Consider the following 57,671-nt stretch of genomic DNA (forward strand, 5'->3'; position numbering starts at 1 on the left):
CTCGGCGCGCAACGAGGCGATCGCGGCCTCCTGCGCCAGCTGGCTCACCCCGAACGGCACCGCCGTCTTGCGCAGCGCCTCCGCCACCGGCTCGTGGGCGATGGCGAAACCGACGCGCAGGCCGGCGAGACCGTACGCCTTGGAGAAGGTGCGCAGGACGCACACGTTGGGCCGGTTCCGGTACAGCTCGACGCCGTCGGGCACCTCGGGGTCACGGATGAACTCCCGGTAGGCCTCGTCGAGCACGACCAGCACATCGCCCGGAACACGGTCGAGGAACCGTTCCAGCTCGGCCCGCTTCACCACCGTGCCCGTGGGGTTGTTGGGGTTGCAGACGAAGATCAACCGGGTCCGGTCGGTGATCGCGTCGGCCATCGCGTCCAGATCGTGCACGTCACCCGGCGTCAGCGGCACCTGCACAGCCGTCGCGCCGCTGATCTGCGTGATGATCGGATAGGCCTCGAAGGACCGCCAGGCGTACATCACCTCGTCGCCGGGGCCCGCGGTCGCCTGGACGAGCTGCTGGGCGACGCCGACGGAACCGGTTCCCGTGGCCAGGTGGGAGGCGGGGACCCCGAAGCGCTCGGCCAGCTCGCTCACCAGACCCGTGCAGGCGAGGTCGGGGTAGCGGTTGAAGGAGGCGGCCGCGGCCGTCACGGACTCCATCACGCCCGGCAGCGGCGGATAGGGGTTCTCGTTGGAGGACAGCTTGTAGGCCACGGGGCCACCGACCATGGCCGGCCTGCCCGGCTTGTAGGTGGGGACCCCCTCCAGCTCGGCGCGCAGCTTGGGGCTCGTCTCGCTCACCGCAGTCCTCCTCATGACCACCACCGGCTTCAATACTGCTCACCTTATGAGGATTCGGCCCGAGTGCGTACAGGTCGTCGACCAGAGACCGCCGCTCGGAACACAGGGACCTCTGTGACTTCTGGGGACGAAGGCACCCGAAGGCGTGCTCGTCGGGGGGCGCGCTGCACATATATCTACGCGCCGGTGGCTCACTCCGTGGCGCGCATCCCTCGTGCAGGTGAGTTGAGACCTCTTCGAAACATCCGCGCCTTGGCAGGCTCATCCGTGTAGACACGTCGCGTCCTGGCATGAGAGCGAACAATTAGCTTTGTTTCCAAGGCACTTGACCCCGAAAAGCCTTGCAGAAACGTGCCTGTCAACGCGTGCATATGCGTCCGCCCTACCCCACCTGATGAGCCCTACTATCGGCTCGCCATGACAGCAGCAGGGAAGCACCAGGTGAGCCGCGCGGAAACCTCACGCCGAGGCAACCGGCCGGGCCGGGCGGGCATCAGGGACGTGGCCGCCGCCGCCGGAGTCTCCATCACGACCGTCTCCGACGCCCTCAACGGCAAGGGCAGGCTCCCGGACGCCACCCGACGCCATGTCCGCGAGGTCGCCGACCGACTGGGCTACCGCCCCTCCGCGGCCGCCCGAACCCTTCGTACCGGCAAGTCAGGGCTCATCGGCCTGACCGTGACCACGTACGGGGATGAACCTTTCACCTTCACCGAGTTCGCGTACTTCGCGGAGATGGCGCGCGCCGCGACCTCGGCCGCGCTCGCCCGCGGCTACGCACTCGTCATCCTCCCGGCGACCTCGCGCCACGACGTGTGGTCGAACGTCGCCCTGGACGGCACGGTCGTCATCGACCCCTCCGACCAGGATCCGGTGGTCAGCGAGCTGGTCCGGCAGGGCTTACCGGTCGTCTCCGACGGCCGCCCGGCCGGCACGCTCCCGGTCACCGCCTGGGTGGACAACGACCACGAGACCGCCGTCCTCGACATCCTCGACCATCTGGCCGACGCCGGCGCCCGCCGCATCGGCCTGCTCACCGGCACCACGACCGACACGTACACACACCTGTCGACCAGCGCGTATCTGCGCTGGTGCGAGCGGGTGGGCCAGGACCCCGTCTACGAGGCCTACCCCGCGCACGACCCCTGCGCCGGCGCCGTCGCCGCCGACCGGCTGCTGGCGCGCCCCGACCGCCCCGATGCCGTCTACGGCCTGTTCGACCCCAACGGCACGGACCTGCTGGCCGCCGCACGCCGGTACGGACTGCGGGTCCCGGAGGACCTGCTGATCGTCTGCTGCAGCGAGTCCATGGTGTACGCCAACACCGAGCCGCCCGTGACGACCCTCTCGCTGAAACCGCGCCGCATCGGAACAGCTGTCGTCCAGCTCCTCATCGACGCGATCGAGGGGGTCGAGGGAGACGGACCGGTCGAGCAGGTGATACCGACCGAACTGTTCGTGCGGACCTCGTCCCAGCGACGCCCCCCTCGCACGACGGTCAGCCCACCGAGGGCCCCGGAGGGGAAGTAGCCCGCGCCGCGCGAACGCGCCGCGCTGCCCGTCCCACGCCCGTTCTTCCGGGAATGGGACGGGCAGCGGCTTTTCCGGTTCGGCGGCGCTTGTCGGCACTCGCCGGCGCTCGGAGGTGCTTGGCGGCGCTTGTCGGTACTCGACAGTGCTTGTCGGCGTTCGTCAACGCAGGTGAGCGGGAGGCACGTATGGGGGTTTTCCATGCGAGCCCTCCCGCCGCCACCGACCGCGTGGGTCAGCCGCTCGGACGGTGGGGAACGCACTCGTCCGCCCCTGGCGGCGGCGACCTCGGCGTTCCTTTCCCCGCAAAGGGCCCGGGAACGTTTCTGCGCGGCCGCCGACAGCCGGACTCCCGCCCGTGAGAAGCGTCTCCCTGCGCGTCCCCGGAAGCCCCCGTCCCGGGCGAAACCGGCGCCCGCCCCGGCCCGCGGAGCCGATCGTGAGGGTGGCGCGCGGGTGTGGGCACGGTGCGCGCCGGGTGAGTTCGAGTTGCCGAAGCCCGGTCCAATCGGGGCGAAAGCCGCGATGAACTGGAGCCTTGCTCCGATTCACCACCCCTGGGTCGTCACACGGCACGATCCGCATTCCTATGATGGGCGCACGGCACCGCGGGCCGCTGCGACCAAGCAGCCCGCAGGGTGCAGATGCGGCGCGATGGTGGAGGGGTCTGATGACTCAGGGGGCCGGTCAGGGACCCGAGGTGGAGCGAACGGCGACGTTGCGCGACTTCCGGGTGCCCGCGTACGTCAACGAGACCGGTCCGTACGACCACGGCACACAGCCCGGTGACACGGCGCCGCCCCTCGAGGAGCCCTTGGAGCACCCCGAGGGCTACACGCCCACCCAGCGCGACCTGCCCGTCATCAACCGCCGCGGCGACACCCTCCAGGTGGCCGTGGACCCGGCGACCGTGCAGGCTCCGCTGCCCGCGACCGGCCCGGGCCCGCTCTTCGTCGTCGGCGACGTGCACGGCTACCTCGACGAACTGGTGGCCGCCCTGCAGGAGAAGGGCCTGATCGACGACGCCGGCAACTGGTGCGCGGGCACCGCCCGGCTGTGGTTCCTCGGCGACTTCACCGACCGCGGGCCGGACGGCATCGGCGTCATCGACCTCGTCATGCGGCTGTCCGCCGAAGCCGCCGCGGCCGGCGGCTACTGCAAGGCCCTCATGGGCAACCACGAACTGCTGCTCCTCGGCGCCAAGCGCTTCGGCGACACCCCCGTCAACTCCGGCGCGGGCACCGCCACCTTCCAGGCCGCCTGGCTGCTCAACGGCGGCCAGAAGTACGACATGGACCGTCTCCAGGATCACCACCTGCAGTGGATGGCCCGGCTCGACGCCGTCGAGGAGGTCGACGGTCACCTGCTCGTCCACTCCGACACCACCGCCTACCTCGACTACGGCGACTCGATCGAGGCGGTCAACGACACCGTCCGCGAGACGATCACGCGCAACGACGCGGACGAGGTGTGGGACCTGTTCCGCAAGTTCACCAAGCGCTTCTCCTTCCGCGACGAGGGGGGTGCCGACGCCGTCCGCTCCCTGCTCGATACGTACGGCGGCACCCGCATCGTTCACGGCCACAGCCCGATTCCCTACCTGCTGGGCGAAGTCGGCTCCGAGGAGGACGAGGACAACGACGGCCCGCACGTCGCGGGCCCGCACGTCTACGCGGACGGGCTGGCCATCGCGATGGACGGCGGTGTGACGATGGCCGGAAAACTGCTGGTCCAGCAACTCCCCCTGGAGATCTGAGCGTTCGGGGGCCCTCCCAGGACCTTCTCCTAGGGGTTTCCCGGGGGTTCTCCCGGGAGTCCCCCGCGGGTTCCAAAGCCGTCCCGGCGTCTCCGATGCCTTCCCGGGGGCCCGGCGCAGCGCGTCTCGTGACCATCGACGACACCGCAGGCCGAGGGCCAATTTCGGCAAACCCCCTGTCACCGCATGCCGTCGCCGCTCTACCATCGGGCTTATCCGTAGCAGGCTCCCCTCCGTTTCTGCCCGACGGCTCGTTGGCATGCGAGCCCCAAGCCCTACGGAGCATCGGGGGATGCACATGAACAGCGTTCCGCAGCACCTGCACAGCGAGGACCGCCAAGAGTACGAGCGGATCCTCGACGAGGCGCTGCGCTCCGCACCACACCACCCGGACCTCGCCGCCGTGGGACAGCGGCTCAACTCCGAACAACTGCGCACCATGGCACTCAACGCCTCCGCGCTCATCACGGTGGCCGCGGCAGCCGAATACCAGCACTACGTGAAGGTCCGCGAGGAACTGCGCCACCCCGCGCCGTCCACCGCGACAGCCGCGCCCGAGTCCGGAGCCGCCGAACCGGACGTCGCCACGATGGGACTCGCCACCACCATGGGCGACCCGGCCCAGGCCGCCGAAGCCGCCGGCGCGGGCGCCGTCGCCGCCGTCCTCACCCCCGTGCTCGCCGGGACCGCAGCGGTCATCTTCCTGCTCGTCGGCTACATCCTCAGAGCACTCGCCCCCGAACAGGCGTTCGCCCGGACCATGGTCGCCGCCGGTTGGGCGTTCGGGGCCGTGGCCGCCGCCGCGATCCTCGTCGCCACCGTCGCTCTGCTGCTCACCGCCCTGCGCAACCGGCCCTCCCTGGAGGCCGAACCGTACGGCGAACAGAGCGAGGAGGTCACCCGGGCCAGAGAAGCCTGGCGCGAAGCCCTCCTGGAACGCGGCATCCTGCCGTTTCTCCGGGAAGCCCTCGCCGACCCCGGCACGGCGACCGCCCTGCACACCGAACCAGCCCCTCCGGCTCCCACCGGCCGGCTCCCGAAGATCGGCTACGGCCGCCCGGGCTTCAGCAGCCCCGACGACGGGCGCTCGACCGGACCTCGGCCGAGCTTCAGCAGCCCGGACTACACCAGCCCCGATTTCGGCGGCCCGGAACACCACCCGGAATAGGCGTCGTTTCGTCACAGGGCGGAGGACAGGAGCCACATCGGGTCCGGGCCGAATCGGGTCCGGGCCGAATCGGGTCTGGGCCGGATCGGGTCTGGGCCGAATCGGGTCCGGGCCGAATCAGGTCCGGGCCGAATCGGGTCCGGGCCGAATCAGGCCTGGGCCGAATCAGGTCCGGGCCGAATCAGGCCTGGGCCGAATCGGGCCCGGGCCCTGGGGACCGGGGCGATCAGCCTGCGCCGGCCTCCAGCGACGCCCGGCTGGGGTCGGGCAGTCGGGCTTCTGACGTCCCACCGCGCCCTGGGTCCCAGCGGAGGCTCTGGCGGTACGGAGGGCACGCACTGGACGCACGGACTGGAGGCCGGGGACGCACCGGCACCCGTCAGAGGATGCCGGCCCGGCTCGCCGCCTTGATCCAGTCGGGGAACTCGGACAGGAGCCGGTCGTAGAGCTCCTGATCCGGGACGGTACTGATGTCGTCCACCGCGAAGAAGCCCACGTTGTCGACGCGCCTCCCGGGCAGCGTGTCGAACCGCTCCAGCACCCCGTAGTTGGACCGTCCGAGCCCCACGAACTGCCAGAAGATGGGCTCCTCGACCGCCGCCCTCAGTTCCCGCTCGATCGCCGCGTCGCGGTACACCCCTCCGTCGGAGAAGAACAGGACCAAGGTCGGAGCGTTCGCCGGATTTTCCCGTACATAGGCTCTGACCTGGGCGATCGCCTTCTGCTCCTCGTTCTGGATGCCGACCGCGCGCATGTCGACCTGCCCAGGCTCCAACCCCTTACGAGGCTTCTTGGAGCGGCGGAACAGACTCATCTCGCCCACCCGCACGTGCAGCCGCAGCCACTCGGGGAGCTCGCCCAGACGCAGGTCCGGTAGACGAGCCGTCTCACTGGCGAACGTCCAGGCCTGCATCTCGCCGTCGTCGTCGAGTTGTGCCGCCACCGCTGCCATCCGCTCCACGACGTCCGCCATCACGCCTTTGGAGTACAGGAACGACATGGACCCGGAGGCGTCGAGAACGAGCAGGATCCGCGCGCTGATCCCGGTCGCTCCGCGCTTGCTCAGGCTGACGGCGACCTGCTCCTTCCGCAGCGACAGCCGTTTGCGCATGTCGACCGGGAGCCGCTCCTCGCCCTTCGTCAGGCGGGGCCCGGAAGGCCGACCGGACGGAGCCGATTCCGGTGGACCGGCGGAAGGCGCGACCGGGATGACAGCCGGAGGCGATTCCGGACGGCTGACCGGCGGTGCGCCTGCATGGGCGGGCCTCGACGGTCCACCAGGCTCAGCGCGCGGAACAGGTGGAACAGGCGGGAGGGTCGCCACGGGCGCCTCCTCCGGTTCCTCGTCGACCGTGATCCCGAAATCGGTGGCCAGCCCTGCCAGTCCGGAGGCGTAGCCCTGACCGACCGCCCTGAACTTCCAGCGCCCCTCGCGCAGGTACAACTCGCCCCCGATGAAGGCCGTCTCCGTGTCGGCTTGCATGTCGAAGCGAGCGATCTCGGACCGGCCGCCCGTGCCGAACAGCCGCAGCGTCAGTCCCGTCACCTGCCCGAAGGCACCACCGTCGGCGGATGCGCACAGCACCACCCGGGTGATCGCCTTCTCCAGCGAACGGAGGTCCACGTGGACGGCGTCGGTCACCACTCCGGCGTCGCGGTGCTTGCCGACGTGTCTCACGGCGCCGGATGCGTGAAGGGGCTGGTTGTAGAAGACGAAATCCCCGTCGTTCCGAACCCGTCCGCCATCGGCCAACAGCAGTGCCGAGACGTCGATGTCCGGTCCGCCGGCACCCTCGGCCCAACTGAGTTCGACCCGGACATCCGGTGAGTCGACCGGCAGATTGGCGCCCTTGCTCATGGATCGCGCTGTCATGGAGGCAAGTCTGCCGAGTCGACGTCCGACTTCAACCGAACGAACAGGGACGTCTTCTCCCGGACCGCCGCCCGCCCTGATGGCCCTTCTGACCACCCGCCTGTCCAATCTGCAGACCCTCTGCCGGCCCTCCTGCCGGACTTCACGTCGGCCCGTCGGCCGGCCTTCCACCGGTCCCCCACCGGTCCCTCCATCGGTCCCCCCGTCAGTTCCCCATCGGCGCCGCCTGGGCGTCGAGCCCGTACCGGCGGCACCCATGGGGAACGGCTGTTCAGTCGGCCAGCGGCAGGTACACCCGGTTCCCGCTCGCGGCAAACTCCTTCGATTTCTCCAGCATCCCCTGGGCGATCTCGTCCGCCGTGGCGCCCTCGGCCGCCCCGCCGCCGAACCGCTCGGTGATGCTCTGGCTGATCTTCATCGAGCAGAACTTCGGGCCGCACATCGAGCAGAAGTGGGCCGTTTTCGCCGGCTCGGCCGGCAGCGTCTCGTCATGGAACTCCCGTGCCGTGTCCGGGTCGAGAGCGAGGTTGAACTGGTCTTCCCAGCGGAACTCGAAGCGCGCGTCCGACAGCGCGTCGTCCCATTCCTGCGCACCGGCGTGCCCCTTGGCGAGGTCGGCTGCGTGGGCGGCGATCTTGTAGGTGATGACGCCGGTCTTCACATCGTCACGGTTGGGCAGCCCCAGGTGTTCCTTGGGCGTGACGTAGCAGAGCATGGCCGTGCCCCACCAGGCGATCATCGCGGCGCCGATACCGGACGTGATGTGGTCGTATGCCGGCGCGACGTCCGTCGTCAGCGGGCCGAGCGTATAGAACGGAGCTTCATCACAGATCTCCTGCTGAAGGTCGATGTTCTCCTTGATCTTGTGCATCGGGACGTGCCCCGGGCCTTCGATCATGGTCTGTACATTGAAACGCTTGGCGATCGTGTTGAGTTCCCCGAGTGTCCTCAACTCCGCGAACTGCGCGGCGTCGTTGGCGTCCGCGATCGAGCCCGGCCGCAGACCGTCGCCGAGCGAGTAGGTGACGTCATAGGCGGCGAGGATCTCGCAGAGTTCCTCGAAGTTCTCGTACAGGAAAGACTCCTTGTGGTGCGCCAGGCACCAGGCCGCCATGATCGAACCGCCGCGCGACACGATGCCCGTCTTGCGGTTGGCGGTGAGCGGCACGTATGCAAGACGGACGCCGGCGTGGACCGTCATGTAGTCGACGCCCTGTTCGGCCTGCTCGACGACCGTGTCCTTGTAGATCTCCCAGGTCAGCTCCTCGGCACGGCCGTCCACCTTTTCCAGCGCCTGATACAGCGGCACGGTGCCGATGGGCACGGGGGAGTTGCGGAGCACCCACTCGCGGGTGGTGTGGATGTTGCGTCCGGTGGACAGGTCCATGACCGTGTCGGCACCCCACCGGGTCGCCCAGGTCATCTTCTCGACCTCCTCCTCGATGGAGGACGTCACAGCCGAGTTGCCGATGTTGGCGTTGACCTTCACCAGGAAACGCTTGCCGATGATCATCGGCTCGATCTCCGGGTGATTGACGTTGGCCGGCAGCACGGCCCGACCGGCCGCGATCTCCTCGCGGACCACCTCGGGAGAAACGTTCTCTCGGATGGCGACGAACTCCATCTCGGGTGTGATCTCTCCCTGCCGCGCATACGCGAGCTGGGTGACCGCCTTACCGTCCCGGCTGCGGCGCGGCAGCCGGGGCCGACCGGGGAAGACGGCGTCGAGGTTGCGCAGACCGCCGCGCGGCGCGGTGTGCTTGATGCCGTCGTCCTCGGGGCGGACCGGACGGCCCGCGTACTCCTCGGTGTCCCCACGCGCGATGATCCAGCTCTCACGCAGCGGCGACAGGCCCCTGCGGACGTCGGTCTCGACAAGCGGATCGGTGTACGGGCCGGAGGTGTCGTACAGGGCGACCGACTGCCCATTGGTGAGGTGCACCTGTCGGACCGGCACGCGGAGATCGGGGCGAGTGCCCTCGACGTACCCCTTGTGCCAGCCGATGGACTTCCCGGTCTCCGCGTCGTTCCCGTCGACTGCGTTCACGTCGATCGCGTTCCCGTCGACCACGTTCTCGCTGGTCGCGTTCTGCATGGAGGCAGGCGTGCGTGCGTCCTTGTTGGTCATGAGACCTACTCCCTACGCCGGCATTACCCGGTAACAGGTTCGGCGGTCGACGCAGCGGCTACCGCCTGCCGACGTTTCATGTGAAACATCACTCGACATGAGAGACGTTCCACGTGAAACATCGCGAAGACGGAGGTCAGCGTCCTCTCAGCCCGGTGCTCCGAGCTCCCGCGTGTGCAAAAGTGCCTCCACGCTAGCGTCAACTCGGGCGCGGTGAACAGAGGGCCCCTGCCGTTCTTGCGATGATCGGTCGGTGACCACGACACCCCCGCCCCCGCTCCCGCCCGAGCCGCCCCGTCGGCCGGGTGTCGGAAACGGCCCCGTCAACAGCCCCGGTGGCGTCTCCGGGAGTGGTCCAGGAGACGCTCGCGACTTCGGCGGCGGTGGTCACGTGCACGGGCGTCCTCACCATCCCGGGCAAGCCCAGGAACCAGGCTCCGGACAGGAGCCGGGGTATGCAGGGGGACTGGGAGGCCTGGCGCGCGGTGGCACGCCCAGCGGTCAGGGGCCCGGCCAGGGCCCAGGCCGGGGCACGGGCCCTGGCCCCGGTCAGGGACGCGGGCAGGGACGTGGGGACGGTTACGGGTACGGCTACGCCAGCAGCAGGGGCAACAGCGACTTCCAAGAGACCCAGCAGGGGCACGGGCACGGGCACGGATATGGTCCTGGCCCCGGAACCGGCCCCCACCCCGGCTCAGGTCCTGTCCCCGGCCCCGGCCCCGGCCCTCAGGGCGGCCACAGGATGGGTTCCGGCGGCCATGGACCGGGCTCAGGAGACGGGTATGGGACCGGGGCCGGTGGCGAACATGAGACCGGCCACGTCGGTGGACACCAGCCCGGCCACGGCAAGGCGCACGGTCACGGCGAGGAACACGGCCACGGCGACGTGCATCAGGCCGGCCAGGGCGAGGGACAGAGACGCGGTCATGACGAGGGGCACGGGCATTCTCACGGTCACAGCCACAGTCATGGTCCGGCCGCCCCTGTCTCCCGGCACCTGCGCAAGGTCATCGCCGCCATCCTCATCCCATTCGGCGTCGCGGTCCTGGTCGGGCTCGTGGTGCTGTGGCCAGGCGGCGCCCCGGCGCACGAACGCACCGGGGTCGGCTTCGACCGGCAGACCCAGCAGGCCACGGTCGCCAAAGTCGTGAGCGTGAGCTGTGCTTCGGTGAACGCCTCGGGCCAGACTCCGACGGGCGACACCTCCACGGCAGCGGGCTCCTCGGCGCAGCAACAGGCGAAGGGCACGTGCAAGAGGGCCACGATCCGGGTGGACACCGGTGACGACAAGGGCCGTACGTTCACCGAGATCATCCAGCCGGACCAGAGCCGGCAACTGGACCAGGGCGAGAAGGTCGTGGTCGCCTACGAGCCCTCCGCACCGAAGGATCTGCAGTACTCGGTCGCCGATGTGAACCGCCGCATCCCCATGTCCGTCCTGGCCGGCATCTTCGCGGTCGCCGTCGTGGTCGTCGGGCGACTTCGGGGCGTGATGGCGCTGGTCGCACTGGCCATCAGTTTCCTGGTGCTGAACTTCTTCGTGCTGCCCGCGATCCTGCAGGGCTCGAACCCGCTGGTCGTCGCGGTGGTGGGGTCCAGCGCCATCATGCTGATCGCGCTCTACCTGTGTCATGGTCTGTCGGCCCGCACCTCCGTCGCGGTGCTCGGCACGCTCGTCTCACTGCTGCTCATCGGCATCCTCGGCTCGGTCTTCATCGACTGGGCGGTGTTGACCGGCAACACGGACGACAACACGGGCCTGATCCACGGCCTGTACCCGTCGATCGACATGAGCGGCCTGCTGCTCGCCGGCATCATCATCGGCTCGCTCGGCGTCCTCGACGACGTGACGGTCACCCAGACGTCAGCGGTCTGGGAGCTGCACGAGGCCAACCCGTCGATGGGCCGGCGAGGGCTCTACCGGGCCGGTATCCGAATCGGCCGTGACCACATCGCCTCGGTGGTCAACACGCTTGTCCTCGCCTACGCCGGCGCCGCCCTGCCGCTGTTGCTGCTCTTCTCGATCGCCCAGAGCAGCGTGGGCGCCGTCGCCAACAGTGAGTTGGTGGCGGAGGAGATCGTGCGCACGCTGGTGGGCTCGATCGGTCTGGTGGCCTCCGTGCCGGTCACGACGCTCCTGGCCGCCCTCGTGGTCTCCGCCGACCGTCCCGGAACCGGCTCGGCGGCGGTGCCGGTTCCGGCTGCGACTCCGGCGGCTGCGGCTGTGGCTGCGGTGGGCTTGACGGGGTCGGCGGCTTCGGCGGGAGCGACGTCGGATCCCGCTCCGGCCCGGGGTGGCCGGGGCAGGCGCCGCAAGCGCTGACCTGTCCGCACCGCGCCCGGCCCCCAGTGGGAGCCGGGCGCACGCCCAACCGTTCTGCTCCGTCGAGCGGTCCAGCGGGCCGATGGACGGATGGGCAGATGAACCGATGAAGAAGCGTCCCTGCGTATCCGCACCCCGTGACGAAGCGTTCCGCCACCGCTCGCTGCCGCCCCGTCAGCCCGCGCTCTGCTCCTCCGCGAGGATGCGGTCGAGTGCCTCGTCGAGATGCGCGTCGAAGTCGGCGAGCGCACCCTCCTGGCCCAGAGGCACCAGCTTGTCGGTGCGATCGAGGAACGCCACCAAAGGGGCCGCAGATGAGCGGAACACGGCCTGGTCCCCACAGACCTGAAGCCGGATCAGGACCTCTCCGAGCACGTCCGGTTCGACGGGCGAGACGCGGACGTCGCCCTCACCGCACGGCCTGCCCACTCCATCGATGAGCAACTCTCGACCGAAGGCCCAGGTCACCGGGGCGTCACCGGGCAAGTGGAAGGTGAGTCGCACCGCGTAGGGATCGCACGACTCGTAAACCAGCTCCACCGGGATGCGGAACGAGAGCTCCTCGGAGACGAGGAAGCTCATCATGACCTCTGCCTGTACTGCCTGCACGGACTCGCGCATCGCCTAACCCCGTCATTTGCCGTCGATTGGCCGGGAATGAACCTTCTGACACTGCAGGCATCTTGCTGAACGTACACAACAGATCACAAGGAGTGAGTTTTCAGATACTGATAGAGATCGCGAGGGACCCCAGCAGTCGTCCGACCTCGTACTGCAGTTGCCGGGCCGCGGCATGCAGCCGGTCGGCGTGGTGGGCTGGCAGCGACATCGCCATCGTCGCCGCCGTGGTGCCCACGGTGATCGGAATGGCGGCGCATACAGTGCCCAGTGCGTACTCCTGTCGTTCGACGACCGGTTCCATGCGCGGCATCCGCTCCAGGCGCCGCAACAGAGTGTGGTTGTCACGCACGGTGTACGGGGTGATCGACCGCGCCGGGTAGCGTCCCAGGTGATCCCGTCGGGCGTCCTCATCCAGTTGGGAGAGCAGGCACTGGCCGATGGCGTGTGCGTGTCCCGTCTCGCGGAAGTCGGCCCATTCCTCCACCGCCGGGTTGCCCGGGGTGTCGGAGACGCACATGATCTCGATCTCGCCGTCCCGGTACTGCGCGTAGTACACGGGGACACCGATCGAATCGCGCCACTGGGCAAGAGTGTCGGCGACAGTGCTGCGACGTTTCTGCGCCGCTCCGCTGCTGCCGAGGCGTTCGGCGGCCTCACCGAGGAAGAACAGCCCCTTGTCCCGGCGCAGGTAGCCCTCGTGCACGAGGGTGCGCAACAGGTGATAGGCCGTGGGCAGGGCGAGACCGGTCTCGCGGGCCAGCTGCTTCGCCGGGGCTCCGAACTCGTGCTCGGCGACGGTTTCCAGCAGTCGCATGGCGCGCTGCACGGAGCCGATCAGGGTGGTCGCCGGGTGCGGTTGCTCAGGGACGGCCGGGTTCGGCGGCCGCTGGAGCGGTGGTGCAAGGGAACGTGGCGGGGTGGGGGGTGCGTATGGTTCTGCGGTTGCGGTGTCGACCGTGGGCAAGGGGGGCACTCCCGAAGCGCGAGGGGGCGGTCCGTGCGGGGGAACACGGGAGGGGGCGTACGCCGCTCGCGGGGCGTCGTCCCCGCGTCGAGTTCCGGACTTTAACCGTCTGCCACCGCTTGCAGACGGGCTGCGGGAAAACTTCCCCCGGGCGAGGGAACCGGTGATTCCTGTTACCGATCACCGGTCTTCGGCGCCGCCCACCGACCGCCGCTCGTCACCACTCGCTGCGCGACGACGAACTCGACGTGAACTTCCGTACGACGTAGACCAGTCCACCGACCAGCGCCACGAAGACCAGCAGCTTGAAGAGCAGGCCGATCACGAAGCCGACGACGCTGGCTATCAGCCCGCCGAACACGACCAGCGCGATGACCGGCACCGCGACCCACTTCACCCACCACGGCAGTCCAGCGAAGATCTCTTGCATCGCCCTCGTCCTCATCCTCTTCGATCGACTTCCGGCGCTCCTGTCGCGCCGGATCATTTCGATGTCCTGCGTCGATGCTAGGTCGGAAGAGGGTCCTGACGGGGGCCTCGCACCCCTTGTCCTCCCCTGATCGAACCCTTAGGGAACCCCGAGGGCGCGGGTCCGCAACCAGGCGGAGAAGCTCAGCTCTCGGGTGGCGAGAACACCACCAGGACCCGAAGATCCTCGCTGATGTGATGGAACTTGTGGGCCACTCCGGCCGGGACGTACACCACGCTCCCGCGGGCCACCTGTGTGGTCTCCAGGCCGACGGTGATCGAGGCCCGTCCACTCGCCACGAAGTACACCTCGTCCTGGTTGTGCGGGTTCTGTGGATCATGGGTGCCGGCGTCGAGCGCGTACAGGCCGACCGACATGTTCCGCTCACGCAGAAACTGCAGGTAAGCACCGTCGTTGGCGGCTCGTTCCGCCTCCAGTTCATCCAACCGAAATGCCTTCATCGACCTTGTCCGCTCTCGTCCGGTGCTCGTTGGCGATCTCTCTGCCACGATCAGACACATGAAGAATTTCGTAGTCAAGACGATCGCCAACGCAGGCGCCCTGGCGGTCGCTGTCTGGCTGCTCGACAAGATCACTCTGACCGGTGACAGCACGGGCAAGAAGATCGGCACCCTCCTCGTCGTCGCACTGCTCTTCGGCCTGGTGAACTTCCTGGTCAAGCCCCTCGTCAAGGTGCTGACCTTCCCCCTGTTCATCCTCACGCTCGGCCTGATCACACTGGTGGTCAACGCCCTTATGCTGCTGCTCACTTCTTGGCTGGCCGACAAGCTCGACGTGAGTTTCCATGTGGAGGGCTTCTGGACCGCCGTCCTCGGGGGCCTGATCATCTCCGTCGTCTCCTGGGCGCTCAACATAGTGCTGCCGGACGAGGACTGAGCCCGCGATGACCTACCGTGTCTGTTTCGTCTGCACCGGCAACATCTGCCGCTCGCCGATCGCCGAGTCGGTCTTTCGCGCGCGGGTGGAGGGCGCCGGTCTCGACGGGCTCGTCGAGGTCGACAGCGCGGGCACGGGCGACTGGCACGAGGGCGAGAACGCCGACCCGCGTGCTCGGTCCGTCCTGGAGGAGCACGGCTATGTGCTCGACCACACGGCCCGGCGCTTCGAGTCGTCCTGGTTCGCCCGCCTCGACCTGGTGATCGCCCTCGACTCCGGTCATCTCAAGGCGCTGCGCCGTCTCGCACCCACTGCGGAGGACGCGGCGAAGGTACGTCTGCTGCGTTCCTACGCGCCCGCGGCGGATGACGACCTCGACGTCCCCGACCCTTACTACGGGGGCCGCGACGGCTTCGAGGAGTGCCTTGAGATGGTGGAGGAGGCGAGCGCCGGTCTGCTCGCCGCCGTGCGTGAGGACGTGGAAGGACAGATGGCATGAGCGGTACCGCTACGAACGAGGGGATCTCCCCGGATTCCGGCGACGGCACGCGTGCGGTGCGTGCCGGACTGCCCGAGCCCGTGAAGTACGAGCCCACCCTTCCCGGCCCGGTGTTCGCGGCGCACTTCCACCTGCCGGGAGAGCCCACGGGCCCCTACACCTACGGCCGGGACGAGAATCCGACCTGGACGCATCTGGAGCACGCCATCGGCGAGCTGGAGGCACCGGGGCAGGACGGTGTCGAGACACTCGTCTTCGCCTCCGGCATGGCCGCGATCTCGTCGGTGCTCTTCTCGCAGCTGCGCGCCGGGGACGCGGTCGTGCTGCCCGGCGACGGCTACCAGGCGCTGCCACTGGCCCGCGCCCAGCTGGAGGCGTACGGCATCGAGGTGCGCACCGCGCCGACCGCTTCGGACGCCCAGATCGAGGTGCTCGACGGCGCGAAGCTGCTGTTGATCGAGTCCCCCTCGAACCCGGGGCTCGACGTGTGCGACATCCGCAAGCTCGCCGAGGCGGCACACGCGCGTGGCGCGCTGGTGGCCGTGGACAACACGCTCGCCACTCCGCTCGGGCAACGGCCGCTGGCGCTCGGCGCCGACTTCTCGGTGGCCAGTGGCACCAAGCAGCTCACCGGTCACGGTGACATCCTCCTCGGCTACGTCACCGGGCGAACCGGCGAACCGATGACGTCCGTACGGCGTTGGCGCAAGATCGTCGGGGCGATCCCCGGGCCCATGGAAGCCTGGCTCGCACATCGCTCGATCGCCACCCTTCAGATGCGCGTCGACCGGCAGAACGCGACGGCCCTGGCTGTCGCCGAGGCGCTGCGGGGGAGGCCCGAGGTGAGTGGTCTGCGGTATCCGGGACTGCCCGACGACCCCTCCCACAAGGTCGCCTCGCTGCAGATGCGGCGTTACGGGTGCGTGGTGTCCTTCACGCTCGCCACCCGCGTGCGGGCCGAGCGGTTCCTGGATGCTCTGCGACTCGTGGACGAGGCGACGAGCTTCGGCGGGGTGCGCTCCACCGCGGAACGGCGCGGACGCTGGGGCGGGGACGCCGTGCCGGAGGGATTCGTTCGGCTGTCCGTCGGCGCCGAGGATCCCGAGGACCTCGTGGCGGACGTGCTGCGTGCGCTGGAGGAATCGGAGCGATGACCGGCTCACGGACGTCCGGCCCGGATCCCCGTCGTGCGCAACGGACGGTCCGAGCCTCCCCCCTCGTGGCTCGGACCGTCCGCGGTTCTGCGCGCGAAGAACCGCGCCCACAAGGCTAGTTGACTCTGTGTCAGTGTCCAATCACGGTAGCGACAGGGACCTATCGACTTATTTATAGTTGGGCTTTGTCCGAAAGCCCGACGGAAGGCGGGAGGAGGAGAGCGCTCCATGGATCTGGCCTTGCTGCGCACCTTTGTGACCGTGCACCGGGCCGGCTCCTTCACCCGCGCCGCCGCGTTGCTGGGCCTGTCCCAGCCGGCCGTCACCTCCCAGATACGCACGCTGGAGCGCCAGCTGGGCCGCCCCCTGTTCCTGCGGCAGGCCCGCGGTGTCACACCGACGAGCATCGGGAACGAACTCGCCCACAAAGCCGCTCCTCATCTCGACGCCCTCGTGGAGATCGCCGAAACCGGCCTCGAGGACGAGTCCGTCGTGCGGACGTTGCACCTCGCCGGTCCTCCTGAGTTCACCGCCGAGCGAGCCCTTCCGGCGCTCACCGAGCTGTCCGGCGACAACGGTCAGGGGTTCGCCCTGCGCGCCTCTTTCGGTAACGCCGAGGAGGTTCTGGAGGGCCTGGCCTCAGGCCACCATGACCTGGCCATCAGCACGGTCCGACCCCGTGGGGCGCTGCTCACGGCCACACCCCTGTGCGACGAGGAGCACGTGCTGGTCGCGGGTTCTCCATGGGCCGAGCAGATCGACACCAGGAGGCTGCACCGCAAAGACGCGTCCGCGCTGGAGCATCTCCCCGTCGTCGAGGTGCACGAGTCGCTGCCCCTGGTCTCTCGCTACTGGGCCTCCGTCTTCGACTCCAGCCCCACCGCCTCAGGCACCGTCATCGTTCCCGATCTCCGGGCGGTCCTCGCCTGCGCCGCCGCGGGAGCGGGTTTGGCGGTCCTGCCGCGGTACCTGTGCGCCGCAGCTCTCGCGCGCGGCGAGGTCGTCGCGGTGTACGAGCCGGCGGTACCGCCACTGCGGACGTATGTCCTGGCAGTGCGCACCGGGACCCTGGCGATGCCGCATGTCGCGCGAGCGCACGACTGGCTGCTGGGCGCGGCCGCGGCGTGGTGCTGACCCTGCAGACGTGGAAGTCACGGGGTGAGCTCGACCAGTGACCTTTCGCGATGTTTCACGTGGAACCAGCGGGGCCACATTTCTCCCATGACCGTCCGACCCGTGGTCAAGCGCACCGCACGAGCCGTTCTCCTGGACGGCGACAACCTGATCCTGATCAAGCGCACCAAGCCTGGTGTCGATCCTTACTGGGTGACGCCCGGTGGCGGGGTCGAGCCGGACGACGCGACGGTCGTGGACGCACTGCACCGGGAGGTGTACGAAGAGCTCGGTGCCAAGATCACGGATGTGGTGCCCTGCTTCGTCGACACCGTCGAGCACATCGGCGCGGACGGCGGTGCGACCGGCGTGAAAGTGCAGCACTTCTTCGTCTGCCGTCTGGAGTCCATGGACCCGGCGCTGCGGCACGGCCCCGAGGTCGAGGAACCCGCCGGCGAGTACGAGATCGTGCGTGTGCCGTTCACCCGGGTCGGCATCGCCTCCGTCCACCTCGTACCGCTGTCCCTGCGGCACTATCTGGACGGCAACATCGAAGGCGTCCGGGCCATGCACGCCCCCGACCTCGGCTGAGGACCCGGGCCTGGCCCGGGCGCGTCCGGGACCCCCTCGTCACCTTCCGGTGCGGACGAGCTCCTCGACCGCGTCATGGCGTATGCGCTCCCGAGGGACACCCGCCTCGCGCAGGGCGTCCACTCCACGGCGGATCATGCCGGGCGGACCGGCGACATAGGCGTCACAGTCGCTCCAAGGCCCGAAGGTGCGCAGGGCGTCGGGGAGCTGCAGCATGCCGTTCCGGTCGACCACGGGACGCACCTCCAGCCAGGGGTGGGACCGCTGGAGCCTGAGCATCGTGTCGATGTCATACAGGTCGTGCTCGCTGCGGGCGCCGTAAAACACCTCGACCGTGCGTCGTGTGCCCCGTTCCGCGACGTCCTCGACCAGTGCCTTGATGGGGGCAATTCCGGTGCCACCGCCCAGACAGAGCAGCCCGCTGTCCCTGGTGTGATCCACCGTCATAGAACCGGTCGGCGGCCCGAGCCGGATGACGTCACCGGGCCGGGCTCGGTGCACGAGGGCGTTGGACACCCAGCCCGCGGGGACGGCCTTCACGTGGAACGTCAGCAGACCGTCGGAGCGGGGCGGGGAGGCGAAGGAATAGTGCCTCCAGATCCGCGGCCACCAGGGTGTCTCCAGGCTGGTGTACTGTCCGGCGCGGAAGGCGTAGGGCTGGCCGGGGCGCACGGTGAGGATCGCGACGTTCTCTGTCCTGAGCTCGTGCGAGACGACCTCCGCGTACCACCAGGCAGGCGCACGCAGCTCGTCGGCGGCCGCCGCGTCGATCATGACCTGGGAAAGCGTCGTGTAGGTCCGGACCCAGGCCGCCTCCGTCACACCGTCCCACACGGCGCCCGCGTACCTGCTCAGCGCGCCGATGAGGCACTCGCCGACAACCGGGTAGTGCTCGGCCCGGGTGCCGTACCTGCGGTGTCCGCGGCCCAGGTTCTGCAGGTACTCGACCAGCACCGGTGCGTCGTCGATGTGCTCAGCAGCGGTCAGCAGAACCTTCAGGAGCCGGTCGCGCTGGACGTCCATCGCGGGCGGGAAGAGCGCACGCAGACCGGGTTGACGGACGAAGAGCATGGCGTAGAAGTACGAGGTGACCTCATCGGCGACCGGGACCACCTCGGCCATGGTGCGGCGGATGAGGACGGCGTCCGGGGAGGCTTCCCTAACGGGCGCGGACCGCTGAACGGGTCCGAGATCACCGGCCGAGACAACGGGCTGCAGCCCACCCTCCACGGCCGCCGTCGGCTGCTTCTGTGGAGCGAACCATCCGCCCTCGCCGCCGGACGTGCCGTCGTCGGCCGACCTGGTGGCCGGAACGTCCATGATGTGCCTCGCCTCGAACGTCTTCTGGGTAGGTCTGCGCACTCCCTGGAGAGACGACGACTGCTCCCCCCGCGTCCCGCGCGCCTCGTCCCTGAAGCGAACCGGCTTCGACCCTACCGGCCGCCGTCCGCCGTGCGAGCACCCCACTGCAGCCCCTGCGCACACAGCGATGCCGAGCAGTGGGCCCCTCAATGATTTGGCAGATCAGGCCAGTTCAGGGAGGACGGCTTCGTCGTGCGCGACGCTGGTCGCACCCAATCGTGCCGGGCCACTCCGAGCTTCCCGCGTCTTCGTCGCCGTTTCACGTGAAACGCTGCTCGTCTCCGAACCTCTGTTTCACGTGAAACGCTGCCTGGCTGTCGGCGCACTGCGCAGTAGCCGTGGCATGGCCAAAAGCACGCCGGTCGAGAGGAATCAGGTGGACGCCGACCGTTCGGTTCGGACAGCCTGACCTGCGTGCCGACTCCATCTCTCGCCGCTCTGCCCATCCGCCGTCTGACGCACCGCGACCTCACCGCCTGCGCCGACTTGTCCGAAGATCGGGGGTGGCCTCGCGAGGAGCACAAATGGGGCTTCCTCCTTTCCGCCGGGAGGGGTTACGGCATCGACGACCCCGCCGGAGGCCTCGTCGCCGCATGTGTCGTCACCGAGTACGGCCCGCACGGCCACCCTCGTCTCGGCGCCATCGGCATGGTGCTGGTCGCCGAGCGGTACGCCCGGCAAGGTGTCGGTCGGCGACTGATGCGGCATGTCGTGGCTCTGATGGACACCACACCCCTCACCCTGCACGCCACCCCGAACGGCCGTCCGCTCTACGAGGAGCTGGGGTTCAAGTCCACAGGCCGGGCGGAAATGGTGTGCGGGCACTTCACGGCACCGCAGCCGGTCTCAGGCGTGGTCACCCGTGCGGCCACGGCAGAGGACCTCACCTCGATCCTCCGACTCGACGAAGAGGTGTTCGGCGCCGATCGCACGCATGTGATCGCCCGCCTGCCCGCCTTCGCCGATAACTTGCGGGTCGCGGAGGACGACGGCCGGATCATCGGCTACGCAGCCGCATGGCCCAACATGCAGACTCAGGTCGTGGGCCCCTTGATCGCCCGGGATACGGAGACCGCGAAGGCGCTTCTCACCTCGCTCGCCGCCGTCACGGACCGGCCGCTGCGCACCGATATCGACGTGCGGCACGAGGAACTGCTGGACTGGGTGAAGGCGCACGGCCTGGAATCCGTGGCTTTCAACTCCGTGATGACCTACGGAATCGCGGAACTGCCGGGCGACTGGCGTCGCCGCTTCGCTCCGCTGACCGTGGCGGCCGGCTGACGATGCGCGGGCGCACGTAAAACGCCGGCTCCCCTGGCGTGGGAAGCCGGCGCTCATCATGGGTGGCTGTCTTCGTCAGGCGAACGCCCTCACCGCCGCCATGGCGAAGGCGTGGTCCTGTTCCGGGGCGCCGCCGCCCACCCCGATCGCCCCGATCAGCCGACCGTCGCGATGGACCGGCACACCGCCCGCGATGAACAGCAACGGCCGGTCGAGCGCGGTGGGCAGTGTGTGGAAGAGGCCGCCGGGCTGCACGGCGTCCACGAAGTCGGCGGTGGCGGCATTCAGCTGTAGCGCCGTGTACGCCTTGCGGGTGCTCGTCTCTCCGGAGATCAGTACCGCTCGGTCGTCCCTCCGAAAGGCCAGCAGATGGCCGCCCGCGTCCAGGACGGTCACGCTGACCGTCGTCCCGGCGGCCTCGGCCGCGGTGTGGGCCGAGGCCACGAGGGCTTCGGCGTCGTGGATCGTCAGGGGCGTGGCAGTGGTGGTGCTCATGACGTGGGTGCTCCTTGGGGTGCTGTGCTGCTGTCGGAGGCGTGCGGAAGGGCCGGCACGGGTGGCCCGGGAGGTCCTGGCCCGGGCGAACCGTGACGGGCAGGCTCAGTGCTGAACGGCCTTCTGCCGCTCGGCGGCAGTGCTGCCGGTGATGGCGTGCCCGGATCCGCCACGGGCGCTGTCACGGCGCTCCAGCGCTGCCGAGACGACGGCGAGCGCTAGGGCACCCGCCGCGAGGGCGGCGCCGACCCAGTTCGGCGCGGTGTAACCCAGCCCCGCCGCGATGACGAGGCCGCCGAGCCAGGCGGACAGTGCGTTGCCCAGGTTGAAGGCGCCGATGTTCACCGCGGACGCCAGTGCGGGGGCGCCGTGCGCCTGGTCCAGGACGCGCTTCTGCAACGGCGGGACGGTCGCGAAGCCCAGGGCGCCGATCAGAGCGATCGTGACGGCCGCCAGGACCTTGTCGTGGGCGGTGAGCGTGAAGAGCGCCAGGACGACGGCCAGGGCCCCCAGGGAGACGTACAGCATGGGCATCAACGCCCGGTCGGCGTACCTCCCGCCGATCAGGTTGCCGCCGACCATGCCGAGACCGAAGAGGACCAGCAGCCAGGTGACGGATCCGTCGGCGAAGCCGGCGACGTGGGTCATCATCGGCGCGATGTAGGTGATGGCCGCGAAGACCCCGCCGAATCCGAGAACGGTCATCGCCATGGCGAGCAGAACCTGGGTGTTCTTGAAGGCGGCCAGCTCGTGCCGCAGGCGCACGCCCTCCGTCCGCGGCATCTCGGGCACCAGCCTGGCGATACCGACCAGCCCGACGACACCGAGCGCGGCGACGATGGCGAAGGTGACCCTCCAACCGACGTTCTGCCCGACGAGAGTGCCCAGGGGGACGCCGACCACATTCGCGACGGTGAGCCCCGTGAACATCATCGCGATGGCCCCGGCCTTTTTGTCGGGAGCGACCAGGTCGGCCGCGACGACCGAACCGATGCCGAAGAACGCGCCGTGGGCGAGAGAGGCGACCACCCGGCCGATCAGCATCACGGCGAAGACGGGGGCGACCGCCGAGAGCAGGTTGCCCGCGATGAACAGGCCCATCAACAGCATCAGCATCCGCTTACGGGAGATCCTGGTGCCGAGGACCGTCATGACCGGGGCTCCGAACAGGACCCCGAGCGCGTAGCCGGTCACGAGGTAGCCGGCCGTGGGGATGGAGACCCCGAAGTCGTCTGCGATCTCGGGCAGCAAGCCCATGATCACGAACTCCGTCGTCCCGATTCCGAAGGCCCCGATCGCGAGAGCCAGAAGCGCGAGAGGCATAGGGTGACACCTTCCCAAGTGATTGCAGGAGCGCTTTGCACGCTTCCACAATAGTTGCACACGCGGGTAATCTTCAAACACTGGCAATTGCAAGGGTGCTCTATCCTGGGGGTCAGCCGTTCCGGGACGGAGGAGAAGAACGCCATGACTGCGACGGACCCCGCACTCACCGCCCTCGCCCAGGGCTGGTGCGCCCTCTCGCTGCTGCACGGGAGGATCGAGGCCCACATCGAGCGGGCACTGCAGGCGCGCCATGACCTGAGCGTGCGCGAGTACTCCCTGCTCGATGTCCTCAGCCGGCAGCACGAAGGTGACGGCGGGCATCTGCAGATGAAGCAGGTGGCCGACGCAGTCGTCCTCAGCCAGAGCGCCACCACCCGGCTGGTGACCCGACTCGAGGACCGCGGGCTGCTCGAGCGCTACCTGTGCCCCACCGACCGACGCGGCATCTACACCAATGTCACCGAGGCCGGCCTGAAGCTGCTCGGCGAAGCCCGGCCGACCAACGACGCCGCCCTGCGCGAAGCCCTCGACGAAGCCGCCGGGAACCCGGAACTGGCCCCACTCGTACGGGTCGTGGAATCACTCAAGGCACCTGTGACCCTGCCTGCATAAAGTGGCCGTCATGGGAGATCTTGATATCCGGGCCGCCGTCGCCGAGGACATCCCCGCGATCGTCGCCATGCTCGCGGACGACGCTCTGGGCGCACAGCGCGAGTCACCGGACGACCTCGGCCCCTACCTGGCCGCACTGGAACGGCTCACCGCCGACCCGAACCAGCGCCTGGTCGTGGCCGTCCGTGAGGGACGCGTGGTCGGCACCCTCCAGCTGACGATCATCCCGGGCCTGTCCCGGCGGGGCTCGACCAGGTCCATCATCGAGGGCGTCCGCGTGCACGCCGACGAGCGCGGCAGCGGCCTGGGCACACGGTTCATCGAGTGGGCGATCGAGGAATCGCGTCAGGAGAACTGCCAGTTGGTGCAACTGACCTCCGACAACACGCGCACGGACGCCCATCGCTTCTACGAACGACTCGGGTTCGTGGCCTCACACGTGGGTTTCAAGCTGCAGCTCTGAAGGCCCCGCTCCCGGAGAAGCAGATTGCGCACTGCGGGGAGGTCCTGTTTCACGTGAAACAGGACCTCCCCGCTCTGTGCGTCTAGCCGATCCCCCGCCATCCCGCGGGGTCGACGCCGCCGGGCACGGAGTCGCCTTCCTCGTACGGCTGCCGCGTGAACACGAACGACCCCAGGTCGAGGTGGTCCACACTCCCGTCCGTCCGCCGTACCGCCTGCAGGATCTCTCCGGCGTAGTAACCCTCCAGCCCGGTCCAGGTGCCGTCCCCGTTCGGCCGGAACCGGGACCGCCGGCCGCCGCCCGACAAGGGCCCCAGGGAGAGAAGCCCGTCGGTCGTCACCCGCAGGGCGACAGGACTGGTTCCCCAGTACCACTGACCTGCAAGCTCCAGGACGCAAGCCTCGACCTCCGACAGCGGACGCCACGGCTCGGGGATCCGCGGCTCGGCCTCGGCGACGATGCGCACGAGATCGGCCGCCACCTGCGACGTCAGCGGGCCCGACGTGCAGTTCGCGAGCACGACCGCGGCCACGTCGTCCGCGACGCCGACGGTGAGCGTGGCCAGGAAGCCCGGGACCGAGCCGGAATGGCCCACGAGCAGCCGTCCGTCCCTGTGCTGGACCTGCAGTCCCAGTCCGTACGACGCGCCGTCAGCCAGGTCCGCCGGTCCGGCCGGCGCCGCGGGCGTCGCCATCTCGCGCAGCGTCTCAACGCTCAGCACCCGGTCGTCGCCCCGCGCCAGAAAGGCGGCGAACCGTGCGAGGTCGCCGGTGGTGGACCAGAGCTGCCCCGCCGGCGCCATCCGCCCGAAGTCCTCGGCGGGCTCGGGCAGCATGACGTCGGCCCACGGATGCACCGCCCAGCCGCCCGCGGCCGGAGCCTGAGGGTGCACACTCGTGCGACGAAGCCCCAGGGGTTCGAGAACTTCGCGGCGCAGCACTTCCTCCCAGGGCGCGCGGCGAAGCCGTTCCACAAGGGCTCCCAGGACGGTGTAGCCGGGGTTCGAGTAGTGGAAGCGGCGGCCGGCCGGATGCGGGGCGGCTCGGTCCCCGAGGACGTCGGCGAGTTCCGGCCGCAGTGAACCCGGGGTCCGTTCCCACCATGGGCCAGGTGCCTCGGCCGCCAGTCCGCCGGTGTGGGCGAGCAGTTCGGCGATCGTGACATCGCCGGCGGTTGTACCGGGCAGGTGCTTCTCCAACGGATCGCCGAGGTCGAGCACTCCCTCGTCCCGCAATCGCAGCACGAGGACGGCGGTGAAGGTCTTGGTGATCGAGCCGATCCGGTACTGCACGTTCTCGTCCGGGCCGTGCCCCTCGACCGAGGTCCGCGCCCCGTGCCACACGGCTCGCCCGTCCCTCACGACGGCGGCGACGAGCGACGGCGCCCGCCCTTCGGCCTGGGCCACGGCGATCCGGTGGAGCAGCGCACGCCGGGTGCCGGGCAGCAGCTCTTCCTGAGGTGTCGTCATGGGGCCAGTCCACCCGGCCCCACGACCGACGTCGAGTCCATTTCACCGCACGTCCGGGGCCGCTCCCATCGCGCGAGCTGCGACATCTCCACGCGGCGGTCATGAGGAAATGCCACGGGTCTGGGTCTGATCACGGGCTACGTGGCAGGGCGAGGTCGAGATCAGGCAGCTTGCCCGTGGCCGCCGAGCGCACCACGCTGAGCCTTGAGCACGAGGACCACCGGCGAGCCCAGACCGCGCACCGATGAGTTTCCCGCGCCACGCTGGTCTCCACGCCGGACACCCACGGACGGAAGGCCGAGCCATGCGGAAGCTGATCTACGGCATGAACCTGACCCTGGACGGCTACATCGCCGCGGCCGGCGACGACATCGGCTGGAGCGGACCACCGAGCGACGAGCTGTTCCAATGGTGGCTCGACCACGAGCGGGCGAGTGGCCTGTCGCTGTATGGGCGCAAGCTCTGGGAGACGATGAGCTCCTACTGGCCGACCGGCGACCAGCAGCCCAACGCCACCGCGGCGGAGATCGAGTTCGCACGGAACTGGCGGGACACGCCGAAGGTGGTGTTCTCCTCGACGATCGACAAGGTCGGCTGGAACGCCCGCCTGGTCACCGGCGACGCGATCGCCGAGATCACCCGGCTCAAGGCCGAGGAGGGCGGTCCCATGACCATCGGCGGCGCCACGCTCGCCGCGGCGGCCATGCGCGCAGGGCTGATCGACGAGTATGTGATCGCCGCCCATCCGGTTCTGGTGGGCGGCGGCACGCCGTTCTTCACCGCGCTGGACAGCTGGGTGAACCTGAACCTGGTGGAGACGCGGACACTTACCGGCGGCGTGGTCCTGACCAGGTACGAGACGAGGCGCTGAGCAGCAGCGTCCAGGCTCTGGTCCCGCAACTGGGAGATCAGGTCTGCGCCATGTCCACGAAGCGCGAGTAGTGGCCCTGGAAGGCGACCGTGATGGTGGCCGTGGGGCCGTTACGGTGCTTGCCCACGATGATGTCCGCCTCGCCCGCGCGCGGGGACTCCTTCTCGTAGGCGTCCTCGCGGTGCAGCAGGATGACCATGTCGGCGTCCTGCTCGATGGAGCCGGACTCACGCAGGTCGGACACCATCGGCTTCTTGTCCGTGCGCTGCTCGGGACCACGGTTGAGCTGCGAGAGCGCGATCACGGGCACCTCGAGCTCCTTGGCCAGCAGCTTGAGGTTACGGGACATGTCCGAGACCTCCTGCTGGCGGCTCTCGGAGCGCTTGGAGCCGCCGGCCTGCATCAGCTGGAGATAGTCGATGATCACGAGCTTGATGTCGTTGCGTTGTTTCAGTCGGCGGCACTTCGCGCGGATCTCCATCATCGACAGGTTCGGGGAGTCGTCGATGTAGAGCGGCGCGGAGGACACCTCGGGCATCCGGCGAGCCAGACGGGTCCAGTCCTCGTCCGTCATCGTGCCGGACCGCATGTGGTGCAGGGCGACCCGGGCCTCCGCGGACAGCAGACGCATCGCGATCTCGTTGCGGCCCATTTCGAGGGAGAAGATGACGCTCGGCAAGTTGTGTTTGATCGACGCCGCACGCGCGAAGTCCAGCGCCAGGGTCGACTTACCCATGGCGGGACGGGCCGCGATGACGATCATCTGGCCCGGGTGCAGCCCGTTGGTGAGCGAGTCGAGGTCGGTGAAACCGGTGGGCACGCCCGTCATCTCGCCGCTGCGTGAGCCGATCGCCTCGATCTCGTCGAGGGCGCCCTCCATGATGTCGCCGAGCGGGAGATAGTCCTCGCTGGTGCGCTGCTCGGTGACCGCGTAGATCTCCGCCTGGGCGCGGTTGACGATCTCGTCGACGTCGTCGTCGCCCGCGTATCCCATCTGAGTGATGCGGGTGCCGGCCTCCACCAGGCGTCGCAGGACCGCGCGCTCGTGGACGATCTCCGCGTAGTACTCGGCGTTGGCCGCGGTCGGCACCGTCTGGACGAGGGTGTGCAGATAGGACGCGCCCCCGATCTTGTTGATCTCGCCGCGCTTGGTGAGCTCGGCGGCGATCGTGATCGGGTCCGCCGGTTCGCCCTTGGCATAGACGTCGAGGATCGCCTGGTAGATCGTCTCGTGCGCGGGCTTGTAGAAGTCGTGGCCTTTGAGCACCTCGACCACGTCGGCGATGGCGTCCTTGGACAGAAGCATGCCGCCGAGGACGGACTGTTCGGCGTCGAGGTCCTGGGGCGGCACCCGCTCGAAGGCGGTCCCCCCGCCCTCCCACTCGCCGGAGTCGCGCCCGCGATCATGCTGATCGTCCCGGCCGCGGCCTCCGTCGCCGCGTCGGCGGGAAGCGGGGAGACGATCACTGGGGCCACTGTCGGCCCACGGGTCGTCCAAGGGCTCGGAAATGCTCACCGAGCCACCTCCTCCCGTCCGCCGAGCGGACCTCGCCGTGCCTCTTTTCTACGGCACGACACTGACAATTGAGAGGCCCAACTCCGTTTGTGGCGCGTCGTTTTTGTGCGGGTTTCTTCGGCCGACAGACGGAGCGGGCGCCGGACCACGGTAGGCCCGCGGGCACCTTCAGCCAATCTGGTTATCCACAGGCCATGTGGACGACGGCCCCGATGCTGTGGACAACTCCGCAAAACCTGTGCACGACCCGGTGGACAGTGCTGTGAACAAGCCCTCTCCTTTTCTTTTCGGTAGCCGCTGACCTGCGGTTTCCTCATCCACTGGCTGTGCAGAAGAAAAAGTTGCCCCATCGGGCCAAGATCTCTTCGAACGAAGCGCGAGCGCGTGTGCTGCCCACACGCACGTAAGGGTCACAAGACGATTGCATCTCTTACCTGTGGACGATTAGATTGGTGCTCATGACACAGGCTCCCGCGCCCGCCAGGGCCGCCCGGCGACAGCACGATCGAGAGATCGTCGCACTGGCCGTTCCAGCCTTCGGCGCGCTCGTCGCCGAGCCACTGTTCGTCATGGCCGACAGCGCCATCGTGGGGCACCTGGGCACCGCCCAACTGGCCGGCCTCGGCGTCGCCTCCGCCCTCCTCACGACAGCCGTCAGCGTCTTCGTCTTCCTTGCGTACGCCACCACTGCAGCAGTCGCACGCCGCGTGGGAGCCGGCGATCTTCCGGCGGCGATCCGGCAGGGTATGGACGGCATCTGGCTGGCGCTGCTGCTGGGCGCCGGCGTGATCGCGGCCGTCCTGCCCACCGCCCCAGCCCTCGTGGAATTCTTCGGCGTCTCGGACACCGCGGCTCCCTACGCGACCACCTATCTGCGTATCTCGGCACTCGGCATCCCCGCCATGCTCGTCGTGCTGGCAGCGACCGGTGTCCTGCGCGGCCTCCAGGACACGAGAACACCGCTCTACGTCGCCGTCGCGGGCTTCGTCGCCAACGCGGGCCTGAACGTCGCCCTCGTCTACGGCGCCGGCCTGGGCATCGCCGGCTCCGCCTGGGGCACCGTCATCGCCCAGTGGGGCATGGCTGCGGTCTACCTCCTGGTGGTGGTACGAGGAGCCCGCCGTCACGGTGCGTCCCTGCGACCCGACACCGCGGGCATCAAGGCCTCCGCCCGAGCAGGTGGCCCCCTTCTGGTGCGCACGCTCTCGCTGCGAGCGATCCTGCTGATCGCCACCGCTGTGGCCGCCGGACTCGGCGATGCCGACATCGCAGCGCACCAGATCGCCCTGGCCCTGTGGAGTCTGCTCGCGTTCGCCCTGGACGCCATCGCCATCGCCGGGCAGGCCATCATCGGGCGCTATCTCGGCGCCGAGGACGCTCCAGGCGCCCGCGACGTCTGCCGACGGATGGTCGAGTGGGGAATCGCTGCAGGGATCCTTCTCGGCTTGCTGGTGGTGGTCGCCCGACCGCTGTTCCTGCCGTTGTTCACCAGCGATCCGGCGGTGAAAGCCTCAGCGCTGCCCGCTCTGCTCGTGGTGGCGCTCTCCCAGCCCGTGTGCGGCATCGTCTTCGTGCTGGACGGTGTGCTGATGGGAGCGGGAGACGGGCCGTATCTGGCCTGGGCGATGGTGCTCACCCTGGCCGTCTTCGCTCCGGCGGCCCTGCTGGTGCCGGTGCTCGGCGGCGGCCTCACCGCACTGTGGGGGGCGATGACACTGATGATGGTCGTGCGGATGCTGACCCTCTGGCTGCGTGCGCGCTCCGGCCGATGGCTCGTCACCGGCGCGGCCCGCTGACCGTTCCACGTGAAACGGACGACCGCCTCAGGCCTCGCCTGGCGTTTCACGTGAAACACGGCAAGCGGAAGGGGCCGCACCCGGTGGGTGCGGCCCCTTCTCGGCTCTTCGAGCCGAACGCAGCGATCAGGCCGCGACAACCTCGATGCTGACCTTGGCGGCAACCTCGGGGTGCAGACGCACGGACGTCTCGTGGGCGCCCAGGGTCTTGATCGGCGAACCGAGCTCGATGCGGCGCTTGTCGACCTCGGGGCCACCGGAAGCCTTGATCGCCGAAGCGACGTCGGCCGGGGTGACAGAACCGAAGAGACGACCGGCGTCGCCGGAGCGGACGGCCAGACGGACCTTGACGCCCTCGAGCTGAGCCTTCACAGCGTTGGCCTGCTCGATGGTCTGGATCTCGTGGATCTTGCGAGCGCGACGGATCTGCTCGACGTCCTTCTCGCCACCCTTGGTCCAACGGATCGCGAAGTTCCGCGGGATCAGGTAGTTGCGAGCGTAGCCGTCCTTGACGTCGACGACGTCGCCTGCGGCACCGAGGCCGGAGACCTCGTGGGTGAGGATGATCTTCATTTGTCGGTCACCCTTCCCTTATCGCGCCTGGGCGGTGTAGGGCAGCAGCGCCATCTCACGGCTGTTCTTGACGGCCGTGGCGACGTCACGCTGGTGCTGCGTGCAGTTGCCGGTCACGCGGCGGGCACGGATCTTGCCGCGGTCGGAAATGAACTTCCGCAGCATGTTCGTGTCCTTGTAGTCCACGTACGTGACCTTGTCCTTGCAGAATGCGCAGACCTTCTTCTTAGGCTTGCGCACAGGCGGCTTCGCCATGGTGTTTCTCCTGTGTGATCAAGAAGTTGGGATTCGACCCCGCCTTCGACCCGAACAGACCCGGACGACCGGGCCCATGGGCCTAGAAGGGGGGTTCGTCCGAGTAGCCGCCGCCGCTGCCGGTGCTGCCGCCGGAGTTTCCACCCCAGCCGCCGCCACCGCTGCTCGCCTGGTTGCCACCGGCGGGAGCGCTGGTCGCCCACGGGTCGTCGGCGGGAGCGCCGCCGCCCTGCTGACCGCCGCCGGAGTTTCCACCCCAGCCGCCGCCGGCCTGGCCGCCACCGCCGCCGCCGTAACCACCCTGGCCGCCCTGGCCACCGCGGCCGGAGGCCTTGGTGACCTTGGCCGTGGCACTGCGAAGGCTGGCGCCGACTTCCTCGACGTCCAGCTCGTAGACCGTGCGCTTGACGCCCTCACGGTCCTCGTAGGACCGCTGCTTCAGCCGGCCCTGCACGATGACGCGCATGCCTCGCTGGAGCGACTCCGCGACGTTCTCCGCCGCCTGACGCCAGACCGAGCAGGTCAGGAACAGGCTCTCGCCGTCCTTCCACTCGTTCGTCTGGCGGTCGAAGGTGCGGGGAGTGGACGCGACACGGAACTTCGCGACCGCCGCACCGGAGGGGGTGAAGCGCAGCTCGGGGTCGTCGACAAGATTGCCGACAACCGTGATGACGGTCTCGCCTGCCATGGGGGAACCTCTCGGCGGGTTTGCTGCTGGCTGCTAGTGCTGCTACTCAGAATCCCGAGATCAGCTGAGCTCGTGAGCTCAGTGGGTCTCGGGACGGAGGACCTTGGTCCGGAGGACCGACTCGTTCAGGTTCATCTGGCGGTCGAGCTCCTTGACGACCGCAGGCTCGGCCTGCAGGTCGATGACCGAGTAGATGCCCTCGGGCTTCTTCTTGATCTCGTACGAGAGACGACGACGGCCCCAGGTGTCGACCTTCTCCACCTTTCCGTTGCCCTCACGGACGACGGAGAGGAAGTTCTCGATCAGCGGGGAGACAGCGCGCTCCTCGAGATCGGGGTCGAGGATGACCATCACTTCGTAGTGACGCATGTGGAACCCACCTCCTTTGGACTCAGCGGCCACGGTCGATCCGTGGCAGGAGGGTTGTGATGCGTACGCAACGGTATCGGCCGCCACTGACAATCGGGGGTCGACGAGCGACTTCCCCGGTCTGAGCTGGGTTGACCCCTGGCTCTGGCTGGGCAGACACCGGTGCAGAGGGTACAGACTACCTGCACACACGCTTCCGGTTGAAATCCGGCGTGGTTGCCCGTCAGTCTGTACACGTCGGGTGTGTATGGCGCTACGATGCGCCGCCTTCCGCAGGAGGTGCCCCATGGCACAGGCATTGCGACCGAACACCGCCGGTTCTCTCTTCGCCACCGACGGCAAACCCCATCCCCTCCAGGACACCCTGCTCGCAGTGACGCTGGTGCTGGGTCTGACGGCCTTCATCACGTCGTTCTTCCACAGCCTTCATCTGCTGAGCTCCTGGACCGGTCTGGTGGGAATCCTGACCGGCGCCTACGGACAGTGGGTCTCCGAGACCACGCGTGAGCGCTTCGGCCTGATCCTCGGTCTCGGTGCCGCGGGCGTCGGCTTCTTCATCGGCATGGCGCACGGCGGTCTCTTCGGCGGAGTCTGGTGACCCCACCGGTGCCGACCCCGGCACCGGGACCACCGTCCTCACCGAAGGACACGTAGGACGCCTACGAACCCACACGGAACGCCCCGGCCGCACGCGGGCCGGGGCGCAGGTGGAGTACGCCCAGTGAGGCAGCTCGCACGGCGCAGTAGGCTTCGGCGCGAGAGCCGGAGCCCCTACCCATGGGGACACCCCAGCCCGAGGAGCGCCCCGAATGAGCCTGACCCTGAGGACGATCAGCCGCGAGCAGCATCTGGCGTACATCCAGAGCCTGCCGTCGGCGAGCCACATGCAGGTTCCGGCCTGGGCCGACGTCAAGGCCGAGTGGCGTTCGGAGAACCTCGGCTGGTTCGACGAACGAACCGGTGAACTGGTCGGCGCGGGTCTGGTCCTCTACCGCCAACTGCCCAAGATCAAGCGCTACCTGGCCTATCTGCCCGAGGGCCCGGTCATCAACTGGTACGCGCCGAACCTGACCGACTGGCTGGAACCGATGCTGGCTCACCTCAAGCAGCAGGGCGCCTTCTCGGTGAAGATGGGCCCGCCGGTGATCATCCGTCGCTGGGAGGCCACGTCCATCAAGGCGGGCATCCAGAACCCGGACGTGAAGCGACTGCGCGACATCGAGGCCGACTTCATCGAACCGCGCGCCTTCGAGGTGGCCGACAAGCTGCGCCGCATGGGCTGGCAGCAGGGCGAGGACGGTGGCGCCGGCTTCGGGGACGTCCAGCCGCGTTACGTCTACCAGGTGCCGTTGGCGAACCGCTCCCTCGAAGAGGTCCACAAGAACTTCAACCAGTTGTGGCGACGCAACATCAAGAAGGCCGAGAAGGCCGGCGTCGAGGTCGTCCAGGGCGGCTACCACGACCTCGAGGAATGGCAGCGGCTGTACGAGATCACGGCTGTCCGCGACCACTTCCGGCCGCGACCCCTGTCGTACTTCCAGCGGATGTGGACGGCCCTCAACACCGAGGACCCCAACCGGATGCGGCTGTACTTCGCCCGCCACAACGGCGTGAACCTTTCGGCGGCCACGATGCTGATCGTCGGCGGTCACGTCTGGTACTCCTACGGGGCCTCCGACAACATCGGCCGGGAGTTCCGTCCCTCGAACGCGATGCAGTGGCGCATGCTGCGTGACGCCTACGCCCTGGGCGCCACGGTCTACGACCTGCGCGGCATCTCCGACTCGCTGGACGAGACCGACCACCTCTTCGGCCTGATCCAGTTCAAGGTCGGCACGGGCGGTCAGGCCGCGGAGTACCTCGGCGAGTGGGACTTCCCGCTGAACAAGCTGCTCCACAAGGCGCTCGACATCTACATGTCGCGCCGCTGACGTCACGTTCAGTGATTCCATACCTCTGACGCACCTCCCCCACACGGCAGCCACGAGAAAGGTCCCGGGTCCGGCCATGGCGCTCACGCTCTACGTCGACACCGCGCGCTGGCGGGCGCACCACAAGCACGTGCAGGAGCAGTTCCCGGGGCTCGTACCGGTCTGCAAGGGCAACGGCTACGGCTTCGGGCACGACCGGCTGGCGGAGGAGGCCACCCGGCTGGGCTCGGACGTCCTCGCCGTCGGCACGACGTACGAGGCCGCGCGCATCAAGGACTTCTTCGGCGGGGACCTGCTGGTGCTGACGCCCTACCGGCGCGGCGAGGAGCCCGTGCCACTGCCCGACCGGGTCGTGCGCTCGGTGTCGTCGGTGGACGGCGTGTACGGCCTCGTGGGCGCGCGGGTGGTCATCGAGGTGATGTCTTCGATGAAGCGGCACGGCATCAGCGAGCAGGATCTGCCGCAGTTGCACTCCGCCATCGAGAACGTGCGCCTGGAGGGCTTCGCCATCCATCTGCCGCTGGACCGCACCGACGGTTCCGACGCCGTCGAGGAGGTCATCGGCTGGATGGACCGGTTGCGCGCGGCCCGGCTGCCGCTGCACACGATGTTCGTCAGCCACCTCAAGGCCGACGAACTCGCCCGGTTGCAGCAGCAGTTCCCGCAGACCCGCTTCCGTGCGCGCATCGGCACGCGGCTGTGGCTGGGGGACCACGACGCCACCGAGTACCGCGGCGCGGTCCTGGACGTCACCAAGGTCGCCAAGGGCGATCGGTTCGGTTACCGGCAGCAGAAGGCGGCCTCGGACGGCTTCCTGGTGGTCGTGGCGGGCGGCACGTCGCACGGGGTGGGCCTGGAGGCCCCCAAGGCCCTGCACGGCGTCATGCCGCGCGCCAAGGGCGTCGCCCGGGCCGGCCTCGCCACCGTGAACCGGAATCTTTCGCCGTTCGTGTGGGGCGGAAAGCAGCGCTGGTTCGCCGAGCCCCCGCACATGCAGGTCTCCATCCTGTTCGTGCCCTCGGACGCGCCGGAGCCGCACGTCGGCGATGAGCTGGTCGCCCATCTGCGCCACACCACCACACAGTTCGACCGGATCGTGGATCGCTGAGCGTCCTGAGGACGCCCGGGCAGCGCTCAGGAGACAGTGAGAGGGCCGTACGCGGATTCCGCGTACGGCCCTCTCACTGTCCCGTGCCGGGCCGGCGCCGGACGGCAGACTGTTCGCTCACGGCGAACGGTCGACGACGTCCTGCTTGCCCCACTCCACCTGCGGCCCGTCGAAGTGGGAGGCGTGCCGCGGCGGATGCGCCGCAGCGCCGAGGACGAAGACGTCCTCGGCGCCGTCGAGCACACCGCCCGACGGGTCGTCCTCGCCTGCCCGTCGCACCACGTCCCGCTCCGGCATGAGGATGTCGCGGACGACCACACCGCACAGGTAGAGCGTGCCGACCAGGTGCACGCCGATGGCCCAGTGGTATCCGTCGGTCGGCAGCCCCTTGTGGGCCTCTCCGCTCATCGTGTACGCGAGGTACATCCAGATGCCGAGGAAGTAGGCGACCTCGCACGCCTGCCAGATCAGGAAGTCCCGCCACTTCGGCCGGGCGAGCACCGCCAGCGGTACCAGCCACAGGACGTACTGCGGCGAGTAGACCTTGTTGGTGACGATGAAGGCCGCCACGATCAGGAAGGCCAGCTGGGCGAAGCGGGGGCGGCGAGGGGCGGTCAGCGCCAGTATCGCGATGCCCACGGCGCACAGCGCGACGAGGAGCATAGCGAGGATGTTGACGCTGTGCGTGGTGAGCGGGTCTCTGGAGTTCTGGGCCAGGATCAACCAGAAGGAGCCGAAGTCCACGCCTCGCTCCTGGCTGAACCGGTAGAACTTCGACCAGCCCTCGAAAGCCAAGTACATGACCGGCAGGTTCACCACCAGCCAGGAGAAGGTCGCACCGCCCAGCGCCTTGCCGAAGTCCCGCCACTTGCCCGCGCGCCAGCACAGCACGAACAGGGGGCCGAGAAGGAAGACGGGATAGAGCTTGGCGGCCGTCGCAAGCCCCAGCAGGACCCCGAAAGCCAGCGACCGACCCCGGGACCACATGAGCATCGCCGCGGCCGTCAGGGCGACCGCCAGGAGGTCCCAGTTGATGGTCGCGGTCAACGCGAAAGCAGGGGCCAGGGCGACCAGCAGACCGTCCCAGGGGCGCCGGGCGTGCGTCCGGGTCACGCAGACGGCGATGACGGCCGCGCACGCCATCAGCATCCCGGCGTTGACGATCCAGTACCACTGCTCCTGATCCTGGATGCTGCCTCCGCCCGGCGTCAGCCAGCTGGCCACCTCCATGAACACACCGGTGAGCACCGGGTACTCCAGGTAGTCCATGTCGCCGGGGAGCTTGTCGAAGTACGGCACCAGACCGTCGGCGAAACCACGCCCCTGATAAAGGTGCGGGATGTCCGAATAGCAGGCATGCGTGTACTGGGTGGTGGCTCCGAAGAACCAGCCGCCGGTGTAGCAGGGCGCCTTCTGGATCAGTCCGAGGGCGAACATTCCGATCGCCACGAGCGCGACGATCCGTACGGGAGTCCACCAGGACGTCCCCAGCAGGGCCCGTCGGCCGAGGGGGCCGCCGATCAGCTCACTGCCGGCCGCGGCCACCGGGTCGTCGCTGGTCGGCTTTACCGGATCCGGCTCATGCACGCGCGCCGGCGAGGATTCTGCACTGGACATGGGCGCCATCCTGCCGCACCGAGCTAGGAAAACGCCGAGGACCGCCCCACCTGGTCCGGTGGAGCGGCCCTCGTTTCACGTGAAACATCCGCATGTTTCACGTGAAACACGCAAGCTGGGCGGCAGCACGGTCACCCGCCCGGGCCTCCGAAGAAGCCCCCGTTGGTGTTGCCTCTGTTGTCGCCTTGAGTCTCGGAAGGGCTCGGTGACGGGCTCGTCTCACCCGTGCCGCCATTGCCGTTTCCGTTGCCGTTGCTCGTCCCGCCATCATTCGGGCAACCGAAGAACTTGTTGCACGTCTCAGTCGCGGACGGCGACGGCTCGACCGCAGACTTGCTCGGCGACGGGGACGGCGACGTCTCCTCCTCCTCGGTCTCGGTGGCCGACGGAGTCGGGGTCGGCGACGGTTCCGCGTTGACGACCTCACCGATGGGCTGCGGCTCCGGGAAGCCCTTCGCCGGTGTGCCCTCCAGCGCCTCGAGCATGTAGTCGTGCCAGATCTGCGCCGGGAACGAGGCACCGTGGATCTTCTTCTGGCCACCCGTTCCGAACATCTTCAGGAACGTACGGTCCTTCTTCGACTCGTCGTCGTCGTACCGGAACATGGTGACCGCCGTCGACAGCTGCGGGGTGTAGCCCACGAACCAGGCCGACTTGTTGCCGTCGGTGGTGCCGGTCTTGCCCGCCACCTCACGGCCCGGCAGCTGCGCATTGGTACCGGTGCCCTTGTCGACCACGGTCTTCAGGACGTCCGTCACGTTGTCGGCGACCTTGGCCGTGAACGCCTGGTTCGTCTGCGTCTCGTGCGTGAAGATCTGGCCCTTCTCGCTCGTGACCTTCTCCACGGAGTACGGGTCGCGCTGCTTGCCGCTCGCGGCGAAGGTGGCGTACGCGCCGGCCATCCGGATCGCGCTCGGGTCGGAGATGCCGATCGAGAACGACGGGAAGCCGCTGTTGGTCAGACTGGACGCCTTCAGGCCCGCACTGACGGCGGAGTCCTTGACCTTGTCCAGACCCACGTCCATGCCGAGCTGCACGAACGCGGAGTTCACGGACTCACGCATCGCCTCACGCAGGTCGATCTTGAAGTCGGGCGCGTCGCCCACAGAGACGTTGCCGTCGTTGGTCTGGAGCCACTCCTCGCCCTTCTCGTTCTTCCAGATCGAATGGTCGTAGTTCCTGATCTTGAGCTTGTTCTGTCCGCTGAACAGGCTCTTGGGCGAGACGATGGTGCGCTCGTCCTGCGCCTGCGAGGAGCCCAGGTCCGGATCGCGCACGCCCCAGGTCATCGCGGCGGCCAGCACGAAGGGCTTGAAGGTCGAACCGACCTGGGCACCGGTCTGGTCCGCGTTGTCGGTGAAGTGCTTGGTGGCGTCCTCACCACCGTAGATGGCCCGGATGGCACCGGTATCAGGCTCCACGGACGCTCCGCCGAACTGGACGTGCGTGTCCGTGTCCGGCCGCTGCGCCGGCTTGATGTTAACGTCCTGGACCTTCTTGACCGACGCCTGCAGCTCGTTGACCTTTTTCTTGTCGAAGGTCGTGTAGATCGAGAAGCCGCCCTGTTGCAGCGCGTCCTGGGTGACTCCGGTCTCCTTGCTGTGGGTCACGAGGTAACCGTTGGCGAGGTCGACGAGGTAGCCGACCTGGCCCTTCAGGTCGGTGTTCGACCGGGGGTTCTGCCACTTGGGGAGCTTGGTGTACTTCGCTCGGACCGAGGCGTCGAGGTGGCCGTACTCGACCATCTTGTCGAGGGTGTCCTGCATCTGGCGCAGGGCCCTCGCGCTGTTGGCCGCGGGCGTGGCGCCGACCGAGTCGACGGACGTCGCGCCGGCCGGGTCGTAGTACGTGGCGCCCTTCAGCATGGCGGCGAGGAAGGCGCACTCACCCGGGTCGAGCTTGATCGCGTCCTTGTTGAAGTAGGCGCGTGCCGCGGCCTGGATCCCGTAGGCGTTGCGCCCGTAGTACGCGGAGTTCAGGTAACCGGCCATGATCTGGTCCTTGTCGACCTCCGCGCCCACCTTTATGGACACGAAGATCTCCTTGAACTTCCGGGAGATCGTCTGCGACTGGTCGTTCAGCATGGCGTTCTTGACGTACTGCTGGGTGATCGTCGATCCGCCCTGCGTCTGTCCGCCCCGGGCCATGTTGAACACGGCGCGGGCGATGCCCTTGGGGTCGATGCCGCTGTCGTCGTAGAAGGTCTTGTTCTCCTGCGAGATCACCGCCCAGCGCATCTCCTCCGGGATCTGCGAGAGGTCGACGTTCTGCCGGTTCGTCTCACCACCGGTGGCAACCATCTGGCTGCCGTCCTTCCAGTAGTAGACGTTGTTCTGCGCCGTGGCCGTCTTGGCGATGTCCGGGATGCCCACCATGGCGTACCCGATGCCCGCCACGGCGACCAGACTGCCGACGAAGCCGACGAACAGACCGACGACGAGCTTCCACGAGGGCATCCAGCGCTGCCAGCCGTACTTGTCGGCGCGCGGGTAGTCGATCAGGCGCTTCCGGTCGGGTGCCGAGCGTCCTCTGCCCCGTCCGGGACCGGTCTGATCGCCGCGACGCGCCGCGGGGTCGACTCCTCTGCGCCGGCCGCCGCCCGGGTTTCTCTGGGACGTGCGTCGGGCGTCGGCGCGGCTGCCGGTCGGCTCCTCGCTACCGGACCCGTGGCCCAACCCGTAGTCGGCAGGAGATCCGGTGGCGCCTCGCGGTGCCGCGCGGCGGCCGGAGGACGCACCGGACTGGCCGCGTCGGGCCGCGGCACGTCCGCCTCCCTGCGGCTGCGGCGGTTTGCGACGGTGCTCGCTCATCGAACGATTACTCCTCGGGCAGGCGCATCCGTGCGCGCCTGGAAAAGGCGGCTGGTTTCCTGTCCCCCCGAAGTACGGATGCGGTCGCTTGCGCATTCACCCGTACTGCACCGAGGACCTCGACGCCCCCCGGCGTCTCATGGGTCCCGGTGGTGTGCATGGCGCACAGACTACGCACCGCCAAAACCCGCCTAGCCCCCAAGTTCACCCCAAATCAGGCAACTCGCCTACAACGAATCAGTGATGTGATCCCGTTCACCATCCCCCCTCTTGTCGCATCCGGAAGGCCGTTCTATCGTCTAGATGTATCGAGTCGATACATCAGCGCGGCATAAGCCGAGAGGAGGCAACCATGAGCCGGCGTTCCGGGATCCTTGAGTTCGCCGTCCTCGGCCTGCTGCGCGAGTCCCCCATGCACGGCTATGAGCTGCGCAAACGACTCAATACGTCGTTGGGCGTGTTCCGTGCGTTCAGCTACGGCACGCTCTACCCCTGCCTCAAGACGCTGGTCGCCAACGGCTGGTTGATCGAAGAGCCGGGGAGCACCCCTGAGGACGCCCTGGCAGCTCCACTCGCAGGGCGACGCGCCAAGATCGTCTATCGGTTGACGGCGGAGGGGAAGGAGCACTTCGAGGAGCTCCTGTCCCAGACGGGACCCGACGCGTACGAGGACGAGACCTTCGCCGCTCGTTTCGCCTTCTTCGGCCAGACGTCGCGCGATGTCCGCATGCGCGTCCTGGAGGGCCGTCGCAGCCGGCTGGAGGAGCGCCTCGAGAAGATGCGTGCCTCCCTGGTCCGGACCCGGGAGCGCCTCGACGATTACACGCTTGAGCTCCAGCGCCACGGAATGGAGTCCGTGGAGCGCGAAGTGCGCTGGCTGAACGAGCTCATCGAAAGCGAGCGGGCCGGACGGGACCTCAAGGGTTCACCGTCCGGGGGGCCCGCTCAGCAGCACAACACATCTGGATCGACGGGCGTCCTGCCCCGCCCCGGGGACACCTCCGGGACGGATTCGCCCGACGAAACCGCCACGTGAGCGCCCATTCAGGGCCTCACTCGTACACACAGGGAGCAACCGGAATGGGTTCGGTTCGCGTAGCCATCGTCGGCGTGGGCAACTGCGCGGCGTCGCTGGTGCAGGGCGTCGAGTACTACAAGGACGCCGACCCGGCGACCAAGGTCCCGGGCCTGATGCACGTGCAGTTCGGGGACTACCACGTCGGTGACGTCGAGTTCGTCGCCGCCTTCGACGTCGACGCGAAGAAGGTCGGCCTCGACCTCTCGGACGCCATCGGTGCCAGTGAGAACAACACCATCAAGATCTGCGACGTCCCGAACAAGGGCGTCACGGTCCAGCGCGGCCACACCCTCGACGGTCTCGGCAAGTACTACCGCGAGACCATCGAGGAATCCGCCGAGACGCCGGTCGACGTGGTCCAGATCCTGAAGGACAAGCAGGTCGACGTTCTCGTCTGCTACCTGCCCGTCGGTTCCGAGGACGCGGCGAAGTTCTACGCCCAGGCCGCCATCGACGCCAAGGTCGCCTTCGTCAACGCCCTCCCGGTCTTCATCGCCGGCACCAAGGAGTGGGCGGACAAGTTCACCGAGGCGGGCGTCCCGATCGTCGGCGACGACATCAAGTCCCAGGTCGGCGCCACCATCACGCACCGCGTGATGGCGAAGCTGTTCGAAGACCGCGGTGTCCGTCTCGAGCGCACCATGCAGCTCAACGTCGGCGGCAACATGGACTTCAAGAACATGCTGGAGCGCGACCGCCTCGAGTCCAAGAAGATCTCGAAGACGCAGGCCGTCACCTCGCAGATCCCCGACCGCGACATGGGCGAGAAGAACGTCCACATCGGTCCCTCGGACTACGTGGCCTGGCTGGACGACCGCAAGTGGGCGTACGTCCGCCTCGAGGGCCGCGCCTTCGGTGACGTCCCGCTGAACCTGGAGTACAAGCTCGAGGTCTGGGACTCCCCGAACTCCGCGGGTGTCATCATCGACGCCCTGCGCGCCGCGAAGATCGCCAAGGACCGCGGCATCGGCGGCCCCATCCTGTCGGCGTCGAGCTACTTCATGAAGTCCCCGCCGGTGCAGTACTTCGACGACGAGGCGTACGACAACGTCGAGAAGTTCATCCGCGGCGAGGTCGAGCGCTAACCCGACCCCGTACGGAAAATTCGCTCCTGCCAGGGCTGAGAAGGGTCCCCGGGTCCACTGACTCGGGGACCCTCCCCGTATGTGAGGCTGTGCCCATGGCCGCCCGTGATCTGCGCGTTCTGCTGCGCCTGAGGAACTTCCGGCGCCTGCTCGCCGTACGGCTGCTCTCTCAGTGCGCGGACGGCGTCTACCAGGTCGCGCTCGCCACCTACGTCGTGTTCTCACCGGAGAAGCAGACCTCGGCCGCAGCGATCGCCTCGGCCATGGCGGTCCTGCTGCTGCCCTACTCGTTGGTCGGGCCCTTCGCGGGCGTCCTGCTGGACCGCTGGCGCCGACGGCAGGTGCTCCTGCACGGCAATCTGCTGCGGGCCCTGCTGGCTTCGGTGACGGCTCTCCTGACCATCAGCCAGGTACCCGACCAGCTCTTCTACGCCTCAGCGCTCTGCGTCACCGCCGTCAACCGTTTCGTCCTCGCCGGGCTGTCGGCGGCTCTGCCGCGCGTGGTCGACGGCGAGCGGCTGGTCATGGCCAACTCCCTTTCGCCGACGGCCGGAACGCTGGCCGCGGTCGCGGGCGGTGGTCTCGCCTTCGTCGTCCGGCTGGGAGTCGCGGACACCGACGCTGCAGTGGTTCTGCTGGCATGCGCGCTGTACCTGTGTGCCGCCCTGGTGTCCCTGTCGATGGCGGTGGATCTGCTCGGCCCCGACGAAGGCCTCGGCCGGCCCCGGCTGGCAGCCGCTCTCAGAGGCACCGCCCACGGCCTTTCGGCCGGCGTACGTCACCTCGCCGAACCCCCGCGCAGAAAGGCCGCCTGGGCGCTCGGCTCGATCACACTGATGCGGTTCTGCTACGGCGCCCTGACCGTCATGGTGTTGATGCTGTGCCGGTACGCCTGGTCGTCCGACCCGGCCGACGGACTCGCCCTCCTGGGACTGGCGGTGGGCGTCTCCGGCGCCGGCTTCTTCGTCGCCGCGGTGGTGACCCCCTGGGCGGCGGGCCGGCTCGGCCCGATCCGCTGGATCGCCGTTTGTGCCGCGGTCGCCGCGGTCCTGGAGCTCGTCCTGATGCTTCCGTTCGCCCAGCTCACCACGTTCGTCGCCGCGTTCGTGCTGGGGTTGGTCACCCAGGGCGCGAAGATCTCCACCGACACGGTCATCCAGTCCTGTGTGGAGGACGGCTTCCGCGGCCGGATCTTCTCCCTCTACGACGTCCTGTTCAACGTCGCTTTCGTCGGAGCCGCAGCTGTCGCCGCCCTGATGCTGCCCCCTGACGGTCGCTCACCGGGACTGGTGGTCACGGTCGCCGTTATCTACGGAGCGGTTGCTGGCGCTATAGCCCGCTTTGCACGCCGGTGAGTGTCACATCAATGACACAGACCTCTTCCCGGCTACAAGGTTGTCAGTGGGGCCCGGTAACTTACGTGCGTCTTACTTCGCGAGTGATTTCGCGCCACGTCCAAGTTTTCTAGGGGGACTCCCAGTGTCGACTCCGCCGCCCCACGGCCAGAACCCGTTCGCGCAGCCGGGCCAGCAGCCCTACGGCCAGCCCGAGGGGCAGGCTCCGTACCCGCCGCAGGGCGGCTACCCCCAGCAGCCCGGCTACCCCCAGCAGCCCGGTCAGCCCGGCTACCCCGCCGCCCCGTACGGCGCGGTCCCCCCGGAGCAGCCCCGCCGCAAGGTCAGCTTCAAGCTGATCAAGAACATCGTCATCGTGCTCGTCGTCGCCGGTGTGGCCATCGGCGGCTACATAGCGAGCCGAGACGACGCCAAGACGGCGGCTGTCGGCGACTGCATGCACCGCGGCAACAGCGACGACAACAACCCCGACCTCGAGGTCGTCAAGTGCGACTCCTCGCAGGCGCAGTACGTCGTGCTGGCGAAGGTCAAGGGCACGTACACACAGCTCACGGCCGACAGCAAGTGCGCGGAGCAAGCCAAGGACTTCCAGTACTCGTACACCGAGAGCGGTGACGGCAGTAACTTCCTGCTCTGCCTGAAGGACCACAAGAAGTAAGACGGCTGCGAAGGGGCGGTGTTTCACGTGAAACACCGCCCCTTCGCATGTCCGTCCGCCGCAACGACGGGGTCATGTTTCACGTGAAACATGACCCCGTTTCACGTGCCTCAGCCCTGCTGAACCCACCACTCCTTGAGGGCCGCCACAGCAGCGTCGTACTCCATCGGGCCGTTCTCCAGCCGCAGTTCCAGCAGGTGCTTGTACGCCTTGCCGATGGCGGGGCCGGGGCCGACGCCCAAAATCTCCATGATCTGGTTGCCGTCCAGGTCGGGTCGGATCGCGTCCAGTTCCTCCCGCTCCTTCAGCTGGGAGATGCGCTCCTCCAGCCCGTCGTACGCCCGGGAGAGCGTGGCCGCCTTGCGCTTGTTGCGTGTCGTGCAGTCCGAACGTGTCAGCTTGTGAAGCCGTTCGAGCAGGGGCCCCGCGTCCCGTACATAACGACGCACCGCGGAGTCCGTCCACTCGCCCATGCCGTACCCATGGAAGCGCAGGTGGAGTTCGACCAGGCGGGAGACGTCCTTCACCAACTCGTTGGAGTACTTCAGAGCCGTCATCCGCTTCTTCGTCATCTTCGCGCCCACCACCTCGTGGTGGTGGAACGAGACGCGGCCGTCCTTCTCGAAGCGACGGGTGCGCGGCTTACCGATGTCGTGCAGCAGCGCAGCGAGCCGCAGGACGAGGTCGGGCCCGTCCTCCTCCAGCGCCATGGCCTGCTCGAGAACGATCAGGGTGTGCTCGTAGACGTCCTTGTGCCGGTGGTGCTCGTCACTCTCCAGTCGCAACGCGGGCAGCTCGGGCAGCACACGATCGGCGATGCCGGTGTCGACCAGCAGCGAGAGTCCCTTGCGCGGGTGCGCGGAAAGGATCAGCTTGTTCAGCTCGTCCCGCACCCGCTCGGCCGAGACGATGTCGATGCGGTCGGACATCTCCTTCATGGCCGTGACGACGTCGCTGGCGACCTCGAAGTCGAGCTGGGCGGCGAAACGGGCGGCACGCATCATGCGCAGCGGGTCGTCCGAGAAGGACTCCTCCGGGGTGCCCGGTGTGCGCAGCACCCGTGCCGCGAGGTCGTCGAGGCCGCCGTGCGGGTCGATGAACTCCTTCTCCGGAAGCGCCACGGCCATGGCGTTCACCGTGAAGTCCCGTCGCACGAGGTCCTGCTCGATGGAGTCGCCGTACGACACCTCGGGCTTGCGCGAAGTGCGGTCGTACGCCTCCGAGCGGTAGGTGGTGACCTCGATCTGGAAGCATCGGTCGACGTCTCCGACGCGGGCTTCCTTCTGGACGCCGACGGTGCCGAAGGCGATCCCGACCTCCCACACGGAGTCCGCCCACGGTCGCACGATCTTCAGGACGTCCTCGGGCCGGGCGTCCGTGGTGAAGTCCAGGTCATTGCCGAGCCGACCGAGCAGCGCGTCCCGGACCGAGCCGCCGACCAGGGCGAGGGAGAAGCCCGCCTCCTGGAAGCGGCGTGCGAGGTCGTCGGCGACAGGGGCGACCCGCAGCAGTTCACTCACCGCGCGGTGCTGCACCTGACTCAGGACACTGAGATTGTCTTCGTTGGCGTTCGGCACAACAAAAGAGGGTACGTGGCCGCGCGGGCCGGGGCCGCCCGGTTTAGCGACGGTAGGACAGGTCAGCCGATAGGGAGGCAAGAAGGGCCCTCGACCGCCTTATCGCCGCTTCTTCTTATATCGACGCATAGCGGACGAGCCGACCGCCTTCCACGATCTTGTGGAGCAGTCCGCGGCACTTCCCCTCAGCGCGCATCGTTACGATGCCTGGACGCACATTCCGACGACCACTGACGACGACGAGGGACGGGCGAACGCGTGGCCGAGGCGGCAGACTTCCCGGGGATGACTCCCTCACCTGCCCGCCGGTGGCTGCGGCGCACCGGCGTACTGCTCGCCGGTGTGCCCCTGCTGGCCGGTCTTCTCCAGCTGCCCTCCGCCTCCGCGCAGGCGGCCGGCCAGGGCGGCGTCAAGGAGACCTCCGACGCGGGCACGGTGGCCGTGGCCGTCGACTCGCTCAGCCCCAGCGCCCCCACGGACGGGGACACCCTGACCGTCTCGGGCACGGTCACCAACAACGGCAGGCAGGCCGTCACGGGCGCCCACGTGGACCTGCGGGTCGGTGACGCGCTCGCCACCCGCTCGGCGATCGAGAGAGCCGCCAAACAGGCGGATGCCCTCCCCGCGGACGACGGCGTCCCGGTCGGCGGCAAGTACACCGCCAGGTTCGCCAAGCTCACGCCCGGTGTGGCCCAGCACTTCAGCATCTCCGTCCCGGTCGACAAGCTCGACCTCGGCAAGAACGGGGTCTATCCGCTCGGAGTCGCGCTGTCCGGCCAGACGTCCGCGCAGCAGTGGGACCAGGTCCTGGGCGTGCAGCGGACCTTCCTCCCGTGGCAGGCCGACGAGGCGGACACCCGCACGCCGACGACCGTGCTGTGGCCGCTGATGTCCACCGTCCACATGACGGCGGAGACGGGCTCGAACGCGCAGCAGACGCCGGTCTTCCTCAACGAGGACCTGGCCAAGGAGATCGCCCCCGGCGGCCGCCTGGACCAGATGCTGACCCTGGGCAAACAGCTCGACGTCACCTGGGTGATCGACCCGGACCTGCTGGCGTCCGTCGACGCCATGACCGGCAGCTACCGCGTCCGGGGCGACGGCGACACCACGACGGCCGGCACCCAGCAGGCGGTCGCCAAGCAGTGGCTCGACGAGCTGCAGACCGCGGTCACGGGCAAGGAGGTCGTCGCGCTGSCCTTCGCCGACCCCGACCTGGCCTCGCTCGCGCACAACGGCACCGGTGTCGCCGGCTCCCTGAGCCAGCTCAAGGAAGCCACCGACGTAGCCGCCACCACGGTGGAGACGGTGCTCCACGTGACCCCGGACACGGACTTCGCCTGGCCGGTGGAGGGCGCCGTCGACCCGTCGATCGTCAAGGTCGCCACCTCCGCGGGCGCCGACAAGGTCATCGCGCGCAGCGACAGCCTCGCCGAGACCGGCGACCTCTCGTACACGCCGTCCGCGGCTCGCCCCATCGGCGGCGGCACCACCGCGGTGGTCGCGGACTCGCTGCTGTCCATGATGTTCGAGGGCGATCTCACGCGGGCCTCCGCGTCCACGCTCGCCGTGCAGCAGTTCCTCGCACAGAGCCTCGAGCTGAATCTGCAGACGGACAAGCAGCGCAGCATCGTCGTCGCCCCACAGCGCATCCCGACCGCGAGCCAGGCCCGGGCGCTCGCGGAGGCCGTCACACAGCTTCAGGGTGGCACCTGGTCGCAGCCCCAGCAGCTCGCGGCGGCGGCCAAGGCCAAGCCCGACCCTGCCGCCAGCACGAAGGTGCCGTCCAGGTCGGCGTACCCGGCCTCGCTCCGTAAGCGGGAGCTGCCCCGGTCGGCCTTCGAGGAGACCGCGGACACCCAGGACAAGCTCGACAACTTCAAGGTGATCCTCGCCAACGAGGCGAGGGTCGTGACCCCCTTCGGGCGGGCCATAAACCGTGAGATGTCCACGTCCTGGCGAGGGCACGGCGCCGCGGCGAGCGCGTTCCGCCAGAGCGTGCGGACATACCTGGACACACTGACGGGACAGGTCAAGCTGATCGACAAGTCGGAGACCAAACTCTCCGGACGCAGCGCCACTATCCCGGTGACCGTGCAGAACAACCTGGTGCAGGGCGTCGGCCACCTGGTCCTGCGGCTCACCTCGACGAACCAGACGCGTCTGGAGATCTCCGGCGAGCCCTACGCCGAGCAGCAGATCACGGTCTCCGGCGGCCATACGACGACGGTGAAGTTCAGCACATCCGCCAAGGTCAACGGTCAGACGACAGTGATCGCCCAGCTGTACACCGAGGACGGGCAGGAGTACGGGGCGCCCGTGACCTTCGACGTGAAGGTCACCGAGATCACGGCGACGGTGATGCTGGTCATCGGCGGTGGCGTCCTGCTCCTGGTGCTGGCCGGCTTCCGCATGTACACCCAGCGCAAGCGGGCGGCCGCCCGCCAGGCCGAGGAAGCCGAGGAAGCCGACGAGGATGGCCCCGACGAGGGCGACCGGCCCGCGGACGACCCGCAGAGCCCTGCGGGGCCCCCGGACCATCACAGTGAAGAGTCCGGCGCATCAGCCGGGGCAGACGACCCGGAGCAGCCGAGTGACGAGAGTCAGGACACCGAAGCGGCAAGCGCAGACCCGTCCGGCACGGGTGAGAGAGTGGACCGTTGAGGATGTCGTGGCCGGTGGGCCCGGGACGATGAGGTGGGGTAAGCCATGAACGCGCCGTACGACGGTGACCGCGGCCGGGCCGCGGGCGGCTCGGGGCGCCCCGAGGGCCCGCCGCCCGAGCAGGGCCAGGTGCCGCCGCAGCACCCCGCGGACATGTACCTCCAGGACGCCTACGACCAGGACCCGTACCGGTCCCAGGACCTCACCGCGCAGGATCCGGTCGCCGAGGCGCTCTACGACCGTGCCGCGCACCCTCCGCCGCCCCCTGGCGCCCATGAGCCGCAGCAGCCTCTGTACGGCCCGCCCCCGCAGTCCCCGTACGCGCCCGATCCCCATGTGTGGGCCCAGACCCCGGCGCCCGAGCCGGAGGGCCCCACGCAGTACCTCCCGTACGGCGACGACCCTCGAACCACCCAGTTCGTGGGCGTGGACGACCTGGTCACGCACTCCGGGGAGCAGCAGCACCAGCCGGACGCCTTCGCCCACCTCTTCCGGGACCAGCAGCAGAGCGGCTACCAGCAGCAGGCCGGCTATCAGCAACAGAGCGACGCCCGGCCGGCGGCGGAGCCCCCCGCCGTGCCCGGGCCGGCCCAGCCTCCGGGCGGACAGGCAGCAGCACAGCCGTACCAGGCTCCGGTGGCCGCGACGCCCGCGGTCGACCAGACCATGAACCTCACCGCGACTCCCGACCCGACGCCGGCCCCGGCCACCGTGGACACCGCCTCCGCCCCCAAGAAGGGCGGTCGCGCGTCCGGACTGCTGAAGTCCAGCGCCGTCATGGCCGCGGGCACGCTGGTCTCCCGCCTCACCGGCTTCGTCCGCTCCGCGCTGATCGTCTCCGCCCTGGGCGTCGGCCTGCTCGGCGACACCTTCCAGGTCGCCTATCAGCTACCGACGATGATCTACATCCTGACCGTCGGCGGCGGACTCAACTCCGTCTTCGTACCGCAGCTCGTGCGCGCCATGAAGGAGGACGAGGACGGCGGCGAGGCCTTCGCCAACCGGCTGCTCACCCTGGTCATGGTGGCACTCGGCCTGCTCACGGTCGCCGCGATCGCCGCGGCCCCCGTCCTGATCCGCCTGCTGTCCGACTCGGTCGCCAGCGATCCCGCGGCCAACCAGGTCGGCATCACCTTCGTCCGCTACTTCCTGCCCTCGATCTTCTTCATGGGCGTCCACGTGGTGATGGGTCAGGTCCTCAACGCGCGCGGCAAGTTCGGCGCGATGATGTGGACGCCCGTCCTCAACAACATCGTCATCATCGTGACGCTGGGCATGTTCATCTGGGTCTACGGCACGTCCGCCGACTCCGGAATGAAGGTCACGACCATCCCGCCCCAGGGCGAGCGGCTCCTCGGCGTCGGGGTCCTGCTCGGTCTGGTCGTGCAGGCTCTCGCGATGATCCCGTACCTGCGCGAGACCGGGTTCCGGCTCCGGCTGCGCTTCGACTGGAGGGGTCACGGTCTCGGCAAGGCGGCGACGCTGGCCAAGTGGACCGTCCTGTTCGTCCTCGCCAACCAGGCCGGCGCGCTCGTCGTGACCCAGCTGTCCACGTCGGCCGGCAAGGCATCGCCGGTCGACGGGACGGGCTTCGCCGCCTACGCCAACGCCCAACTGATCTGGGGTCTGCCGCAGGCCATCATCACCGTCTCCCTGATGGCCGCCCTGCTGCCCCGCATCTCGCGCTCGGCCGCCGAGAGCGACACCGGCGCGGTCCGCGACGACATCTCGCAGGGCCTGCGCACCACGGCCGTGGCGATCGTGCCGATCGCCTTCGGCTTCCTCGCCCTCGGCATCCCGATGTGCACGCTGATCTTCGGTTCCTCGGGCACCAGCGAGGCCACGAACATGGGCTTCATGCTGATGGCCTTCGGCCTCGGCCTGATCCCCTACTCCGTGCAGTACGTCGTCCTGCGCGCCTTCTACGCCTACGAAGACACCCGCACCCCCTTCTACAACACCGTCATCGTGGCCACGGTCAACGCGACCGCCTCGGCGGTCTGCTACTTCGTTCTGCCCGCCCGCTGGGCGGTGGTCGGCATGGCGGCCTCCTACGGTCTGGCGTACACGATCGGCGTCGGCGTCGCCTGGAACCGGCTGCGCAAGCGGCTCGACGGCGACCTCGACGGCTCCCACGTCCTGCGGACCTACGCCCGTCTGTGCATCGCCTCCGTGCCCGCCGCACTGATCGGCGGCGCGGCCTGCTACGGCATCGGGCACAGCCTGGGCCAGGGCGTCCTCGGTTCGTTCGCCGCACTGCTGGCCGGCGGGGCGCTTCTGCTCGGCGTCTTCTTCGTCGCCGCCCGAAGAATGCGCATCGAGGAGCTCAACTCACTGGTCGGCATGGTCCGCGGCCGTCTGGGGCGCTAGAGACCGCCGGACGGATCAGGTCCGGGGAAAGGAGCGCCGCCTGTTGAACGAAGGTGAGCGAGGGGCAGTCGCACAACCATCGTTCGCCGCCGCGTGTCGTGCATAGCGGCGGACTGTGGGCACAATTGGGTTCGGCGTCGGCCGGCGCGCACGAGGTCGCACGGCGCGCACTGAATGGGGAGGCAGGAACGACGGTGGCAGAACGGAGCACAGCGGCCGTCGACGTGGCAGACACCAGCGGTGATGAACCGCTGACCGCACAAGCGGACCAGTCCACGGCCGACGGGGCGGTCAAGAACCGGGAGCAGGACACGGACAGCGACGAGGCACAGGGGAGTGGCGGGGCGGAACGTCCCGGGAAGGCCTCACCGCCGGAACTGCACAGCGGCCACAAGCTCGCCAGACGCTACCGCCTCGAAGAGTGCGTCACCCGTCTGGACGGTTTCAGCAGTTGGCGTGCCGTCGACGAGAAACTCCGTCGTGCCGTGGGCGTCCATGTCCTGCCCGCGGACCACGCCCGGGCCCGTTCGGTGCTGGCCGCCGCGCGCTCCTCGGCGCTGCTCGGAGATCCCCGCTTCGTCCAGGTACTGGACGCCGTCGAGGAGAACGACCTCGTCTACGTCGTCCACGAGTGGCTGCCCGACGCCACCGAGCTGACCACGTTGCTCGCGGCCGGCCCACTGGAGCCGCACGACGCCTATCAGATGGCCAGTCAGATCGCCTCCGCGATGGCCGCGGCCCACCGGGAGGGCCTGGCGCATCTGCGGCTCAACCCCAACGCCGTGCTGCGCACCTCCTCGGGACAGTGGCGCATCCGCGGCCTCGCCGTGAATGCCGCCCTGCGCGGCATCAGTACCGAGACCCCGCAGCGCACCGACACCGAGGCGATCGGCGCACTGCTGTACGCGGCGCTCACCCAGCGCTGGCCGTACGAGAACGACGCCTACGGCCTGTCCGGGCTGCCGAAGGACGTCGGACTGATCGCCCCCGACCAGGTGCGCGCGGGCGTCCATCGGGGTCTGTCGGAGCTGTCCATGCGCGCGCTGGTCAACGACGGCGCGACCGCCTCCCGTCACGAGGCCGCCTGCACCACGCCGGAAGAGCTGGTGAAGGCGATCGGTGAGATGCCGCGCATCCGGCCGCCGGAGCCCGCGTTCACCGCACCCCCGGAGTATCAGCGCACGACGTACCAGCAGGGCACCTATGGCCGACCGGCGACGCATCCCGGTGTCACCCAGCAGGTCACGGTCCCGCCGCCCCCGTTGCAGAGCCGTACCGGAAAGGCACTGAAGTGGGCGGTCTCCGCCCTCCTCATCGCCGCCCTCGGTCTGGGCAGCTGGCAGCTCGCGGACGCCCTGATGGACCGGGGCAACTCCGACGACACGAACCGGACTCAGACGACGGACGAGGGCGACAAGAACAACGCCGCCCCCAAGCCGGTCAAACCGCTGAAGATCCAGGACGCGGCCGAGTACGTGGTGAGCGGCGACGCCCAGCACCCCGGAGACGTCGGTGAGACCTACGACCGCGACAGCTCGACCTACTGGCGGACGTCGAGCTTCATCGACGGTCCGAACCTCGCGCCCTACAAGCCGGGCGTGGGCATCGTCTACGACCTCGGCTCGGCGCGGGAGATCTCCCAGGCGACCATAGGGCTCTACTACCGCGGTGATCACACGACCGTGAACCTCTACGCCGCGGACTCCCTGAATCCGTCACCGAGCGCCCTGAAGTCGATGAAGAAGATCGGCACACTCACCACGACCGGAACCACCGCAACCGTGAAGGCGTCCAAGGCGGTCAAGACACGGTACGTGCTCGTGTGGCTCACGGCCCTGCCGTACGCTGCCGGCGACCAGTACAGCGACGGCGGCCACAAGCAGGGCATCACCGACGTGAGGTTCACGGGTTGACGTCCCACCGAAGGGGGAGGGGGTCCGATGGCGGAAGGCTCCGGATACGACGGAGTGAGCGACCAGGACCTCCTCACCCGCCATGTCGAGGGCGACTCCGACGCCTTCGGTGAGCTCGTGCGGCGTCACCGCGACCGGCTGTGGGCGGTGGCCCTGCGCACGCTGGGAGACCGCGAGGAAGCCGCTGACGCCGTCCAGGACGCCCTGGTGTCCGCCTACCGGGCCGCCCACACCTTCCGCGGCCAGTCCGCCGTCACGACCTGGCTGCACCGCATCACCGTGAACGCCTGTCTGGACCGTGCGCGCAAAGCGGCCTCCCGCAAGACCTCTCCGGTCGATGACACCGAGCGCCTGGAGCAACTGCTCGACCCCCACGAGTCGGCATCCGCTCCGGCGGAACGCAACGACGTGCACCGCCAGCTCCTCGAAGCGCTCGGCACGCTCCCGCCCGATCAACGGGCCGCCCTCGTCCTCGTGGACATGCAGGGCTACCCGGTCGCCGAGGCCGCCCGCGTGCTCGACGTGCCGACCGGGACGGTGAAGAGCCGCTGCGCCCGGGGCAGAGCCAGACTCCTGCCCTTGCTCACCCACCTGCGGCCCGAAGGCTCCGGCGACCGGAGAGAAAGCGGTCCAGGACGGAACCGGGCGCAGGGGACATCCGTCCCACCGGCAGCGGACCTTCGGGACGAGGGGCCGGACAACACCGGGACAGGCGATTCAGCTGCTGTGAAGGGCGGAGGTGGGCGAACGTGACATCGACGAGGGACACGACCGGGCACCCGGACGTCACGGAGATCTCCGACTTCACCGAGGGCCTGCTCACCCCCGCCCGAAGCGCCGACGTACGTCGCCATCTGGACGACTGCGAAATCTGCGCAGACGTCCTCGCCTCGCTGGAGGAGATCCGCGGCCTGCTGGGCGACCTCCCCGCCCCACCGCACATGCCGGACGACGTCGCCCATCGCATCGAGGCCGCGCTGGCGGCCGAGGCTCTGCTGAACGCCACGGCACCGGACACCGAACCCGACCATGAGACGGCTGGCGAAGTCGCAGCTGACGCCGAGGGGACCGCTGACGCGGACGCGTTCCCTGTTTCACGTGAAACACCCACGCCGGCGGACCGCCCCTCGGGGCATCCCCGCGCCACCACCACCGGCCCGGGTCGCAAGGACCGTCAGACCCGCAGGCGGGGCAACCGCCGCAAGGTCGCCGTCCTCGGCGCGGTCTTCACCGCTGCGGCGCTGGGGCTCGGCTCCGTCCTGGTGTCGTCCCTCACGGGCGGCGGGAACCCGGGCAGCGCGACCCATCAGTCCGCGGCGCCCGACACCTTCTCGGCGGGCAAGCTGGAAACCCAGGTCACCGATCTTCTGGCCAAAGCCGGCGGCTCCCGCCCCCCGTCCAGCATGGGCATCCAGGGCGAACCCGAGAGTCAGACGCCGAAGATCCTGCGGCAGCCCACCGTTCCCTCCTGTGTGCAGAAGGGCATCGGACGCGACGAGGGAGCTCTCGCCACCGAGGTGGGCACATACAAGGGGACGGACGCCGTCCTCGTCGTACTGCCCGACGCCACGGACAGCACGCGGGTCGACGCCTACATCATGGACACGGCCTGTGTGAATCATCCGTCGTCGGGCCCGGCCAGGGTCTTGCTGACGACCTCTTACGTCCGCCGCTGACGAAGCGACGCTTCAACCCGTTCCCACGCCGGTACCCCCTTGGCGTCCCGCACGGCGTCCTCCCTTCGTGTGCCCGGACACAGCGGGAATGTACGCCCCTTAGGATCCGTTGGGTGGGGTGAGAGTCCAGAGAGGCTCCCCCGGTCGACCGATGCTGTCCAGAGACGAGGAAACAAGCCGTGAGCGACGTCCGTAACGTGATCATCATCGGCTCCGGGCCCGCCGGCTACACCGCGGCCCTCTACACCGCGCGCGCCTCGCTGAAGCCGCTGGTGTTCGAAGGTGCCGTAACCGCGGGCGGCGCACTGATGAACACCACCGAGGTGGAGAACTTCCCCGGTTTCCAGGACGGCATCATGGGCCCCGAGCTCATGGACAACATGCGCGCCCAGGCCGAGCGCTTCGGTGCGGAGCTGATCCCCGACGACATCGTCTCCGTCGACCTCACGGGTGAGATCAAGACCGTCACGGACACCGCCGGCACGGTCCACCGCGCCAAGGCCGTCATCGTGACCACCGGCTCCCAGCACCGCAAGCTCGGTCTGCCGAACGAGGACGCTCTCTCGGGCCGCGGTGTCTCCTGGTGTGCCACATGTGACGGGTTCTTCTTCAAGGACCAGGACATCGCCGTCATCGGCGGCGGCGACACCGCGATGGAGGAGGCCACCTTCCTCTCCCGGTTCGCCAAGTCCGTGACGATCGTCCACCGCCGGGACACCCTGCGCGCCTCCAAGGCGATGCAGGAGCGCGCCTTCGCCGACCCGAAGATCAAGTTCATCTGGGACAGCGAGGTCGCCGAGATCCAGGGCGACCCGAAGCTGGCCGGGCTGAAGCTGCGCAACCTCAAGACCGGTGAGCTCTCGGACCTGCCGGTGACCGGCCTGTTCATCGCGATCGGCCACGACCCGCGCACCGAGCTCTTCAAGGGGCAGCTCGACCTCGACGAGGAGGGCTACCTGAAGGTCGCCGCGCCCTCCACTCGGACGAACGTGACCGGTGTCTTCGCCGCGGGTGACGTCGTGGACCACACCTACCGCCAGGCGATCACCGCGGCCGGCACCGGCTGCTCCTCCGCTCTCGACGCCGAGCGCTACCTCGCCGCGCTGGGGGACGAGGAGCAGGCCGAGCCCGAGAAGACTTCCGTCTGATCCCCTCCCGCCCCACGCACAAGAATTAAGGAGCCCCCTGTGGCCGGCACCCTGAAGAATGTGACCGACGCCGACTTCGAAGAGGTCGTCCTCAAGAGCGACAAGCCTGTCCTGGTGGACTTCTGGGCCGAGTGGTGCGGCCCGTGCCGTCAGATCGCGCCCTCCCTCGAGGCCATCGCCGCCGAGCACGGCGAGAAGATCGAGATCGTCAAGCTCAACATCGACGAGAACCCGAGCACGGCCGCCAAGTACGGCGTCATGTCGATCCCGACCCTGAACGTGTACCAGGGCGGCGAGGTCGCCAAGACCATCGTCGGCGCCAAGCCGAAGGCCGCGCTCGTCCGCGACCTGGAGACCTTCATCTCCGAGTGACGCACCAAGCCGTCACGCCGACGGTCGATGTTTCACGTGAAACACGAAGGGCCGGTCCCCACGGACCGGCCCTTCGCTGTGTCGGGGTCTTCTAGAGCGGACGCAACACAGGCTCCTTCTGGACTGCTCCCAGCAACCGGTCGAGCGCCATCTCCACGTCTTCCTTCCACGAGAGTGTGCTCCTGAGCTCCAGCCTCAGCCGAGGGTGGGCGGGATGAGGACGGACCGTCTTGAAGCCCACCGCCAGCAAGTGATCGGCCGGGAGCAGACAGGCCGGTTCCTTCCAGCGGGTGTCGCCGAACGCCTCGATGGCTTTGAAGCCCCGCCTCAGCAGATCCTTGGCGACCGTCTGGACCATCACACGGCCCAGCCCCTGCCCCTGGTAGCCCGGCATGATGAACGCCGTCATGAGCTGCACCGCGTCCGGTGACACCGGGCTGGTGGGGAACGCCGTGGAGCGGGGCACATAGGCGGGAGGCGCGTACAGAACATGACCCACGGGAACGTCGTCCACATAGACGACACGTCCGCACGACCCCCAGTCCAGCAGGACCGCGGAGATCCATGCCTCCTTCTCCAGAGCGGTCCTTCCCGCTTTCAGCGCGGCTTCGCCGCTGACGGGATCCAGCTCCCAGAAGACACACGCGCGACAGCGCTGGGGAAGGTCCTGAAGGTTGTCCAGCGTGAGCGGTACGAGCCGACGCCCCATGAAGGCTGTTCCTCGCTTCCTTCGCCCGCTCCACCGCGAGCTGCCGTCAGAGCGCTCCGTTCCCTGAGCAGACTGCCGACGAACCCGCCGACCGCGCCCAGTCCCAGTCCGGCGCTCACCAGTCCGGTCCGGCTCATCGTTCGCATGGCCCCCGCCTCCCGCTCCGAGGTACTGCCAGGTGGATGCGTCAAAGCCTTATCGCATGGTATCCACCATGCGATTCCCCCGACAGCGCCTGCAAGCAAAGAGCGAGCCGTGTCCGGTACCCACCGGACGACGGCTCGCTCTGTACGGCTCACGGACGACACGGTCGCTGCCGAGCCTGGGCTCAGCCTTCCTCGTCCTCGGTGTCGTCGTCCGCCAGGCCCTTCGGCAGGACGGGACCCTCGCCGGGAGCAAGGGTGCCAAGGATGCGCTCAAGGTCCTCCATCGAGGCGAACTCGACGGTGATCTTGCCCTTCTTCTGACCGAGGTCGACCTTCACCCGCGTTTCGAAGCGGTCCGAAAGCCGCGTCGCGAGGTCGGTCAACGCCGGGGAGACCCGGCCGCCGGCGCGCGGCCCCTTGGCCCGCTGAGCCGCCTGCGGACGCGACCCCATGAGGGTCACGATCTCCTCGACGGCCCGCACCGAGAGCCCCTCGGCCACGATGCGGTGGGCCAGGCGGTCCTGCTCCTCCGAGTCGTCCACGGAGAGCAGCGCTCGTGCGTGACCGGCGGAGAGCACCCCGGCGGCAACCCGGCGCTGGACCGCCGGCGAGAGCTTCAGCAGACGCAGTGTGTTGGAGACCTGCGGACGGGATCGACCGATGCGGTCCGCCAGCTGGTCGTGCGTGCAGTTGAAGTCCTTCAGCAACTGGTCGTAGGCGGCTGCCTCTTCCAGCGGGTTGAGCTGGGCCCGGTGGAGGTTCTCCAGAAGTGCGTCCAGGAGGAGCTTCTCGTCGTCCGTGGCTCGCACGATCGCCGGGATCGCCTCCAGGCCCGCCTTGCGACAGGCGCGCCAACGCCGCTCACCCATGATGAGTTCGTAGCGTGCGGTGTCGGTCTGGCGCACCACGACCGGCTGCAGAAGCCCGACCTCCTTGATGGAGGTGATCAGCTCGTGCAGTGCGTCGTCGTCGAAGACCTCACGCGGCTGGCGCGGGTTCGGCGTGATCTGGTCGAGGGGGATCTCCGCGAAGTGGGCGCCGATGGGCGGCGCCGGCATTTCCAAGAGGTCGCTTCCCGGCAGTTCCTCTGTTTCACGTGAAACAGGCGGCGGCAGCGTGGCGACCTTCGCGGCGGCCACCCCTCGCTCCGCCGTCAGGACCGGCACGGCGGCGGGTGACGTGGACCCCCCGCCTCCGACCGCGGCCTGCGCCGGCGTCTTCTCCGTCGGGGCAGCAGGGATCAGCGCCCCAAGACCTCGGCCCAACCCCCTTCGTCGCTCGCTCACTGGATCCCCTCCACCATGTTCGGGTTGTTCTGGGCGCCGATGTGGGCGTGCGTCGCGTCATAGCTGACGCCGACGCCCTTCAGCGCAAGTTCTCGTGCAGCCTCAAGGTAGGAGAGGGCACCGCTCGATCCCGGATCGTAGGTCAGCACCGTCTGCCCGTAGCTCGGCGCCTCGGAGATACGGACCGAGCGGGGAATGCTCGTCCGCAACACCTCTTCACCGAAGTGGGTGCGCACCTCCTCCGCGACCTGCGACGCGAGCCGCGTCCGGCCGTCGTACATGGTGAGCAGGATGGTCGACACATGCAGCTCGGGGTTGAGGTGCCCCCGCACCAGGTCGACGTTGCGCAGCAACTGCCCCAGGCCTTCCAGCGCGTAGTACTCGCACTGGATCGGGATGAGGACCTCGGCGCCGGCCACCAGAGCGTTGACCGTCAGCAGGCCGAGCGACGGCGGGCAGTCGATGAGGATGTAGTCCAGCGGCTGTTCGTACGCCTGGATCGCTCGCTGCAAGCGGCTCTCTCGTGCCACCAGGGACACCAGCTCGATCTCCGCACCGGCGAGATCGATGGTGGCGGGAGCGCAGAAGAGGCCTTCCACATCGGGTACGGGCTGGACGACTTCGGCCAGGGGACGGCTGTCGACCAACACGTCGTAGATGGATGGCACCTCGGCGTGGTGATCGATTCCCAGGGCGGTGGACGCGTTGCCCTGGGGGTCGAGGTCGACCACCAGGACACGGCCGCCGTGCAGGGCCAGAGACGCGGCGAGGTTGACCGTCGTCGTCGTCTTGCCCACCCCGCCCTTCTGGTTGGCGACCACAATCACACGAGTGTGCTCGGGACGTGGCAGGCCCTCGCCGGCGCGGCCGAGTGCCTCCACCGCGAGTTGGGCAGCACGACCGATCGGAGTGTCGTCCATCGGGGGCGGTGTTTCACGTGAAACATCCTCCCCAAATGACGACTCGGTACGGGGACCGGGGACCGGATCGGTCATCGGTCCCGCGATGTTGGCGTCGGACCGCAAGGATTCACTCTCCTCGACTTCAGGCTCGCTATGAACAGAGCCTCCCATGTCTTCGGGGTGGTGAACCAGTGAGGCCTGTCGTTCTGTGGAGAAATCCACCTCTGTGGACAACTCCCGTCCCTCATCGAGTGAACCGAGAGGCTTGCGGTCGCGCGGTTCGGCAGCGGCGCGGCCG

General features: G+C 68.6%; 50 protein-coding genes and 1 riboswitch (1 of these 51 only partly in view). Of the genes, 28 read left to right on the plus strand and 22 right to left on the minus strand.

From position 1 onward, the window contains the following. Positions 1–807 carry the 5' portion of a histidinol-phosphate transaminase gene (gene hisC, locus BG482_RS13605; RefSeq protein WP_069769260.1) on the minus strand. Its footprint begins 273 nt before the window's first position, so the window shows 807 of its 1,080 coding nt (coding positions 1–807); its start codon is at positions 805–807; the stop codon falls past the left edge of the window. A gap of 417 nt (positions 808–1,224) precedes the next feature. On the opposite strand from hisC, the gene BG482_RS13610 reads away from it, so the two are divergent. The 3 genes from BG482_RS13610 to BG482_RS13620 all read left to right on the plus strand — a co-directional run bounded on the left by BG482_RS13610 (position 1,225) and on the right by BG482_RS13620 (position 5,261). After that, on the plus strand, positions 1,225–2,337 hold the full coding sequence (locus tag BG482_RS13610; protein WP_069769261.1) for a LacI family DNA-binding transcriptional regulator: 1,113 nt from the start codon (positions 1,225–1,227) through the stop codon (positions 2,335–2,337). Between the two features lie 670 nt (positions 2,338–3,007). Next, entirely contained in the window at positions 3,008–4,093 is a 1,086-nt protein-coding gene (locus tag BG482_RS13615) for a metallophosphoesterase (RefSeq protein ID WP_069769262.1), read from the plus strand. Between the two features lie 292 nt (positions 4,094–4,385). Beyond that, positions 4,386–5,261: a hypothetical protein gene (locus BG482_RS13620; protein WP_069769263.1), complete on the plus strand. Its 876-nt coding sequence runs from the start codon at positions 4,386–4,388 to the stop codon at positions 5,259–5,261. 379 nt (positions 5,262–5,640) lie between these two features. On the opposite strand, the gene BG482_RS13625 is transcribed toward BG482_RS13620, so the two are convergent. Then, the gene (locus BG482_RS13625) at positions 5,641–7,134 is read right to left on the minus strand and encodes a VWA domain-containing protein (RefSeq protein ID WP_069769264.1); all 1,494 of its coding nucleotides are present in this window, start codon (positions 7,132–7,134) and stop codon (positions 5,641–5,643) included. Between the two features lie 271 nt (positions 7,135–7,405). After that, positions 7,406–9,262 (minus strand): phosphomethylpyrimidine synthase ThiC, encoded by a 1,857-nt coding sequence (gene thiC / locus BG482_RS13630; protein ID WP_069769265.1) that lies wholly within the window; start codon positions 9,260–9,262, stop codon positions 7,406–7,408. Then, positions 9,255–9,444: riboswitch (TPP riboswitch) on the minus strand. It overlaps the preceding gene by 8 nt. A 560-nt stretch (positions 9,445–10,004) precedes the next feature. Between thiC and BG482_RS13635 the strand changes: the two genes are divergently transcribed. Then, positions 10,005–11,585: a YibE/F family protein gene (locus BG482_RS13635; protein ID WP_079141787.1), complete on the plus strand. Its 1,581-nt coding sequence runs from the start codon at positions 10,005–10,007 to the stop codon at positions 11,583–11,585. 174 nt (positions 11,586–11,759) lie between these two features. Here BG482_RS13635 and BG482_RS13640 read toward each other — a convergent pair whose 3' ends face one another. The 4 genes from BG482_RS13640 to BG482_RS13655 form a co-directional block, all read right to left on the minus strand. Further along, complete coding sequence (locus BG482_RS13640) at positions 11,760–12,206, minus strand: SsgA family sporulation/cell division regulator (RefSeq protein WP_069769266.1); 447 nt, start codon at positions 12,204–12,206, stop codon at positions 11,760–11,762. Between the two features lie 100 nt (positions 12,207–12,306). Next, positions 12,307–13,170, minus strand: coding sequence for an IclR family transcriptional regulator (locus BG482_RS13645; protein WP_079141788.1), 864 nt, complete (start codon positions 13,168–13,170; stop codon positions 12,307–12,309). A gap of 217 nt (positions 13,171–13,387) precedes the next feature. Further along, the gene (locus BG482_RS13650) at positions 13,388–13,600 is read right to left on the minus strand and encodes a DUF5326 family protein (RefSeq protein WP_069769268.1); all 213 of its coding nucleotides are present in this window, start codon (positions 13,598–13,600) and stop codon (positions 13,388–13,390) included. 182 nt (positions 13,601–13,782) lie between these two features. Next, a complete protein-coding gene (locus tag BG482_RS13655; protein ID WP_069769269.1) occupies positions 13,783–14,100 on the minus strand; it encodes a cupin domain-containing protein in 318 nt (105 codons plus the stop codon). A 58-nt stretch (positions 14,101–14,158) separates the two neighbouring features. Between BG482_RS13655 and BG482_RS13660 the strand changes: the two genes are divergently transcribed. The 5 genes from BG482_RS13660 to BG482_RS13680 all read left to right on the plus strand — a co-directional run bounded on the left by BG482_RS13660 (position 14,159) and on the right by BG482_RS13680 (position 17,893). Beyond that, a complete protein-coding gene (locus BG482_RS13660; RefSeq protein WP_069769270.1) occupies positions 14,159–14,536 on the plus strand; it encodes a phage holin family protein in 378 nt (125 codons plus the stop codon). A gap of 7 nt (positions 14,537–14,543) precedes the next feature. After that, positions 14,544–15,035 (plus strand): low molecular weight protein-tyrosine-phosphatase, encoded by a 492-nt coding sequence (locus BG482_RS13665; RefSeq protein WP_069769271.1) that lies wholly within the window; start codon positions 14,544–14,546, stop codon positions 15,033–15,035. Further along, entirely contained in the window at positions 15,032–16,189 is a 1,158-nt protein-coding gene (locus tag BG482_RS13670) for a cystathionine gamma-lyase (protein WP_069769272.1), read from the plus strand. The genes BG482_RS13665 and BG482_RS13670 overlap by 4 nt, the downstream gene beginning before the upstream one ends. A 228-nt stretch (positions 16,190–16,417) precedes the next feature. Further along, positions 16,418–17,323: a LysR family transcriptional regulator gene (locus BG482_RS13675; protein WP_069769273.1), complete on the plus strand. Its 906-nt coding sequence runs from the start codon at positions 16,418–16,420 to the stop codon at positions 17,321–17,323. Positions 17,324–17,410: 87 nt separating this feature from the next. Further along, the gene (locus BG482_RS13680; protein ID WP_069769274.1) at positions 17,411–17,893 is read left to right on the plus strand and encodes an NUDIX domain-containing protein; all 483 of its coding nucleotides are present in this window, start codon (positions 17,411–17,413) and stop codon (positions 17,891–17,893) included. Positions 17,894–17,932: 39 nt separating this feature from the next. Here the strand turns inward: BG482_RS13680 and BG482_RS13685 are convergent, their stop codons facing one another. Continuing rightward, entirely contained in the window at positions 17,933–19,213 is a 1,281-nt protein-coding gene (locus tag BG482_RS13685; protein ID WP_079141789.1) for a globin domain-containing protein, read from the minus strand. Between the two features lie 456 nt (positions 19,214–19,669). On the opposite strand from BG482_RS13685, the gene BG482_RS13690 reads away from it, so the two are divergent. After that, complete coding sequence (locus tag BG482_RS13690; RefSeq protein ID WP_069769275.1) at positions 19,670–20,536, plus strand: GNAT family N-acetyltransferase; 867 nt, start codon at positions 19,670–19,672, stop codon at positions 20,534–20,536. Positions 20,537–20,611: 75 nt separating this feature from the next. On the opposite strand, the gene BG482_RS13695 is transcribed toward BG482_RS13690, so the two are convergent. Both BG482_RS13695 and BG482_RS13700 read right to left on the minus strand, forming a co-directional pair. Continuing rightward, positions 20,612–21,031: a heme-binding protein gene (locus BG482_RS13695; protein WP_069769276.1), complete on the minus strand. Its 420-nt coding sequence runs from the start codon at positions 21,029–21,031 to the stop codon at positions 20,612–20,614. Between the two features lie 105 nt (positions 21,032–21,136). Then, positions 21,137–22,354, minus strand: coding sequence for an MFS transporter (locus tag BG482_RS13700; RefSeq protein WP_069769277.1), 1,218 nt, complete (start codon positions 22,352–22,354; stop codon positions 21,137–21,139). Between the two features lie 144 nt (positions 22,355–22,498). On the opposite strand from BG482_RS13700, the gene BG482_RS13705 reads away from it, so the two are divergent. Then, entirely contained in the window at positions 22,499–22,969 is a 471-nt protein-coding gene (locus BG482_RS13705; protein WP_069769278.1) for a MarR family winged helix-turn-helix transcriptional regulator, read from the plus strand. A gap of 10 nt (positions 22,970–22,979) precedes the next feature. Next, on the plus strand, positions 22,980–23,432 hold the full coding sequence (locus BG482_RS13710; RefSeq protein WP_069769341.1) for a GNAT family N-acetyltransferase: 453 nt from the start codon (positions 22,980–22,982) through the stop codon (positions 23,430–23,432). Between the two features lie 82 nt (positions 23,433–23,514). On the opposite strand, the gene BG482_RS13715 is transcribed toward BG482_RS13710, so the two are convergent. Next, positions 23,515–24,900, minus strand: coding sequence for a serine hydrolase (locus BG482_RS13715; RefSeq protein WP_069769279.1), 1,386 nt, complete (start codon positions 24,898–24,900; stop codon positions 23,515–23,517). Positions 24,901–25,204: 304 nt separating this feature from the next. On the opposite strand from BG482_RS13715, the gene BG482_RS13720 reads away from it, so the two are divergent. Continuing rightward, positions 25,205–25,771, plus strand: a complete 567-nt coding sequence (locus BG482_RS13720; RefSeq protein WP_069769280.1) for a dihydrofolate reductase family protein — start codon at positions 25,205–25,207, stop codon at positions 25,769–25,771. A gap of 37 nt (positions 25,772–25,808) precedes the next feature. Here the strand turns inward: BG482_RS13720 and dnaB are convergent, their stop codons facing one another. Next, on the minus strand, positions 25,809–27,287 hold the full coding sequence (gene dnaB / locus BG482_RS13725) for a replicative DNA helicase (RefSeq protein WP_069769281.1): 1,479 nt from the start codon (positions 27,285–27,287) through the stop codon (positions 25,809–25,811). Between the two features lie 458 nt (positions 27,288–27,745). Here dnaB and BG482_RS13730 point away from each other — a divergent pair, with 458 nt between their 5' ends. Continuing rightward, on the plus strand, positions 27,746–29,083 hold the full coding sequence (locus tag BG482_RS13730; RefSeq protein WP_069769282.1) for an MATE family efflux transporter: 1,338 nt from the start codon (positions 27,746–27,748) through the stop codon (positions 29,081–29,083). Positions 29,084–29,209: 126 nt separating this feature from the next. On the opposite strand, the gene rplI is transcribed toward BG482_RS13730, so the two are convergent. From rplI to rpsF, 4 genes are all read right to left on the minus strand, one after another. Next, positions 29,210–29,656 carry a 50S ribosomal protein L9 gene (gene rplI, locus BG482_RS13735; RefSeq protein WP_057609128.1) on the minus strand — a complete coding sequence of 149 codons (447 nt, stop codon included), beginning with the start codon at positions 29,654–29,656 and terminating at the stop codon, positions 29,210–29,212. Between the two features lie 18 nt (positions 29,657–29,674). Continuing rightward, entirely contained in the window at positions 29,675–29,911 is a 237-nt protein-coding gene (gene rpsR / locus BG482_RS13740) for a 30S ribosomal protein S18 (protein WP_020130672.1), read from the minus strand. A gap of 82 nt (positions 29,912–29,993) precedes the next feature. Beyond that, positions 29,994–30,599: a single-stranded DNA-binding protein gene (locus BG482_RS13745; protein ID WP_069769283.1), complete on the minus strand. Its 606-nt coding sequence runs from the start codon at positions 30,597–30,599 to the stop codon at positions 29,994–29,996. 78 nt (positions 30,600–30,677) lie between these two features. After that, on the minus strand, positions 30,678–30,968 hold the full coding sequence (gene rpsF, locus BG482_RS13750) for a 30S ribosomal protein S6 (RefSeq protein ID WP_006604399.1): 291 nt from the start codon (positions 30,966–30,968) through the stop codon (positions 30,678–30,680). A gap of 286 nt (positions 30,969–31,254) precedes the next feature. On the opposite strand from rpsF, the gene BG482_RS13755 reads away from it, so the two are divergent. The 3 genes from BG482_RS13755 (at position 31,255) to BG482_RS13765 (ending at position 34,007) form a co-directional block, all read left to right on the plus strand. Further along, on the plus strand, positions 31,255–31,566 hold the full coding sequence (locus tag BG482_RS13755) for a hypothetical protein (RefSeq protein ID WP_069769284.1): 312 nt from the start codon (positions 31,255–31,257) through the stop codon (positions 31,564–31,566). Positions 31,567–31,777: 211 nt separating this feature from the next. Continuing rightward, positions 31,778–32,899, plus strand: coding sequence for a peptidoglycan bridge formation glycyltransferase FemX (gene femX, locus BG482_RS13760; protein ID WP_069769285.1), 1,122 nt, complete (start codon positions 31,778–31,780; stop codon positions 32,897–32,899). Between the two features lie 76 nt (positions 32,900–32,975). Next, complete coding sequence (locus tag BG482_RS13765; RefSeq protein WP_069769286.1) at positions 32,976–34,007, plus strand: alanine racemase; 1,032 nt, start codon at positions 32,976–32,978, stop codon at positions 34,005–34,007. A 117-nt stretch (positions 34,008–34,124) separates the two neighbouring features. On the opposite strand, the gene BG482_RS13770 is transcribed toward BG482_RS13765, so the two are convergent. Both BG482_RS13770 and BG482_RS13775 read right to left on the minus strand, forming a co-directional pair. After that, positions 34,125–35,624, minus strand: coding sequence for a glycosyltransferase family 87 protein (locus BG482_RS13770; RefSeq protein WP_069769287.1), 1,500 nt, complete (start codon positions 35,622–35,624; stop codon positions 34,125–34,127). A gap of 131 nt (positions 35,625–35,755) precedes the next feature. Continuing rightward, on the minus strand, positions 35,756–38,434 hold the full coding sequence (locus BG482_RS13775; protein WP_176741369.1) for a transglycosylase domain-containing protein: 2,679 nt from the start codon (positions 38,432–38,434) through the stop codon (positions 35,756–35,758). A 352-nt stretch (positions 38,435–38,786) separates the two neighbouring features. On the opposite strand from BG482_RS13775, the gene BG482_RS13780 reads away from it, so the two are divergent. From BG482_RS13780 to BG482_RS13795, 4 genes are all read left to right on the plus strand, one after another. Next, positions 38,787–39,470, plus strand: coding sequence for a PadR family transcriptional regulator (locus BG482_RS13780; protein WP_069769288.1), 684 nt, complete (start codon positions 38,787–38,789; stop codon positions 39,468–39,470). A gap of 44 nt (positions 39,471–39,514) precedes the next feature. Beyond that, on the plus strand, positions 39,515–40,597 hold the full coding sequence (locus BG482_RS13785) for an inositol-3-phosphate synthase (protein WP_069769289.1): 1,083 nt from the start codon (positions 39,515–39,517) through the stop codon (positions 40,595–40,597). 95 nt (positions 40,598–40,692) lie between these two features. Next, on the plus strand, positions 40,693–41,952 hold the full coding sequence (locus tag BG482_RS13790) for an MFS transporter (protein ID WP_069769290.1): 1,260 nt from the start codon (positions 40,693–40,695) through the stop codon (positions 41,950–41,952). A gap of 124 nt (positions 41,953–42,076) precedes the next feature. Continuing rightward, entirely contained in the window at positions 42,077–42,610 is a 534-nt protein-coding gene (locus BG482_RS13795) for a hypothetical protein (protein ID WP_069769291.1), read from the plus strand. Positions 42,611–42,720: 110 nt separating this feature from the next. On the opposite strand, the gene BG482_RS13800 is transcribed toward BG482_RS13795, so the two are convergent. Next, the gene (locus BG482_RS13800; protein ID WP_069769292.1) at positions 42,721–44,187 is read right to left on the minus strand and encodes a CCA tRNA nucleotidyltransferase; all 1,467 of its coding nucleotides are present in this window, start codon (positions 44,185–44,187) and stop codon (positions 42,721–42,723) included. 258 nt (positions 44,188–44,445) lie between these two features. On the opposite strand from BG482_RS13800, the gene BG482_RS13805 reads away from it, so the two are divergent. From BG482_RS13805 to trxA, 7 genes are all read left to right on the plus strand, one after another. Continuing rightward, positions 44,446–46,851 carry a DUF6049 family protein gene (locus tag BG482_RS13805; protein WP_069769293.1) on the plus strand — a complete coding sequence of 802 codons (2,406 nt, stop codon included), beginning with the start codon at positions 44,446–44,448 and terminating at the stop codon, positions 46,849–46,851. Between the two features lie 45 nt (positions 46,852–46,896). Further along, on the plus strand, positions 46,897–49,221 hold the full coding sequence (murJ, locus tag BG482_RS13810) for a murein biosynthesis integral membrane protein MurJ (RefSeq protein WP_069769294.1): 2,325 nt from the start codon (positions 46,897–46,899) through the stop codon (positions 49,219–49,221). A gap of 194 nt (positions 49,222–49,415) precedes the next feature. After that, positions 49,416–51,134 (plus strand): protein kinase family protein, encoded by a 1,719-nt coding sequence (locus BG482_RS13815; RefSeq protein WP_069769295.1) that lies wholly within the window; start codon positions 49,416–49,418, stop codon positions 51,132–51,134. 27 nt (positions 51,135–51,161) lie between these two features. Next, positions 51,162–51,887, plus strand: coding sequence for an RNA polymerase sigma factor SigM (sigM, locus tag BG482_RS13820; RefSeq protein ID WP_069769296.1), 726 nt, complete (start codon positions 51,162–51,164; stop codon positions 51,885–51,887). Continuing rightward, on the plus strand, positions 51,884–52,810 hold the full coding sequence (locus BG482_RS13825) for an anti-sigma factor (protein WP_069769297.1): 927 nt from the start codon (positions 51,884–51,886) through the stop codon (positions 52,808–52,810). Before sigM ends, BG482_RS13825 begins: the two co-directional genes overlap by 4 nt. A 179-nt stretch (positions 52,811–52,989) precedes the next feature. Further along, positions 52,990–53,958, plus strand: a complete 969-nt coding sequence (gene trxB, locus BG482_RS13830) for a thioredoxin-disulfide reductase (RefSeq protein ID WP_069769298.1) — start codon at positions 52,990–52,992, stop codon at positions 53,956–53,958. Positions 53,959–53,997: 39 nt separating this feature from the next. After that, positions 53,998–54,330, plus strand: a complete 333-nt coding sequence (gene trxA / locus BG482_RS13835) for a thioredoxin (RefSeq protein ID WP_069769299.1) — start codon at positions 53,998–54,000, stop codon at positions 54,328–54,330. A gap of 91 nt (positions 54,331–54,421) precedes the next feature. Here trxA and BG482_RS13840 read toward each other — a convergent pair whose 3' ends face one another. The 3 genes from BG482_RS13840 to BG482_RS13850 form a co-directional block, all read right to left on the minus strand. Next, complete coding sequence (locus BG482_RS13840; RefSeq protein ID WP_069769300.1) at positions 54,422–55,039, minus strand: GNAT family N-acetyltransferase; 618 nt, start codon at positions 55,037–55,039, stop codon at positions 54,422–54,424. A 328-nt stretch (positions 55,040–55,367) separates the two neighbouring features. Then, the gene (locus BG482_RS13845; protein ID WP_069769301.1) at positions 55,368–56,471 is read right to left on the minus strand and encodes a ParB/RepB/Spo0J family partition protein; all 1,104 of its coding nucleotides are present in this window, start codon (positions 56,469–56,471) and stop codon (positions 55,368–55,370) included. Then, entirely contained in the window at positions 56,468–57,544 is a 1,077-nt protein-coding gene (locus tag BG482_RS13850) for a ParA family protein (protein ID WP_079141790.1), read from the minus strand. The genes BG482_RS13845 and BG482_RS13850 overlap by 4 nt, the downstream gene beginning before the upstream one ends. Between the last annotated feature and the right edge of the window lie 127 nt (positions 57,545–57,671).

The organism is Streptomyces sp. LUP30 (assembly GCF_001746365.1).
Taxonomy (GTDB): domain Bacteria; phylum Actinomycetota; class Actinomycetes; order Streptomycetales; family Streptomycetaceae; genus Streptomyces.

Excerpts from the sequence above, each read along its gene's own strand:
- BG482_RS13705 (WP_069769278.1), top strand. The coding sequence starts at position 22,499 with ATGACTGCGACGGACCCCGCACTCACCGCCCTCGCCCAGGGCTGGTGC.
- BG482_RS13615 (WP_069769262.1), top strand. The coding sequence starts at position 3,008 with ATGACTCAGGGGGCCGGTCAGGGACCCGAGGTGGAGCGAACGGCGACG.
- BG482_RS13850 (WP_079141790.1), bottom strand. The coding sequence starts at position 57,544 with ATGGGAGGCTCTGTTCATAGCGAGCCTGAAGTCGAGGAGAGTGAATCC.
- BG482_RS13650 (WP_069769268.1), bottom strand. The coding sequence starts at position 13,600 with ATGCAAGAGATCTTCGCTGGACTGCCGTGGTGGGTGAAGTGGGTCGCG.
- thiC (WP_069769265.1), bottom strand. The coding sequence starts at position 9,262 with ATGACCAACAAGGACGCACGCACGCCTGCCTCCATGCAGAACGCGACC.
- BG482_RS13695 (WP_069769276.1), bottom strand. The coding sequence starts at position 21,031 with ATGAGCACCACCACTGCCACGCCCCTGACGATCCACGACGCCGAAGCC.
- BG482_RS13720 (WP_069769280.1), top strand. The coding sequence starts at position 25,205 with ATGCGGAAGCTGATCTACGGCATGAACCTGACCCTGGACGGCTACATC.
- BG482_RS13790 (WP_069769290.1), top strand. The coding sequence starts at position 40,693 with ATGGCCGCCCGTGATCTGCGCGTTCTGCTGCGCCTGAGGAACTTCCGG.
- BG482_RS13770 (WP_069769287.1), bottom strand. The coding sequence starts at position 35,624 with ATGTCCAGTGCAGAATCCTCGCCGGCGCGCGTGCATGAGCCGGATCCG.
- rpsF (WP_006604399.1), bottom strand. The coding sequence starts at position 30,968 with ATGCGTCACTACGAAGTGATGGTCATCCTCGACCCCGATCTCGAGGAG.
- sigM (WP_069769296.1), top strand. The coding sequence starts at position 51,162 with ATGGCGGAAGGCTCCGGATACGACGGAGTGAGCGACCAGGACCTCCTC.
- BG482_RS13700 (WP_069769277.1), bottom strand. The coding sequence starts at position 22,354 with ATGCCTCTCGCGCTTCTGGCTCTCGCGATCGGGGCCTTCGGAATCGGG.
- BG482_RS13620 (WP_069769263.1), top strand. The coding sequence starts at position 4,386 with ATGCACATGAACAGCGTTCCGCAGCACCTGCACAGCGAGGACCGCCAA.
- rpsR (WP_020130672.1), bottom strand. The coding sequence starts at position 29,911 with ATGGCGAAGCCGCCTGTGCGCAAGCCTAAGAAGAAGGTCTGCGCATTC.
- BG482_RS13710 (WP_069769341.1), top strand. The coding sequence starts at position 22,980 with ATGGGAGATCTTGATATCCGGGCCGCCGTCGCCGAGGACATCCCCGCG.
- BG482_RS13655 (WP_069769269.1), bottom strand. The coding sequence starts at position 14,100 with ATGAAGGCATTTCGGTTGGATGAACTGGAGGCGGAACGAGCCGCCAAC.
- BG482_RS13680 (WP_069769274.1), top strand. The coding sequence starts at position 17,411 with ATGACCGTCCGACCCGTGGTCAAGCGCACCGCACGAGCCGTTCTCCTG.
- BG482_RS13785 (WP_069769289.1), top strand. The coding sequence starts at position 39,515 with ATGGGTTCGGTTCGCGTAGCCATCGTCGGCGTGGGCAACTGCGCGGCG.
- BG482_RS13635 (WP_079141787.1), top strand. The coding sequence starts at position 10,005 with ATGGGTTCCGGCGGCCATGGACCGGGCTCAGGAGACGGGTATGGGACC.
- femX (WP_069769285.1), top strand. The coding sequence starts at position 31,778 with ATGAGCCTGACCCTGAGGACGATCAGCCGCGAGCAGCATCTGGCGTAC.
- BG482_RS13765 (WP_069769286.1), top strand. The coding sequence starts at position 32,976 with ATGGCGCTCACGCTCTACGTCGACACCGCGCGCTGGCGGGCGCACCAC.
- murJ (WP_069769294.1), top strand. The coding sequence starts at position 46,897 with ATGAACGCGCCGTACGACGGTGACCGCGGCCGGGCCGCGGGCGGCTCG.
- BG482_RS13715 (WP_069769279.1), bottom strand. The coding sequence starts at position 24,900 with ATGACGACACCTCAGGAAGAGCTGCTGCCCGGCACCCGGCGTGCGCTG.
- BG482_RS13660 (WP_069769270.1), top strand. The coding sequence starts at position 14,159 with ATGAAGAATTTCGTAGTCAAGACGATCGCCAACGCAGGCGCCCTGGCG.
- BG482_RS13665 (WP_069769271.1), top strand. The coding sequence starts at position 14,544 with ATGACCTACCGTGTCTGTTTCGTCTGCACCGGCAACATCTGCCGCTCG.
- BG482_RS13670 (WP_069769272.1), top strand. The coding sequence starts at position 15,032 with ATGAGCGGTACCGCTACGAACGAGGGGATCTCCCCGGATTCCGGCGAC.
- BG482_RS13675 (WP_069769273.1), top strand. The coding sequence starts at position 16,418 with ATGGATCTGGCCTTGCTGCGCACCTTTGTGACCGTGCACCGGGCCGGC.
- BG482_RS13755 (WP_069769284.1), top strand. The coding sequence starts at position 31,255 with ATGGCACAGGCATTGCGACCGAACACCGCCGGTTCTCTCTTCGCCACC.
- BG482_RS13640 (WP_069769266.1), bottom strand. The coding sequence starts at position 12,206 with ATGCGCGAGTCCGTGCAGGCAGTACAGGCAGAGGTCATGATGAGCTTC.
- BG482_RS13730 (WP_069769282.1), top strand. The coding sequence starts at position 27,746 with ATGACACAGGCTCCCGCGCCCGCCAGGGCCGCCCGGCGACAGCACGAT.
- BG482_RS13685 (WP_079141789.1), bottom strand. The coding sequence starts at position 19,213 with ATGGACGTTCCGGCCACCAGGTCGGCCGACGACGGCACGTCCGGCGGC.
- BG482_RS13610 (WP_069769261.1), top strand. The coding sequence starts at position 1,225 with ATGACAGCAGCAGGGAAGCACCAGGTGAGCCGCGCGGAAACCTCACGC.
- BG482_RS13625 (WP_069769264.1), bottom strand. The coding sequence starts at position 7,134 with ATGACAGCGCGATCCATGAGCAAGGGCGCCAATCTGCCGGTCGACTCA.
- BG482_RS13840 (WP_069769300.1), bottom strand. The coding sequence starts at position 55,039 with ATGGGGCGTCGGCTCGTACCGCTCACGCTGGACAACCTTCAGGACCTT.
- BG482_RS13775 (WP_176741369.1), bottom strand. The coding sequence starts at position 38,434 with ATGAGCGAGCACCGTCGCAAACCGCCGCAGCCGCAGGGAGGCGGACGT.
- BG482_RS13780 (WP_069769288.1), top strand. The coding sequence starts at position 38,787 with ATGAGCCGGCGTTCCGGGATCCTTGAGTTCGCCGTCCTCGGCCTGCTG.
- rplI (WP_057609128.1), bottom strand. The coding sequence starts at position 29,656 with ATGAAGATCATCCTCACCCACGAGGTCTCCGGCCTCGGTGCCGCAGGC.
- BG482_RS13745 (WP_069769283.1), bottom strand. The coding sequence starts at position 30,599 with ATGGCAGGCGAGACCGTCATCACGGTTGTCGGCAATCTTGTCGACGAC.